The 57,671-nt window shown below is 38.0% G+C and carries 56 protein-coding genes (2 of these 56 cut by a window edge); 23 read left to right on the forward strand and 33 right to left on the reverse strand.

The features are described from left to right. Together REI64_RS03430 and REI64_RS03435 are read left to right on the forward strand one after the other, a co-directional pair. Positions 1–1,247 carry the 3' portion of a PDZ domain-containing protein gene (locus tag REI64_RS03430; RefSeq protein ID WP_308848694.1) on the forward strand. The gene continues 583 nt to the left of window position 1, outside the view, so 1,247 of the gene's 1,830 nt are visible here — the last part of the coding sequence; its start codon lies off the left edge, out of view; it ends in the stop codon at positions 1,245–1,247. A gap of 89 nt (positions 1,248–1,336) precedes the next feature. After that, on the forward strand, positions 1,337–2,644 hold the full coding sequence (locus REI64_RS03435; RefSeq protein WP_308848695.1) for a M20/M25/M40 family metallo-hydrolase: 1,308 nt from the start codon (positions 1,337–1,339) through the stop codon (positions 2,642–2,644). A gap of 44 nt (positions 2,645–2,688) precedes the next feature. Here REI64_RS03435 and REI64_RS03440 read toward each other — a convergent pair whose 3' ends face one another. Together REI64_RS03440 and REI64_RS03445 are read right to left on the reverse strand one after the other, a co-directional pair. Then, positions 2,689–3,186, reverse strand: a complete 498-nt coding sequence (locus REI64_RS03440) for a GNAT family N-acetyltransferase (RefSeq protein ID WP_308848696.1) — start codon at positions 3,184–3,186, stop codon at positions 2,689–2,691. Between the two features lie 101 nt (positions 3,187–3,287). Further along, positions 3,288–3,857: a thiamine pyrophosphokinase gene (locus REI64_RS03445; RefSeq protein ID WP_308848697.1), complete on the reverse strand. Its 570-nt coding sequence runs from the start codon at positions 3,855–3,857 to the stop codon at positions 3,288–3,290. A 97-nt stretch (positions 3,858–3,954) separates the two neighbouring features. On the opposite strand from REI64_RS03445, the gene REI64_RS03450 reads away from it, so the two are divergent. Next, positions 3,955–4,455, forward strand: a complete 501-nt coding sequence (locus tag REI64_RS03450) for a DUF1579 family protein (protein ID WP_308848698.1) — start codon at positions 3,955–3,957, stop codon at positions 4,453–4,455. A 64-nt stretch (positions 4,456–4,519) separates the two neighbouring features. Here the strand turns inward: REI64_RS03450 and REI64_RS03455 are convergent, their stop codons facing one another. Next, entirely contained in the window at positions 4,520–5,455 is a 936-nt protein-coding gene (locus REI64_RS03455) for an SPFH domain-containing protein (protein WP_308848699.1), read from the reverse strand. 152 nt (positions 5,456–5,607) lie between these two features. Between REI64_RS03455 and REI64_RS03460 the strand changes: the two genes are divergently transcribed. From REI64_RS03460 to REI64_RS03470, 3 genes are all read left to right on the forward strand, one after another. Beyond that, a complete protein-coding gene (locus tag REI64_RS03460) occupies positions 5,608–6,387 on the forward strand; it encodes a hypothetical protein (RefSeq protein WP_308848700.1) in 780 nt (259 codons plus the stop codon). Positions 6,388–6,450: 63 nt separating this feature from the next. After that, a complete protein-coding gene (locus REI64_RS03465; RefSeq protein WP_308848701.1) occupies positions 6,451–7,089 on the forward strand; it encodes a hypothetical protein in 639 nt (212 codons plus the stop codon). Positions 7,090–7,156: 67 nt separating this feature from the next. Further along, the gene (locus REI64_RS03470; RefSeq protein WP_308848702.1) at positions 7,157–7,342 is read left to right on the forward strand and encodes a hypothetical protein; all 186 of its coding nucleotides are present in this window, start codon (positions 7,157–7,159) and stop codon (positions 7,340–7,342) included. Between the two features lie 5 nt (positions 7,343–7,347). On the opposite strand, the gene REI64_RS03475 is transcribed toward REI64_RS03470, so the two are convergent. From REI64_RS03475 to REI64_RS03485, 3 genes are all read right to left on the reverse strand, one after another. Beyond that, on the reverse strand, positions 7,348–7,539 hold the full coding sequence (locus REI64_RS03475) for a hypothetical protein (protein WP_308848703.1): 192 nt from the start codon (positions 7,537–7,539) through the stop codon (positions 7,348–7,350). Continuing rightward, the gene (locus REI64_RS03480; protein ID WP_308848704.1) at positions 7,529–8,632 is read right to left on the reverse strand and encodes a CapA family protein; all 1,104 of its coding nucleotides are present in this window, start codon (positions 8,630–8,632) and stop codon (positions 7,529–7,531) included. The genes REI64_RS03475 and REI64_RS03480 overlap by 11 nt, the downstream gene beginning before the upstream one ends. Positions 8,633–8,707: 75 nt before the next feature. Continuing rightward, positions 8,708–9,259, reverse strand: coding sequence for an NlpC/P60 family protein (locus REI64_RS03485; protein ID WP_308848705.1), 552 nt, complete (start codon positions 9,257–9,259; stop codon positions 8,708–8,710). Between the two features lie 453 nt (positions 9,260–9,712). Here REI64_RS03485 and pdhA point away from each other — a divergent pair, with 453 nt between their 5' ends. The 4 genes from pdhA to REI64_RS03505 all read left to right on the forward strand — a co-directional run bounded on the left by pdhA (position 9,713) and on the right by REI64_RS03505 (position 14,439). Then, complete coding sequence (gene pdhA, locus REI64_RS03490; protein WP_267764312.1) at positions 9,713–10,708, forward strand: pyruvate dehydrogenase (acetyl-transferring) E1 component subunit alpha; 996 nt, start codon at positions 9,713–9,715, stop codon at positions 10,706–10,708. A gap of 34 nt (positions 10,709–10,742) precedes the next feature. Beyond that, complete coding sequence (locus REI64_RS03495; protein WP_308848706.1) at positions 10,743–12,407, forward strand: 2-oxo acid dehydrogenase subunit E2; 1,665 nt, start codon at positions 10,743–10,745, stop codon at positions 12,405–12,407. A gap of 69 nt (positions 12,408–12,476) precedes the next feature. Further along, positions 12,477–12,689, forward strand: coding sequence for a hypothetical protein (locus tag REI64_RS03500; protein WP_308848707.1), 213 nt, complete (start codon positions 12,477–12,479; stop codon positions 12,687–12,689). Between the two features lie 619 nt (positions 12,690–13,308). After that, on the forward strand, positions 13,309–14,439 hold the full coding sequence (locus REI64_RS03505) for a Fic family protein (protein WP_308848708.1): 1,131 nt from the start codon (positions 13,309–13,311) through the stop codon (positions 14,437–14,439). Positions 14,440–14,799: 360 nt separating this feature from the next. On the opposite strand, the gene REI64_RS03510 is transcribed toward REI64_RS03505, so the two are convergent. Together REI64_RS03510 and REI64_RS03515 are read right to left on the reverse strand one after the other, a co-directional pair. Then, entirely contained in the window at positions 14,800–15,222 is a 423-nt protein-coding gene (locus tag REI64_RS03510; RefSeq protein ID WP_308848709.1) for an SH3 domain-containing protein, read from the reverse strand. A 22-nt stretch (positions 15,223–15,244) separates the two neighbouring features. Beyond that, entirely contained in the window at positions 15,245–15,727 is a 483-nt protein-coding gene (locus tag REI64_RS03515; protein ID WP_308848710.1) for a BON domain-containing protein, read from the reverse strand. 275 nt (positions 15,728–16,002) lie between these two features. Between REI64_RS03515 and hisS the strand changes: the two genes are divergently transcribed. The 5 genes from hisS (at position 16,003) to tsf (ending at position 20,666) form a co-directional block, all read left to right on the forward strand. Beyond that, positions 16,003–17,397, forward strand: a complete 1,395-nt coding sequence (hisS, locus tag REI64_RS03520; RefSeq protein ID WP_308848711.1) for a histidine--tRNA ligase — start codon at positions 16,003–16,005, stop codon at positions 17,395–17,397. A gap of 636 nt (positions 17,398–18,033) precedes the next feature. Continuing rightward, the gene (gene rplM / locus REI64_RS03525) at positions 18,034–18,477 is read left to right on the forward strand and encodes a 50S ribosomal protein L13 (protein ID WP_308848712.1); all 444 of its coding nucleotides are present in this window, start codon (positions 18,034–18,036) and stop codon (positions 18,475–18,477) included. A gap of 16 nt (positions 18,478–18,493) precedes the next feature. Then, positions 18,494–18,880: a 30S ribosomal protein S9 gene (gene rpsI, locus REI64_RS03530; RefSeq protein ID WP_308848713.1), complete on the forward strand. Its 387-nt coding sequence runs from the start codon at positions 18,494–18,496 to the stop codon at positions 18,878–18,880. Positions 18,881–18,898: 18 nt separating this feature from the next. Further along, positions 18,899–19,723, forward strand: coding sequence for a 30S ribosomal protein S2 (gene rpsB / locus REI64_RS03535; RefSeq protein WP_308848714.1), 825 nt, complete (start codon positions 18,899–18,901; stop codon positions 19,721–19,723). Positions 19,724–19,820: 97 nt separating this feature from the next. After that, positions 19,821–20,666 carry a translation elongation factor Ts gene (gene tsf / locus REI64_RS03540; protein WP_308848715.1) on the forward strand — a complete coding sequence of 282 codons (846 nt, stop codon included), beginning with the start codon at positions 19,821–19,823 and terminating at the stop codon, positions 20,664–20,666. Positions 20,667–20,725: 59 nt separating this feature from the next. On the opposite strand, the gene REI64_RS03545 is transcribed toward tsf, so the two are convergent. Further along, positions 20,726–20,911 carry a hypothetical protein gene (locus REI64_RS03545; protein WP_308848716.1) on the reverse strand — a complete coding sequence of 62 codons (186 nt, stop codon included), beginning with the start codon at positions 20,909–20,911 and terminating at the stop codon, positions 20,726–20,728. A gap of 88 nt (positions 20,912–20,999) precedes the next feature. Further along, complete coding sequence (locus tag REI64_RS03550) at positions 21,000–22,214, reverse strand: FN3 domain-containing metallophosphoesterase family protein (RefSeq protein ID WP_308848717.1); 1,215 nt, start codon at positions 22,212–22,214, stop codon at positions 21,000–21,002. Positions 22,215–22,282: 68 nt separating this feature from the next. Here REI64_RS03550 and nagA point away from each other — a divergent pair, with 68 nt between their 5' ends. The 4 genes from nagA to REI64_RS03570 all read left to right on the forward strand — a co-directional run bounded on the left by nagA (position 22,283) and on the right by REI64_RS03570 (position 26,582). Continuing rightward, positions 22,283–23,383: an N-acetylglucosamine-6-phosphate deacetylase gene (nagA, locus tag REI64_RS03555; RefSeq protein ID WP_308848718.1), complete on the forward strand. Its 1,101-nt coding sequence runs from the start codon at positions 22,283–22,285 to the stop codon at positions 23,381–23,383. Positions 23,384–23,422: 39 nt separating this feature from the next. Next, positions 23,423–24,130 (forward strand): UMP kinase, encoded by a 708-nt coding sequence (gene pyrH / locus REI64_RS03560; protein ID WP_308848719.1) that lies wholly within the window; start codon positions 23,423–23,425, stop codon positions 24,128–24,130. A gap of 43 nt (positions 24,131–24,173) precedes the next feature. Continuing rightward, positions 24,174–24,737 carry a ribosome recycling factor gene (gene frr / locus REI64_RS03565; protein ID WP_308848720.1) on the forward strand — a complete coding sequence of 188 codons (564 nt, stop codon included), beginning with the start codon at positions 24,174–24,176 and terminating at the stop codon, positions 24,735–24,737. 105 nt (positions 24,738–24,842) lie between these two features. Next, positions 24,843–26,582 (forward strand): ABC transporter ATP-binding protein, encoded by a 1,740-nt coding sequence (locus REI64_RS03570; protein ID WP_308848721.1) that lies wholly within the window; start codon positions 24,843–24,845, stop codon positions 26,580–26,582. Between the two features lie 53 nt (positions 26,583–26,635). Here the strand turns inward: REI64_RS03570 and rfbA are convergent, their stop codons facing one another. The 10 genes from rfbA to REI64_RS03620 form a co-directional block, all read right to left on the reverse strand. Beyond that, positions 26,636–27,496 carry a glucose-1-phosphate thymidylyltransferase RfbA gene (rfbA, locus tag REI64_RS03575; RefSeq protein ID WP_308848722.1) on the reverse strand — a complete coding sequence of 287 codons (861 nt, stop codon included), beginning with the start codon at positions 27,494–27,496 and terminating at the stop codon, positions 26,636–26,638. 18 nt (positions 27,497–27,514) lie between these two features. Further along, a complete protein-coding gene (gene rfbD / locus REI64_RS03580) occupies positions 27,515–28,378 on the reverse strand; it encodes a dTDP-4-dehydrorhamnose reductase (protein ID WP_308848723.1) in 864 nt (287 codons plus the stop codon). Further along, positions 28,379–29,431, reverse strand: coding sequence for a dTDP-glucose 4,6-dehydratase (gene rfbB / locus REI64_RS03585; protein WP_308848724.1), 1,053 nt, complete (start codon positions 29,429–29,431; stop codon positions 28,379–28,381). An 84-nt stretch (positions 29,432–29,515) separates the two neighbouring features. Continuing rightward, the gene (locus REI64_RS03590) at positions 29,516–30,082 is read right to left on the reverse strand and encodes a DUF3109 family protein (RefSeq protein ID WP_308848725.1); all 567 of its coding nucleotides are present in this window, start codon (positions 30,080–30,082) and stop codon (positions 29,516–29,518) included. A gap of 127 nt (positions 30,083–30,209) precedes the next feature. Then, on the reverse strand, positions 30,210–30,983 hold the full coding sequence (locus REI64_RS03595; protein ID WP_308848726.1) for a DUF3108 domain-containing protein: 774 nt from the start codon (positions 30,981–30,983) through the stop codon (positions 30,210–30,212). Positions 30,984–31,089: 106 nt separating this feature from the next. Continuing rightward, the gene (locus REI64_RS03600; RefSeq protein WP_308848727.1) at positions 31,090–31,605 is read right to left on the reverse strand and encodes a DUF2480 family protein; all 516 of its coding nucleotides are present in this window, start codon (positions 31,603–31,605) and stop codon (positions 31,090–31,092) included. A gap of 170 nt (positions 31,606–31,775) precedes the next feature. Then, entirely contained in the window at positions 31,776–33,872 is a 2,097-nt protein-coding gene (locus REI64_RS03605) for a SurA N-terminal domain-containing protein (RefSeq protein WP_308848728.1), read from the reverse strand. Positions 33,873–33,998: 126 nt separating this feature from the next. Beyond that, the gene (locus REI64_RS03610; RefSeq protein WP_308848729.1) at positions 33,999–34,631 is read right to left on the reverse strand and encodes a hypothetical protein; all 633 of its coding nucleotides are present in this window, start codon (positions 34,629–34,631) and stop codon (positions 33,999–34,001) included. Positions 34,632–34,671: 40 nt separating this feature from the next. Further along, a complete protein-coding gene (locus tag REI64_RS03615; RefSeq protein WP_308848730.1) occupies positions 34,672–36,006 on the reverse strand; it encodes a hypothetical protein in 1,335 nt (444 codons plus the stop codon). Next, the gene (locus REI64_RS03620) at positions 35,987–36,724 is read right to left on the reverse strand and encodes a type III pantothenate kinase (protein ID WP_308848731.1); all 738 of its coding nucleotides are present in this window, start codon (positions 36,722–36,724) and stop codon (positions 35,987–35,989) included. The genes REI64_RS03615 and REI64_RS03620 overlap by 20 nt, the downstream gene beginning before the upstream one ends. 261 nt (positions 36,725–36,985) lie before the next feature. Between REI64_RS03620 and REI64_RS03625 the strand changes: the two genes are divergently transcribed. Next, positions 36,986–37,915, forward strand: coding sequence for a tetratricopeptide repeat protein (locus REI64_RS03625; RefSeq protein WP_308848732.1), 930 nt, complete (start codon positions 36,986–36,988; stop codon positions 37,913–37,915). 16 nt (positions 37,916–37,931) lie between these two features. Here the strand turns inward: REI64_RS03625 and REI64_RS03630 are convergent, their stop codons facing one another. From REI64_RS03630 to REI64_RS03640, 3 genes are all read right to left on the reverse strand, one after another. After that, complete coding sequence (locus REI64_RS03630) at positions 37,932–38,909, reverse strand: DUF6427 family protein (protein WP_308848733.1); 978 nt, start codon at positions 38,907–38,909, stop codon at positions 37,932–37,934. A gap of 56 nt (positions 38,910–38,965) precedes the next feature. After that, a complete protein-coding gene (locus REI64_RS03635) occupies positions 38,966–39,952 on the reverse strand; it encodes a glycosyltransferase family protein (RefSeq protein ID WP_308848734.1) in 987 nt (328 codons plus the stop codon). Between the two features lie 252 nt (positions 39,953–40,204). After that, positions 40,205–41,056 (reverse strand): UDP-2,3-diacylglucosamine diphosphatase, encoded by an 852-nt coding sequence (locus tag REI64_RS03640; RefSeq protein WP_308848735.1) that lies wholly within the window; start codon positions 41,054–41,056, stop codon positions 40,205–40,207. Positions 41,057–41,417: 361 nt separating this feature from the next. On the opposite strand from REI64_RS03640, the gene REI64_RS03645 reads away from it, so the two are divergent. Beyond that, positions 41,418–42,500, forward strand: coding sequence for an acyltransferase (locus tag REI64_RS03645; RefSeq protein WP_308848736.1), 1,083 nt, complete (start codon positions 41,418–41,420; stop codon positions 42,498–42,500). Position 42,501: 1 nt separating this feature from the next. On the opposite strand, the gene REI64_RS03650 is transcribed toward REI64_RS03645, so the two are convergent. Beyond that, positions 42,502–42,762, reverse strand: coding sequence for a DUF4834 family protein (locus REI64_RS03650; protein ID WP_308848737.1), 261 nt, complete (start codon positions 42,760–42,762; stop codon positions 42,502–42,504). Between the two features lie 263 nt (positions 42,763–43,025). Next, positions 43,026–43,226, reverse strand: coding sequence for a YwbE family protein (locus REI64_RS03655; protein ID WP_308848788.1), 201 nt, complete (start codon positions 43,224–43,226; stop codon positions 43,026–43,028). A 418-nt stretch (positions 43,227–43,644) separates the two neighbouring features. Here REI64_RS03655 and REI64_RS03660 point away from each other — a divergent pair, with 418 nt between their 5' ends. Further along, a complete protein-coding gene (locus tag REI64_RS03660) occupies positions 43,645–44,196 on the forward strand; it encodes an RDD family protein (protein WP_308848738.1) in 552 nt (183 codons plus the stop codon). A gap of 55 nt (positions 44,197–44,251) precedes the next feature. Here the strand turns inward: REI64_RS03660 and uvrB are convergent, their stop codons facing one another. The 3 genes from uvrB to REI64_RS03675 form a co-directional block, all read right to left on the reverse strand. After that, on the reverse strand, positions 44,252–46,291 hold the full coding sequence (gene uvrB / locus REI64_RS03665; RefSeq protein ID WP_308848739.1) for an excinuclease ABC subunit UvrB: 2,040 nt from the start codon (positions 46,289–46,291) through the stop codon (positions 44,252–44,254). Positions 46,292–46,498: 207 nt separating this feature from the next. Then, positions 46,499–48,868, reverse strand: a complete 2,370-nt coding sequence (locus tag REI64_RS03670; protein WP_308848740.1) for a M1 family metallopeptidase — start codon at positions 48,866–48,868, stop codon at positions 46,499–46,501. A 10-nt stretch (positions 48,869–48,878) separates the two neighbouring features. Continuing rightward, positions 48,879–49,463: a HupE/UreJ family protein gene (locus tag REI64_RS03675; RefSeq protein WP_308848741.1), complete on the reverse strand. Its 585-nt coding sequence runs from the start codon at positions 49,461–49,463 to the stop codon at positions 48,879–48,881. Positions 49,464–49,572: 109 nt separating this feature from the next. Between REI64_RS03675 and REI64_RS03680 the strand changes: the two genes are divergently transcribed. Further along, positions 49,573–50,055 carry a DUF6702 family protein gene (locus tag REI64_RS03680; RefSeq protein WP_308848742.1) on the forward strand — a complete coding sequence of 161 codons (483 nt, stop codon included), beginning with the start codon at positions 49,573–49,575 and terminating at the stop codon, positions 50,053–50,055. Between the two features lie 241 nt (positions 50,056–50,296). On the opposite strand, the gene REI64_RS03685 is transcribed toward REI64_RS03680, so the two are convergent. The 5 genes from REI64_RS03685 to REI64_RS03705 form a co-directional block, all read right to left on the reverse strand. Continuing rightward, the gene (locus REI64_RS03685) at positions 50,297–51,397 is read right to left on the reverse strand and encodes a glycoside hydrolase family 16 protein (protein WP_308848743.1); all 1,101 of its coding nucleotides are present in this window, start codon (positions 51,395–51,397) and stop codon (positions 50,297–50,299) included. A 40-nt stretch (positions 51,398–51,437) separates the two neighbouring features. After that, positions 51,438–52,730: a glycoside hydrolase family 2 TIM barrel-domain containing protein gene (locus REI64_RS03690; protein WP_308848744.1), complete on the reverse strand. Its 1,293-nt coding sequence runs from the start codon at positions 52,728–52,730 to the stop codon at positions 51,438–51,440. A gap of 87 nt (positions 52,731–52,817) precedes the next feature. Next, positions 52,818–54,506, reverse strand: coding sequence for a RagB/SusD family nutrient uptake outer membrane protein (locus REI64_RS03695; protein ID WP_308848745.1), 1,689 nt, complete (start codon positions 54,504–54,506; stop codon positions 52,818–52,820). Positions 54,507–54,542: 36 nt separating this feature from the next. Then, a complete protein-coding gene (locus REI64_RS03700; RefSeq protein ID WP_308848746.1) occupies positions 54,543–57,587 on the reverse strand; it encodes a TonB-dependent receptor in 3,045 nt (1,014 codons plus the stop codon). Positions 57,588–57,620: 33 nt separating this feature from the next. After that, positions 57,621–57,671 carry the end of a PKD domain-containing protein gene (locus REI64_RS03705; protein ID WP_308848747.1) on the reverse strand. Its footprint extends 783 nt past the window's final position, so the window shows 51 of its 834 coding nt (coding positions 784–834); its start codon lies beyond the right edge, outside the window; its stop codon occupies positions 57,621–57,623.

Consider the following 57,671-nt stretch of genomic DNA (forward strand, 5'->3'; position numbering starts at 1 on the left):
GCTTCGAGGTTAAAAATAGCGATGGAAAAATACAAACCATCCACTTAATGGCACATTCTGACGATGACGAAATGAGTGTTTTTAACTACGCCAACATGCTTAAAAAAGTAGTGGATGAGCAAAAAGCCATATTTGGAGAACTTCCTAACTTCGATTTCGGTCATTATTACTTTTTGCATTGTGTGCATCCAAGTTACGCTGGCGATGGCATGGAACACCGAAACTCGACCGTAATTGTACAGCGCACCCCAAAAATTGGCGGAAACGAAAGCAATTTGCTGGGCACTTTTTCACATGAGTTTTTTCACGCTTGGAACGTTGAGCGTTTACGCCCCAAAACGCTAGAACCTTTTAATTTCACACATTCTAATGTAAGCGACGAACTTTGGTTTGCAGAAGGTTTTACCCAATACTACGGCAATTTGACCTTAAAGCGAGCCGGCTTCAGAACCTTAGAAAGTATTACCAGAACATTAAATGGATTGGTAAATGCAGTTAGTAATTCTCCTGGTGCCAAAAACTTTTCGCCTGTGCAAGCAAGTAGGTACGCTGTTTTTGCTGATGCAGGCGTTGCTGTAGATCAAACTAATCAGCAAAACATTTTTACGTCTTATTACACTTACGGAGCAGCGGTTGCTTTAGCGTTAGATTTACGTTTAAGAAGTGATTTTAACCTAAGCTTGGATGATTACATGAAGGCGCTTTGGAAAACTTACGGAAAACCAGAAATCGCATATACCATTCCAGATTTAGAGAAAACTTTGGCAACTTTAACTAAAAACCCAACTTTTGCCACTAAATTTTTCAAAGAATTTATCTACTCAACCAATAAGGAAGATTATGCATCGTTACTGCTAAAAGCTGGACTAGTTTTACGTAAAGAAAAAGCAGGAAAGGCTTTCAGCGGAATTAATCGTTGGTACGAGAACGAAGGCAAGCTTACTTTACCAGCCACTTTAGTTGGCACGCCTGCTTACGCCGCTGGTTTAGATATCAATGACGTAATTTTAAAAGTTGATGGTGTGGACATCAAAAATGCAAAAGATTTCGACGCTGCTCTAGAAAAACACCAACCAGGTGAAACAATTGACGTCACTTTTAGTCGAAAAGGAGTAGAAAGAACAACGAAATTAACCTTAATTGAAAACCCTACTCTAGAATTGCTGCCAATCGAAAACACTGGCGCAACTTTAACACCAGCAATGAAAACTTTTAGAGATAAATGGCTAGAAAGCGCCGTTAAATAATAAGCAAACAATTAAACACAATAAGTATTGAACTCGTGTTTTGGCATCATATCTCAATACGAAAATCTCAATACGCAATACTATATAACATGAAAAAAACCATATTCGCTATCGGATTAGCAGTTGCCTCGCTAACGGCAAACGCCCAAAACATCGATAAAATTATCACCAAAGACTACGTAGATCACTTGATTAAAACATTAGCAAGTGATGATATGCAAGGCCGTCGCACTTTTACTCCAGGCATCGAGAAAGCGGCAACTTTTATAGAAAAAGAATTTACTGCAATCGGCTTAAAACCACTAGACGGACAAACAGGCTATCGACAAACTTTCTATAAATATCAACTAAAGCCTGTTTCTACTAAAGTAACAATTGATGGACAAGTAATTGCTGATGAAAATGTTTTAGTGTACGGCAACAAATCAGAAAATCTTTCTTTTGACCAAAGCAATAGCGATGGCTGGATCAAGTTAGATGAAAGCAAAGACTTTATCAGTCAGTTTAGAACTTTAGCCCGCAGCGGAAAAAGGCAATTGGTATTGGTAGATATGAAGTTTGTAGATGCTTTTAAACGTGTAAAGGGAATGATTGGCAGGGAAGCGATTTTGGACGAAGCCGATTTGAAAAACGATAAAAATCCAGCGGTAGTTTTTGTATTAGATAAAGAAAACGCCAGTACTTTTACCATAGAATTAAAAAATTCGGTTACCAAAATGCCTTTATTTAATGTTGCTGGAGTAATCCCTGGCAAATCTAAAGCTAAGGAGTTGGTTATTTTCTCTGGTCACTACGATCACATGGGTATTGTTGCACCTAAAAATGGCGACAGCATCATGAACGGAGCAGATGATGACGCTTCGGGAACTTCGGCAGTAATAGCTTTGGCCAAATACTACAAAAAACTGAACAAGAACGAACGTACTTTAATCTTTGTTGCTTTTACAGGTGAAGAAATGGGAATGCTAGGCTCAAAATACTTTTCTGAGCAATTAAATCCGGATGAAGTGGTGGCCATGTTTAATATCGAAATGATTGGAAAAGACAGTAAGTTTGGTAAAAACACAGCTTTTATTACAGGTTACGATAAATCTGATTTAGGAACCATCTTACAGAAAAACCTACAAGGAACTGAGTTCATGTTCCATCCAGATCCGTACAAAGAGCAACAGTTATTCTACAGAAGCGACAATGCAACATTAGCTGCTTTGGGCGTTCCTGCGCATACCATCAGTACAGATCAAATAGATTCTGACCCACATTATCACCAAGTTACAGACGAGTACAAAACATTGGATGTAGAAAATATTTTATCAACCATTAAAGCCATTGCAAAAAGTGCGGTAAGCATCATTAGCGGAGCTGATACACCAAGCAGAATACCGAAGTTGAAGTAGTTTAATTTCGTCATTTCGACGAAGAATGAGGAGAAATCTGTTAGTTAGTTTAGCTCCCTCTCCATCACATAATCATTCATATAGAAACCGTTGCCAATATCAAGGTCAACGGTTTCTTTAATTTTGAAGCCGGCCTTTTCATAGAAATTAGCAGCTTTATTAGCCCTATTTACATTTAGCTGTAAAAACTCACCACCTTGTGCTTTTACAAGGCTTACAACTTCATTCATCAAGATTTTACCTACACCCTTGCCGTGCATTTTTGGTAGTACGTAAAGTTTATGAAGTTTGAAAGTCTTGGTTTCTAAGTTAACGGCAGAAAAACCCGCAAACCCAACATCTTCTTTCAACTCGGATGCCATAATAAAATGGTGGCCCTCTAACATTTGCCCCAACAGTTCTCCCTTGTTGTACATTTTCTCTAGCATGAAATCAATCTGCGCTTGCGAAATAATATTGCCATAGGCAGTTGGCCAAGTCTGTTCAGCTATGGTTTTAATAATCGGTAAATCTTCTTCTTTTGCTTTTCTTAGGTAAATCATAAGCCTCCCCTAACCCCTCCAAAGGAGGTGAAATCTAAAATACAAATCTAAGCAATAAACAGTTGCCAGTTTTCAGTTAACCGATTAAACAGTTCAAACAATTAACCCAAAACTTCTCCAATAAACAAATACGGTGATTGAAAACGGAAGGCTACCAATCCATCCTCTACCACTACAAACTCCCTTTCGTCCCGTTGCATCAAATTATCTGCCTCAAAATAAGCGATGATATCAATCAAGAATATAGTTCCTGCGGGCTTCCATACACTAAAACCATCTTTTATGGCGTAATATTTAGCTTCATCTGTAAAAAGCACCAAGTTAATATCGGGCAAATAACAGGTCAAATCATCAAAGCTGTTGATTTTACTGATCACATTTACCGCTGGATATTTCTCTTTCACCAGAAATTCCATCGCATCAGCTATGCCATCTTTCTGCATCGGTATCATTCGGATGTTCTCTTGAAGTTCTACGCCTGCTTCGAGATTGCCAATAACGACATCAACCTTAACATCTAAAGAAACTACCTTTTCGTATTGACTGGCTAGCACAATTAAAGTGGGGCTCCATTCTAAAAGCTGGCCTAAATATTCTTCGTTAAAATCTCCAAACTCGTGGATATACAAAGCTGGCTCCTGCTTCTCTTTTACAATATGATGTGACGACATTCCGTAAAGTTAAAAGTTTTCAGTAGGCAATTTACAGTTTTCAGTTAACCGATTAAACAGTTCAAACAATTAAACATAAAATTTATATCTTAGATTAATGAGCAAGAGTAAATTCGATTTATCAAAGGAAAGCGGCCCACATTTGCGCCTGCTTAGTTTAATTGGCAATTGGGATGGCCGTACACGTACTTGGTTTGAGAAAGATGTATTAGCAGATGAATCACCAACCAGCAGTAAAATTATTGCTCTGCTTAACAAACGTTTTATCCGCTACGAATACAGAGGCGTAATTAACGGAAAAACTCACGAAGGTTTAATGGTTTGGGGCTTCGATTTAGGCAATGGCAAATGCGTTTGTAGTTGGATAGACAGTTTTCACATGGGAACCGGCATTATGTTCTCAGAAGGGCATGAAACCAGCAATGGTTTTTCGGTAACCGGACAATATAGCAATAGCGAAATGCCCGAACCTTGGGGTTGGCGCACAGAATTGGAAATCCTTAACTCCGATCAGTTTATTCTACGTGCTTATAATATATCGCCAACTGGCGAAGAAGCTAAAGCAATTGAAACGATTAACTTGAGAATAGACCTATAGTCAGCTGGCAGTTCTCAGTTAACCGATTAACCAGTTTAAACAATTAACCAGTTAACCAAATAATTTATTTTTTATCCGGACTAGCCTTCTGTGCCATTTGCATCGCCATCATCTGTTTCATCGTATTGTTCATTCCTTCGGTACTACCATCTAAGAAAATTACATTGCCTTCGCTATATTCTGCAAATTGTTTAATGGCTTCTGTCCACATGGTGAAAAGAATTACCGAAGTATCTAAGTTGGCTTGCTGCATTTCGTGAGCGGCATTGGTCATACCTTTAGCAACCTCTTCCCTAAATAAAGCAATACCTTGTCCACGCAATTGCGCTGCTTCACGCTCTGCCGTTGCTGCAATCTTAATAGCATTACCATCAGCTTCTGCACCTTTAGTTTTAGTAATTAACAGCGCCTGACCTTCGTTTTCCGCAGCAGCTTTTAAGTTGTTAGAAGCTACTACTCTACTCATCGAGCGCATAATTTCCTCATCGAAAGTGATATCGTTTAACTGCAAATCTTGCAAATGATAACCCCAACTTTCTAAAACCTGATCTATTTGATGCTTTACGTGTTCTACAATTTCATTACGCTGTGCTAATACATTTGCTTGCTTTTGCGTAGCTACATAAGCACGTATTGAACCTTCTATGGTACGAATTAAAGCCTGCATCAAGTTGTTCGAATCTACGAATTTGAAGGCTACGTTTTTGATGGTTTCTTCATCGTGGTTGAGTACCGAATAAAGCAACATCGCTTTAAAATACACATTTGCCTGATCTTGGGTTACCGCTTGGAAAGAAAGCTCAACCGAACGATTTTGAATAGAAATTCGAGAGTGAATTACCTCAATTAATGGAATTTTTAAGCTTAAACCCGGACGCAACAATCTTTGATATTTACCAAAAATAGTAATCACCGCAATTGTTCCTTGTTTAACAGTTACGAAAGAACTGAAAAGAATAATTAGCGCAAATGCCAATACGCCGTAGCCAATGTAATCCATATCATTTAAGTTTGATATCCAATGATACTAAAAAATAATCAGCATTAGCAGAATTAGAGCTTTTGTTTCTAAAATACCCATATATACGGAGTGTAATTAACAATGCTTATATTAATTTCATAAAACTTTTTTCTTGATTTTAAACATATCCTATGAAATCTCTTTTAACCTCAGTTTTAATTTTTTCGTGTTTAAATCTTAATGCGCAATTTTATCATTATCCTTTTCCACCTACTAAAGCAGATTATGCTAAAAATGCCGCTGCTCAAGTAAAAATATGTCAAGAATATATGATTGCCTTTGATGAAAAAACACTAAACAGAACACTCGAATATGGAACTCAAGGGCTACCTATTGCATTATCCGAAAAAGGCACAAATGCTAATGGCGACAGTACCACAATTGCAGAAATCGGTTACAAATATGCTAATGGAAGATTAACTCTTGAAAACGTAAACAATCACGTAAGTGAAGAAAATTACAAAGTGAGTTACACTTACAACAACCAGGGCAAATTACTTAAAAAATCGATTATAGAAATAGACCCAAGCACCTACACCTACGTTTACAACAAGCTTGGGAAAGTGATAAAAGCCAACATTAAAGTAAGAATGCCAGATAAAAACGGTAAACCTGTTGATGTGCCTCGTGGCTGGTACGATTATACCTACAACGCTAAGGGACAACTAGTGCAAGAAACACATTACTCGCAAGAAAAGGAAAAGCAATTTGTTACTAACTGGCAGTATAACATTAAAGGGCAAATTGTAAAAATTACAGGCTATGCCCATGGTGAACTAGTTTATGAAGAACTATTGGAGTATGCAAGCAATGGACTGCTTAGTAAACGAACTGAAATTAAGCCGCAAGAAGCAGCAACCATTTATCTATATGAATATTGTACAAACTGTAAACAAAGTTGGATGAAGTAGCAGAAAGGCCCCCAGCCCAACACAATCTCTATACTGCACATCGACCACTAAAACCTACCAAATATGAAAGAAAATCCTCAGAAAAAGCGGAGTAAAGAAGAATACCGGCAATATTTACAGCAAAAAAAACAAGAGGAAGAAACAGCACAGAAAGAACGACAAGACCAAATTTGGGCTTTACATAGAAAAGCGCTTAGTGTTAAGTCAGGCGATGTTATTTTTAATGCAAAGCAGGATCTACTTAAAATTTGGGGAGTTAGTGTCCTCTGCTTTTCGATTATAGTATTCACCGTTTACATGCTTAGTTTAATGAACGAGCAAGAATTGGTTCGCGAATTTGGCTCAATTTTAAAAGGCAGATTATTTCAAATTGGGATGACATTATTTTCGAGCGTATTGTTTTTAGCTGTTTGCTATTTTCTGCATAACAAATATGTAATTACCATCACTTTGCTGGCAGATAGCGCACTACAAATAAAAACCTGGGGATTATTTGGCTACAAAGAAAATAGCTACCCTAAAGAAGCGTGGATAGTAGCACCTATTTACCACGAAGGCAAAACCCAGCTGCCTAACACCCCATCGGTATATGCGCCTTACCAAATTGTGAAACCTTACGGGGAAAAGAAGCTTGTTATTAGTGATTTTGGAAATTTTCCCTTCGGAACTAGGGTTTTAGATGATATTTTAAACCCCTCTTGAAATTGTGCAAGTGACGTTCGAAACAAAATTTCACCAAACGTGTTATTAGATGGATTAATTAATAACCATGAACGTAAAACGGACTTTTGGAACCATATTAACCATACTCGGCATTATCGGTTTAATCTATGCTGGTTGGGGTTTTGTAAATCACAATGTAGGCAACCGAGAACTCATTGTAGTGGGTATCATTGGGTTAATCTTCTTTATGTCGGGAATTGGATTAGTGAAGAACACCAAAGATGTAGCTTAAGAGCCTTACTCGTTTGCGGATTTCTTCTTCTGTCGGATAATGAAAATCTGCCCAACGCCAACTATTGAACATGCGACAATAGTAAGGAGTAAAGACCGATATTGACTTTGATCTTGATACAGCTTATAAGCCGCTCCAATAACTATCGCAAAAGCTGCAACTACAATTACATAATGTATGGTTAGTTTATTCTTCATTTAAGGATATTCTATTGTTCTCGAACTTTAATCCATGACCTTTAAAATCGATATCAGTAAGTGCTTTAATTTTCTTAAATGCAGCCTGAGTTTCATCAACAGTTAAGCGATTGATTTTATCTTGTTTTACAGAAACAACATCAGCGTAAAGGAAATCACCTTTAGCATTCAACTTGATTTCAAGCAATGGCGCAATGCCATTTGGTCCTTTTAAACTGAACATACCATAAGTACAGAAATTACCTAAACTGTAGGCAATAAACTTGTTTTTGTACACTTCCACTGCTCTGGTCACATGAGGTCCGTGACCTAAAACCACATCTGCTCCGGCATCTATCACTCCATGAGAAAAGGCATAAACATTACCACGATTTTCTTTGTAGAAGATTTCCGTTTTACGTGTTACATGCTCAAACCTTGCACCCTCACCGCCGCCATGAAAAGATACAATAACAATATCCGCTTGTTCTTTTAACTTCTTCACCAATAATTTAGCGCTATCAATTTTTCTGATGTCAACGGTATTCTCATTAGGGGCAAAAGCTACAAAAGCATACTTCACACTGTCAATGGTAAATAAATCGAAGGGTTTATCTAATTGCCCAGCATAGCTGATTTGAAGCGAATCTAAAATCTTCGCAGTATTTTTTCTTCCGCGGCTGTTGAAATCGCCAACATGGTTATTGGCTACGCTTAGCACATTAAAGCCAGCTTTTTTGAATATACCGGCGTAACGATCTGGCATTCGGAAAGCATAGCAATTGTTTGGGTTAATACCTTTGCACTTCGACGAATTTCCCGAGTTTAGGAAACATCCTTCTAGGTTTCCAAAAACCACATCGCCTTTAAGAAAAGTATCTACTTCCTTGAAACTGTTTATCGCATCATCTGGCGGCAAATTTAACTTACTTGGAAAAGCAGAACCCAACATGATATCGCCAACGGCAACAATGCTGATGGTGTCTTTCAGTTTCGCAACCGCGGGTGTATCAGTTTTAGTTACTGCTTGTTCAGTTTCGGCAGGCTTGTTCTGACAACTCAACATCAGGTAGACAAGAGCAACACCGACAAGCAATCCAAAAATTTTCTTCATCATATTACAAAAAAAATCCTTCCCGATTACGGAAAGGATAAATCTAATATCGTAAATCTAAAATTGTAAATCAGATTATTCTACAATTCCGCCTTCACCTGGCTCAATAATTCTGCCACCTTTATAAAAATAGCGACTGTAGTAAGGCTCGTTTAAGTTACTAATTACTACACCTCTAGAACTAGATGCGTGTGCGAAACGATTTTCTCCCAAGTAAACACCAACGTGAGAAATACTGCGGCTTTTAATCTTGAAGAAAACTAAATCACCTTCTTTTAACTCATCTTTAGACAATGGATTTACCATACTAAAAATATCACGTGAGTTACGTAGAATATCTGTTTTAAAAACTTTATCGTAAATGGCTTTTGTAAAAGCAGAACAATCTATACCTTTTTTAGTGTTACCACCAAAACGGTAAGGAGTACCAATCCATTCGTAAATAAACTTATATAATTTTAGGTTTGAAGTTGCATCTACAGCAACACCCATCACTTGCGAAAAATATTGCGAAGCTAAATTGTCTGGATCTTCTACCTTGGCAGCTTCTTTGCTTTTGCTTTGGGCAAATGCTACCGAAAAAGCTGAGAGAACGATTAACGTAGAAAACAAAAACTTTTTAATCATGTTATACAATTAAGTTTGGGTAAACAACACTTACACTTAACGGTCAACCACGGGGGCTTATTGTTAGCGCCACAAAACTAAAGCTTCACATTGTTTTATCCAAAATTAAAATGTTAAAAATTTCAAGTTATTAACATTTTGAGTATTCAGCTACCTCTGCATTCCTTTTTTTTAATCTTTTTACAATAAAAAAGCTTGCCCCTAGCATCGAAGTTAAAAATTAGGCTAAACCAATTTAACACAAAATTAAATTTCTGTTTTGAAAGGCTTTAAGTTTTAGTAAATCAACACAAAATGATTAGCGTAAAATTTACCATTTCTAAAAATGGTATAAAAAGCAGTACAACAGTGGGTTTAATTAGTGCTTCATGATGTTTTTACATTGGTAGATATACAAAAATCCAAGAAAATAAATTAGATTTGCTCTCGTAAATAAAAATTTATCATCAAAACATGAGTGCAGTAGAAATTAATAAAGATACCTATTTGAAGTGGTTTGAATCGATGTTGCTGATGCGCAAGTTCGAAGAAAAAACTGGACAACTTTATGGTCAGCAAAAAATCAGAGGTTTTTGCCATTTATACATTGGTCAAGAGGCCGTAGTTGCGGGAGCAATCTCTGCAATGCAAAAAGGCGATTCGATGCTTACTTCATATAGAGATCACGCTCATGGTTTAGCTTTAGGTATGAGTGCTAACAGCATCATGGCCGAAATGTATGGCAAAGTAACTGGCTGCTCTAAAGGAAAAGGCGGTTCTATGCACATTTTCAGTAAAGAGCATAACTTCTACGGAGGTCATGGTATCGTAGGGGGGCAAATGCCACTAGGTGCTGGTATCGCTTTCGCAGAAAAATATAAAGGTACTAACAACGTAAACATCTGCTACATGGGCGATGGCGCTGTTCGTCAGGGAGCTTTAAACGAGTCATTCAACATGGCAATGTTGTGGAAACTTCCAGTAGTTTTTGTTTGCGAGAACAACGGTTACGCAATGGGTACTTCGGTAGAACGTACTACTAACATGATGGACATCTACAAAATTGGTTTAGGTTTTGATATGCCATGCGCACCAGTTGACGGTATGGATCCAGTTGCAGTACACAACGCAATGGATGAAGCTATTCAACGTGCTCGTGCTGGCGAAGGGCCAACTTTCTTAGAAATGAGAACTTACCGTTACAGAGGTCACTCTATGTCAGACCCTGCTAAATATCGTACCAAAGAAGAATTAGAAGAGTACAAAGCAAAAGATCCAATTGAGCAAGTAAGAGAGGTTATCCTTAAAGAAAAATATGCTGATGAAGCTTGGATTACCGAAATTGAAGAAAAAGTAAAAGGTATTGTTGACGAATCGGTAAAATTTGCTGAAGAATCTCCTTGGCCACAACCAGAAGAGTTGTTCGAGGATATTTACGTAGACAAGAACTATCCTTTCCAAGAAGTTTAATTTTTAAGACAAGCATTCAAATAAAGATATATAGATGGCTGAAGTAATTAAGATGCCCAAAATGAGCGACACCATGACCGAAGGGGTTTTGGCGAAGTGGCACAAAAAGGTAGGCGATAAAATTAAAAGTGGCGATGTTTTAGCAGAAGTTGAAACAGACAAAGCAACTATGGACATGGATTCATATTGGGATGGCACTTTATTATATATTGGCGTAGAAGAAGGTCAAGCGGTTCCAATTGATGCTGTAATGGCCGTTGTTGGTAAAGAAGGCGAAGACTATAAAGCTGCGTTGGAAGCTGAAACTGGTGGCGCTGCAAAAGCAGAAGCTAAAGAGGAAGCTCCAAAAGCAGAAGAGAAAAAAGAAGCAGCTCCTGCTCAAGGTGGTGGTTTAAGCGAAGCAGAACTTTCTGCTAAAGGAATTACGGTAATTCGTATGCCTTTGTTAAGCGATACCATGACTGAAGGTGTAATTGCTGAATGGCATAAAAAAGTAGGTGATAAAGTTAAAGACGATGACATTTTAGCTGACGTAGAAACTGATAAAGCGACTATGGAAGTAATGGGTTACGCAACCGGAACTTTATTGCACGTTGGTGTTAACAAAGGTGAAGCTGCTAAAGTTAACGGCATTATTGCTATCGTTGGTCCAGAAGGAACTGACGTTAGTGCTATTTTAGCTGGTGGCGATGCTCCTGCTCCTGCAAAATCAGAAAGCAAAGAAGAGCCTAAAACAGAAAGCAAAGCTGCTGATGCACCAAAAGAAGAAGAGAGAGCGCAAGTTGTTTCTAACTCAAATGGTGGTCGTATCATTGCATCGCCTTTGGCTAAGAAAATTGCAAAAGATAAAGGAATTGATTTAGCACAAGTTGCTGGTAGTGCAGAAGGTGGTCGTATCATTAAAAAAGATATCGAGAACTTTACGCCATCGGCTGCTCCTGCTGCTAAAGCTGATGCCGCACCTGCTTCATCTGAAAAAGCTGCTGCTGCTCCAGTAATCCCAACTTATGTTGGCGAAGAAAAATATACAGAGAAACCAGTTTCGCAAATGCGTAAAGTAATTGCTAAACGTTTGGGCGAAAGTTTATTTACAGCTCCACATTTCTACTTAAGTATTAGTATTGATATGGACAACGCAATGGCTGCTCGTACGCAAATCAACACTGTTGCTCCTGTAAAGGTTTCTTTCAACGATATCGTAATTAAAGCGGTTGCCGTAGCATTGAAAAAACACCCAGCCGTGAATTCATCATGGGGTGGCGATAAAATACGTTTCAACGAGCATACTAACATTGGTGTAGCTATGGCTGTTGAAGATGGTTTATTGGTTCCTGTAGTTCGCTTTGCTGATGGCAAATCTTTATCTCACATTTCTGCTGAGGTTAAAGAATATGGTGCTAAAGCAAAAGCTAAGAAATTGCAACCATCAGATTGGGAAGGCTCAACTTTCACCGTATCTAACTTAGGTATGTTCGGTATCGATGAGTTTACTTCAATCATCAACTCTCCAGACGGAGCTATTTTATCTGTGGGCGCTATCCAAGCGGTTCCTGTGGTTAAAAATGGTGCCGTAGTACCTGGAAACGTAATGAAATTAACTTTAGGTTGCGACCACCGTGTAGTAGATGGCGCAACTGGTGCAGCTTTCTTACAAACGTTAAAGCAATTGTTAGAAGCTCCGGTTACGTTATTAGCATAACAAATTCCCTTTCGAGGACAAAATACAAAGGCTTCCAATTTTTGGGAGCCTTTTTTATATCACATCACAATGAGTTCTGAGTTAATCTTCAGTTTACTTTCATCCATTGCCTTAATCGCACTAGGCTTTTATTTTAAATACACCCACGAAAAAGAAGTAGAAACCAAACAAATGGTTAACGGCTATTTTAAAAAGCACTGGTACATCTTTGTAGCAATTGGCGTAATCTGTTTAGCTTTCGATTTCTACAAAATTTTCCTAAATAACGTGAGTTCGGGTTAAGCTTGATATAAAGATAATATCACCCTTCCAGGGTTCTGTTATCATTTATTAATTTATTTTCTAGTATAATTTTACCACTTCGTGGTTGCTTTTAAGTCCGATGGACTGATATTATGATAGAGAATTTATAAAATCAGCTATTTTAACCGCGAAGCGGTGACATTTTTCTTATCCCGAACTCACGTTAAATAATTAGAAAAGCAGTACAATTGCTCCTATTTACGTCAGCCCCGCTTTCGCTCATAGTCCTCGCCTTCGTTGCACTTCGGCTGTGGGCTAATCCGCTTAATCGGGTTTGGATGGCAAAACCCTTGCTCTTTCCAACATCATTTCGGCTGGAACGCAGCGTAATGGAGAATCAATGACTACGCAATAAACTTTGGATATTAAATAAAAAAGCTCTCCAAACACATTCTAAAGATTTCTCGACTGCGCTTGAAATGACGACAAGTGCCAACTACATTTCCACTATTGGTCAGTAAGGCACCGACCGATAGATGGAAAATCTGTAATTATATTTTCCAAACAACGTGGGCCAAAAACCAAATAATTGACCCACGTTATTTTGATATGGACAAAAAAAGCCTAAATTAGCCCACGTTATTTAATAAAAACATAAATGGCCAAAATACATCAAATTCCATTATTGCCTTTAAAGCAAGATGTAGAAACAAAGGCAGTATTAAAAAGGCTTAATACAGTTCGTGCAGCATTAGCAGGATTAAATGGAGTAGCGGAAAGTATTCCAAACGAACGAATAATATTGAACACGCTATCATTACAAGAAGCAAAAGATAGTTCAGCCATTGAAAATATCGTTACCACTCATGACGAGCTTTACACTAGTGATAGCATCACCCGTCAATTCACAAGTCATGCAGCCAAAGAAGTTTATAATTACGCCCAAGCTCTTTTGGAAGGATTTAATCAAGTAAGAGAAAGTGGATTAATTACAACAAATCATATTCTTAAGTTACAAGCTTTACTTGAAGAAAATGATGCTGGATTTAGAAAAGTACCTGGAACAGCGCTAAAGAATGATCAAACAGGTGAAACCGTATATACTCCGCCGCAAGAATTGGACAAAATTATTGATTTAATGAGCAATCTTGAGGCATTCATTAATAATGAAGCACTTACAGATTTAGACCCAGTTGTGAAGATGGCAATTATTCACCATCAGTTTGAAAGTATCCATCCCTTTTATGATGGAAATGGAAGGACTGGTCGTATCATCAATATTCTTTATCTTGTAAAAGAAAATTTGCTTAAACTACCTATACTTTATTTAAGTAGATATATCAACCAAAACAAATCAACTTATTATCGGTTGCTACAACAAACTAGAGAAACCAATAATTGGGAGCCGTGGATATTATATATGTTAGATGCTGTAGAAGAGACCGCTTTGCAAACCTCATATATCATTAAAGAAATTAGAAAATTGATGGTAGTTCATAAACAAAAAATCCGCTCTGAACTTCCCAAAATTTATTCACAAGATTTAATCAATAGTCTTTTTAAGCATCCTTATACAAAAATTGAATTTATTAAAAATGACCTTCGAATAGCTAGAAAGACTGCGGGGAGGCACCTTGATCAACTCTGCGAAACCGGTTTAATTACAAAAAACAAGATTGGGAAAGAAAATTACTACTTCAATAATGATTTAATTGAGCTGCTTATTAATGTTGGCAGCTTAAAGAAAGAAGATGCTGAGCAAATTAATATCACAACTAAACATAATTAAAGTTCAAAAAAATAACGCGGGCCAAAAATCAAATAATTGACCCATGTTATTTTGATGTGGACAAAATATGGAAAAATTAGCCCACGTTAGGCCTCTATGCCTCACCGACCGGAATAAAGATATATGAAGCTTCGACATGTGAAACACTAGTTGCTAGATTAAATACATACATCTCCAAAGATTTCTCGACTGCGCTCGAAATGACAGCAAGATGTAGAAGCCTATGCTTTGCCCTAACGCTCTCACGCTCTTCGTGATTTATAATCGCGAAGCGGTATCAACGGGATTTGTAATCCGTAATTAAATTTAAAAAAAAGCTCCCGAAAATCGGAAGCTTTTTCAAATATTAAGGTGTAATAATTATCCTTCTGGTGTTAGATATTGCGTAAACGCATAACCCTCTTCACCATCATCGGTACGCACTAGCCACCACTGTGCACTACTCTGACTTACCAAAGTAATCACCTCGCCATGTGCAGCTTTACCCACAATTGGCTGGTCTGTGCCCGGTCCTTTACGAATGTTTAAGTTAGAGCTTTCTGTAGTTACCCTTACCTTCGTTACCGCCGCACTTGTCGACACGTTAACGTTTAAAATTAAATCGCCCGTAGCAAAATTTGGGTCTATCTGCCCAAAAATATCCCAGAGTTGGTCCTTTACTGTGCCACTTGGTGCAGTACCATCAATATGTAAAACACCGCCTTGCTCAACAACGTTTAAGTCTGTAATACCAGCCGCTAATGCTGCGTCGGTTAACTGTTTGTATTTATCTTGTAATGCCATTATTGTTCTTTCAAAAAATTAACTACTTAACAATTAAACCTGTTCTTTCTACTTTTGCTGGTTTCAAAGCCATGTATGCTTGCGTAAAAGCTACGTTTTTTGCCTTCGAAATTTCTCCCGTCAAAGTAATTACACCATCCTTAACAGCATACTTCACTGTAGAAAGGTCTTTGGTTAAATCACGTAAGCCTGCAGAAATTGCCACATCTGTTGCGCTAATAACCGGATTGCTTGTAATTACTGGAGCAATGGTGATATTGTTAGTTACTGATTTCACACCTTTAATCGCTTTTGCAGCAGTTTCAGCGGCTACCTTATCTGCCTCATTTTTTAATTCTCCGCTGATGGTAGCTACACCATCTTTAACATCTACCACTACACCTGCAAGTGCAGCATTAGCACTGATAGTTTTTTCTACCGCAGCTTTTACATCTGCATCTTTAGGTTTGCAACTCACCACTGCTATCGAAGCCGAAAGCATCATCGCAAACAAAAACTTGTTCATTTTCATAATTAGATAAATTGATATTATTTTAAAAACTTAATTAACATTAAATCTACCTAAATATTGTATACGCAAATCCGCTTTTAGCCGATTAAACATACAGGCTCTAATTATTTTAAGCACCTTCTACTAGGAGACTTACGAAGTTTAACTTTAGTTTCAATTTTTCTTAAGGTGAAGTTGAGGGCTTCGCCGTTTAAAAACTTCGTAAGTCTTAAATTATCCTTAAACCCTACACCTTTTAGCTTTCGTCTTAATTAATTACTTTTGCGGCTATGTCAGTAACTAAGCCAAGCTTACCAAAAGGAACAAGAGATTTTTCGCCAGTAGAAATGGTGAAACGTAACTATATATACGATACCATTAAAACGGTTTTCAAGAAATATGGCTATGCAGAAATACAAACACCAAGCATGGAAAATCTGCAAACCTTAACTGGCAAATACGGCGATGAAGGCGATAAACTCATTTTTAAAATTCTTAATTCTGGAGATTATTTGGCCAAAGTTGATGAGCAGTTATTAGCATCGAAGAACTCGAACGCAACCATTTCAAAAATCTCAGAAAAAGCCCTTCGTTATGATTTAACAGTACCTTTTGCTCGTTACGTAGTGATGCACCAAAGCGAAATCGCATTTCCTTTTAAGCGTTTCCAAGTGCAGCCAGTTTGGCGTGCAGACAGGCCGCAAAAAGGTCGTTACCGTGAGTTTTATCAATGTGATGCCGATGTAGTTGGTTCTCCTTCTTTATTAAACGAAGCAGAATTTGTACTGATTTATCACGAGGCATTAAGCAATTTAGGTTTAACAGACTTCGATATTAAAATTAACAACCGTAAAATTTTATCAGGCATTGCCGAAATTATTGGCAAACCAGAACTAATTGTAGACATGACGGTTGCCATAGATAAGCTAGATAAAATTGGTTTTGATGGTGTAACCAAAGAACTTTTAGAGCGTGGTTTTACCGAAGCAGATATCGAAAAACTTAAACCAGTAATTTTGTTGGAAGGTTCTAATGTTGAAAAGCTGGAAAGTTTAAAGAACGTTCTTGCTACTTCTGAAATTGGCCTAAAAGGTATTGAAGAAATTGAGAAGGTTTTTGATTACGTAGCTAAGTTGAGTAGTAAAGAAAACGTAATGCGCCAAACGCCAAACGCCAACCTAAAATTAGACATCACCCTTGCTCGCGGCTTAAACTATTACACTGGTTGTATTTTTGAAGTTAAAACCAACGAAGTTGCTATGGGCAGCATTGGCGGTGGCGGTCGTTATGATGATTTAACAGGAATGTTTGGTTTGAAAGACCTTACTGGCGTTGGTATTTCTTTCGGAGCAGATAGAATTTACGATGTTTTGGAAGAATTGAACCTTTTTCCTGCTTCTGCAGCACAAGGCACAAAAGTGCTCATCAGTAATTTCGATGAAGCGGCTGAACTGTATGCCTTGCCGTTTTTGCAACAGTTAAGGGAAGCAAATATTGCTAGCGAACTATATCCAGCATCAGCGAAGCTTAAAAAACAAATGAGCTATGCAGATGCTAAAAACATTCCTTATGTAGTTTTAATTGGCGGCGATGAAATGGAAAGTGGGTTGCTAACTTTAAAAGATATGGCAAGTGGCGAGCAGCAAAAATTAACTGTGGCAGAGATTGTCGCCAAGCTGAAGTAAACACTTTATACCGTCATTTCGACCGTAGTGTAGCGAAATGGAGAACCGAAGCTCTGCAAAACAAAATCTTTAAATTCCTGCTCTCCGCTCTTCGAGATTTGCAATCTCGAAGTCCTATCATAGGATTTTTAATCCGATTTTTTTAGTTAAAGGATTGCAAATCCTTGGATACGAATTCCAGATTACATACCGAGCACAGCGAGCTCACGAAGTAATCTGGAATAGCAAAGATATGCTAGTCGGGATTTGCAATCCCGGCTTTTTGAGCTGCGGATTTTAAATCTGTAAAACACCAACTGCAAATCCGGAGTTTTAAACTTTGGCAATCTTGATAGGCAGGTGTAAGGTAAGATTGACAAAGTTGATGCAGGTTTTGCATTCCAAACCCGATTGAAGTGGATCCCGATTTTTCATCGGGAGAAACGGAAAGCGGGGCTTGCGTAACCAAAGAACCACCGCAATTGCTTTTCAAAAACCTTAAGCCCTAAACCTTTTACCTTACAACTTTAAAAACCCTGCCTTTACATCAAAACTTTTTTCACTCCAACTATTTGGTATTTAAAGTTTTCTCCCTATCTTTGCAGTCCCTAAAAAACTGGGGAATAATATATTTTTTAACAAATTAAATAAAAGCAAGTGAATACGTTAAGTTACAAAACTGTCTCTGCGAATGCTAAAACCGTTAACAAACAATGGGTTGTAGTTGATGCTGAAGGAGAGATTTTGGGGCGCTTGTCTTCTAAAATCGCTATGATTATTAGAGGTAAAAACAAGCCTGAGTACACCCCACACGTAGACTGTGGAGATAATGTAATTGTTATCAACGCAGACAAAGTTAAACTAACTGGAAACAAGTTGGCAGACAAAACCTACGTTCGTTACACTGGATATCCAGGTGGTCAACGTTTTATTTCTCCAAAAGAGTTATTGGCTAAGCACCCTCAACGCGTTGTTGAGAAAGCAGTACGTGGTATGTTACCTAAAACCAAATTAGGCAAAAAATTATACACTAATTTATTTGTTTATGCTGGTTCAGAGCATCCTCACGCGGCACAATCGCCTAAAACCATTAAACTTTAATTAAACGAGAAAAGAAATGTCAACAACAAATACTTCTGGTAGAAGAAAAACAGCGGTTGCTCGTATCTATTTACAAGACGGCAACGGTGCTATTACCGTAAACGGTAAAGATTATAAAGTATATTTCCCAACCCTACCTTTACAATATATCGTTAACCAATCTTTCGAAGTTGCGGAAGTTGCTGGTAAATATGATGTAAAAGTAAACGTAGCTGGTGGTGGTGTTAAAGGACAAGCTGAGGCTGTTCGTTTAGCAATTGCTAAAGCTATTGTTGAATTAGATGCTGATAAAAAATCTGCTTTACGTGCTAAGGGCTTAGTAACCCGTGATATGCGTATGGTTGAGCGTAAGAAACCAGGACGTGCGAAAGCTCGTAAGAGATTCCAATTCAGTAAACGTTAATCTTAAGGAGACAATACAATGGCAAGAACAACATATCAAGACTTATTGGATGCAGGTGTACACTTTGGTCACCTTACCCGTAAATGGAATCCAAAAATGGCTCCTTACATTTTCATGGAGCGTAATGGTATTCACATTATAGATTTAAATAAAACTTTAGCTAAAACTGAAGAAGCTGCTTCGGCGATTAAACAAATCGTAAAATCTGGTCGTAAGATCTTATTTGTAGCTACTAAAAAACAAGCTAAAGAGATTGTAGCAGAGCAAGCTAAAAAAGTAAACATGCCTTTCGTAACCGAGCGTTGGTTAGGTGGTATGTTAACTAACTTCGCTACTGTACGCAAGTCAATCAAGAAGATGGCTAACATCGACAAGATGACTAAAGATGGTACTTATGCTATTCTTTCTAAGAAAGAGCGTTTGATGATCCAACGTGAGCGTATCAAATTAGAAAACCTTTTAGGTGGTATCGCTGATTTGAACCGTTTACCTGCGGCTATCTTCTTAATCGACGTGAAGAAAGAGCACATCGCTGTTGCTGAGGCTTTGAAATTAAACATTCCAACTTTTGCAATGGTTGATACTAACTCTGATCCTTCTAACATCGATTTCCCTATTCCAGCGAATGATGATGCTACAAAATCAATCTCTTTGATTACTGACATTATTGTTAAAGCTATTGAAGAAGGTTTAGATGAGCGCAAGCGTGAGAAAGATGATGAAGCTGAAAAAGAAGCTGTAGCTGCTAAAGCTGCTGCTGACGCTCCTGAGGCGCCTGCTAAAAAAGCTAAGAAAGAAGCTGTTGAAGCAGAAACTTCATCAGAAGATAACACAGAAGCATAAATAGATAGTATTTAAGTTAAGCGTTTGGAGTTTTGCGTTTTAAGACGCTTATCGCCAAACGCTTATCATTTTCAAAAAATTCATAAATTTTCAAAAAATGTCTACAGTACAAATTTCTGCGGCAGATGTAAACAAATTACGTCAACAAACAGGTGCCGGCATGATGGATTGCAAAAAAGCGTTAATCGAAGCAAACGGCGATTTCGAAGCTGCAGTTGATTTATTGCGTAAAAAAGGTCAAAAAGTATCGGCTGCTCGTTCTGGTAATGCAACTTCTGAAGGTCTTGTATCGATCGCTGTTTCAGCAGATGGCACCAATGGTAAATTAGTTGCTTTGGCTTGCGAAACTGAGCCAGTTTCTAAAGTTGAAGATTTCCGCAACCTAGCTCAAGCTATTTTAGCTGCTGCTGTTGCTAACAATCCTGCTTCTGCAGAAGAATTATCGGCTATTGCTTTAGAAGATGGACGTACAGTTGCTGAAACTATCACTGAATTAACTGGTAAAATCGGTGAGAAAATTGTTATCCAAGAGTACGCAAATATTACAGGTGAAAAAATTGTTTCTTACATTCACTCTAATGGTAAAATGGGTGTTTTGGTAGTTTTTGAAGGCGCTAATGGTGCTGATATTACTGAAGCTGGTAAAGATGTTGCAATGCAAATTGCTGCTATGAGTCCAATTGCTGTTGATAAAGACGGTGTTGATCCTGCTACTATTGAGCGTGAAATCGAAATTGCTAAAGACGTTATCCGTCAAGAAGGCAAACCAGAAGAAATGGTAGAAAAAATTGCCGCTGGTAAATTGAACAAATTCTACAAAGACAGTACTTTATTAAACCAAGAGTTTGTTAAAGACGGTTCTATCGACGTTCGTAAATTCTTAGACAACACTGCTAAAGGATTAACAGTTACTGCTTTTAAACGCGTACAATTAGGCGCTTAATTTTTAAGCTAATCTATATAGAAAAGTCCCGGCAATTTGTCGGGACTTTTTTGTTTCTATTAATCTTTTGCCGTTACTGCTACATGCAAGACTATTCCCCCGCCCAACATCAATAACAAGAAGCCTCCGAAAAAATAATGGCTAGCATTCTCAGTAGCAAATCCGTAACCTAGACCATACCAACCCAGACCTATAAGTACAAGTCCTATAATTACTTTAATGGCATTTAATATTCCTGTTTTCATTAAAAAAAATCTAAGATAGATTAAGTATTTATTAGGAGAATTAGTTTTTTATATATTAATATTACAGTTCTTTTAAATTACTTTCTAATTATTTCTTAATCGAATAATTGATCACTTCAGTTCCATCATCCTTTATCATTTTCACCAGCAGTTCATTTTGATTGGCAGTAACTTTCGTTAGAGTCCTTGTACCTTCCTTCGGTCCTCCCCCGATTACTAAGGGGTAACTATTTAAACCTTTTACGGGCTCATGTATTTGATATCGATGTGTGTGACCACTCAAAACTAAATCTACCTTACCCTTATTTAAGAGGGGCTCAAACACTTCTGTACAATGTTTTGGCCCGTGCCAATCGCCAGAATAGCGAGGTGGAATATGCATTAAAACAACTCTAAAACGTGCCTTTTTAAATTCCTTACTTGCTATTTCCTTTGCTAATAATTCTGCCTGCTCACGCCTGTATCCATCAAAATCTACAATATTGGCGTAAACCGGATGCGTATCTTCTTTATCCTCTCCCGTATCTAATACCACAAACCTAATTGGCCCTAAAGAGAAGGCATTGTAGCTTATGCTCTCAAAATACTGAGGTAATTCACGGCAATACTTACCACGAGTTTCATGATTTCCACGAACATAAACAAATGGCGTATACTTAGCGAAAGCTTCGGTACAAGGTTGTAAAAAGTTTTTTATAATCTGCGGTTCGTCTGTTTGATAATCAAAAATATCTCCATTAAAAAAAACAAAATCAGGCTTGGTTTCCTTATCTAAACCCAACAAAAACGGAATGGATTTAGGTCTGTCATGAATATCATTTAACATGAAAAAATTTACCTCTGCTTTATTTATATCTGGATTAACAAAAGACTGGATATCTGAATTTAACACCTCGCCATAAGTAAGCTTGTAAGGCTGAAAATCCTTAATTTCTTTTGAAACAATACGATAGTAATATTTTGTGCCGGGCTGTAGATTGATTAACTGTATTACGTTAATAGTTCCAATAGGCTTTAAACCAAGTTCAGTTTTTCCATAAGCTTTTTCGGTTAGACTATCAGGCGATAAACCATACTCTACCCAACTTGCTGCATTTTTATTTACTACCCATATAATAGAAACAGTGTTATTAAAAGAACTTTGCAAACATGGCCCCACAACAATCTTAAACCCTTCTTCTTTTCCATATAAAGGTTCCGAAGCAATCGCTAAAGATGGTTGTAGTAAAGCAGCAGCCCCTAACAGTGCTCCACCTTTTAAAAAATTACGTCTATTCTGATTTATGCTTCCTTGTTCTTCCATTCCAAATTTGTTTAGATTTCTAATATAGATTTACAAGCTCACAAATCGGCAAAATTTTTACATATTTGATGATGCAAACGTTTGATAATTACGACTATTTTGACGGTAGAGAAATAAAACACAACCAATCAATTACCATTGGCAGTAATAAAATTGAATCTATAACCAATGCTGGCAAAATAGAAACTAGGAATGGCTTAATTGTTCCTGGCTTTATTGACCTACAAATTTATGGCGCCGCTGGCAAACTTTTCTCTGCCGATCCAACAATTGAAAATATCCGAATAATCGAAGATCAATTATTAAAAGAAGGTACTACGAGCTTTTTAATTTGTTTAGCTACTAATACGCCAGAAGTTTTCAATCAATGTATTTCTGTAATTAAAGAATATCGAAAAGAGGCTAGAAATTGCATGGGCCTACATTTGGAAGGGCCATTTATCAACCCAGAAAAAAGAGGTGCACACGTAAGGGAATATATCCGTAAAGCCAGTTTGGATGAAATAAAATCGTTATTGGATTTTGGTGATGGCACGATCAAAATGATGACTCTTGCGCCAGAGCTACAAGACGAGGAAGTCATCCAATATTTACTAGATAACGATGTTGTGGTTTCTCTAGGGCACAGCAGTGCAACTTTTGAGCAGGCTACTAAAGCCTACAATCAAGGCATCCAGACTACTACGCACCTGTTCAATGCCATGTCTGCACTGCAACATCGTACTCCTGGCATTCCAACCGCTGTGTTCAATCATCCTACGGCAATGTCAAGTATTATTGTAGATGGCCTGCATGTTGATTTCGAAGTGGTGAATGTTGCCGCCAAAGTAATGAAAGAACGTTTATTTATCATCACAGATGCGGTGACCAAATGTAATTCGGGTCCCTACCAACACGTTGCTATAGATGGAAAATTCGTAATGCCGGATGGTACACTATCAGGTTCGGCAATGACAATGCTACAATCTATCAAAAATTGTGTTGCGCATTGCGATATCTCTTTAGTAAATGCTATTAATATGGCAACTTATTATCCAGCGAAGCTGATCAAAAAAGAAAACGAAATTGGTAAGATAAGTGTTAATGCTGAAGCTAACTTCGTGGTTTTAAACGAGCAATTGAATATTGAACAGGTATTTTACAAAGGCGAGGAAATTAAACGTAATTAAAGCATCATCAATTAAAAAAACTTGATAATTTTGTCTTTTATGAAGTACAAACGTATCCTCCTCAAACTGAGCGGCGAATCGCTAATGGGCGAAAAGCAATATGGCATTGATAACGAACGAGTTAAGCAATATGCCGAAGACATTAAAGCCGTGCATGACCAAGGTCTAGAAATTGCAATTGTAATAGGCGGAGGAAACATTTTTAGAGGTTTAAGCGCCGAAAAATCTGGCATGGACAGGGCACAAGCCGATTATATGGGCATGTTAGCTACTGTAATTAACAGCATGGCCTTGCAAGATGCTTTGGAGAAAGTTGGATTAAAAACTCGTTTGCTTTCTGCTATTAAAATGGAACAGATCTGCGAGCCTTTTGTTAGAAGAAGGGCTGTTCGCCACCTAGAAAAAGGGCGTATTGTAATTTTTGGTGCAGGTACAGGAAATCCATATTTTACTACAGATTCTGCAGCAGCATTGAGAGCTATCGAAATTAATGCTGATGTGGTATTGAAAGGAACACGTGTTGATGGTATTTACACCGCCGATCCTGAGAAAGACCCTGCAGCAACTAAATATCAAACCTTATCGTTTAAAGAAGTTTATGCAAAAGAACTTAATGTGATGGATATGACTGCATTTACACTTTGCGAAGAAAACAACTTGCCAATTATAGTATTCGATATGAATAAAGCCGGAAATTTCATGAAAATTGCTGAAGGCGAAGAAATTGGAACTTTGGTAAAAGGCTAATTTATAAGCATTATTTTATTTTTGTATAAAATCACACAGAACAATGAACGACCTTATAAAGAAACAAATAACTGATGCGCAAGCTACGATGGACAAAGCCATTGCGCACTGCGAATCGGAACTTACAAAAATTAGAGCTGGAAAAGCTGCTGTAGGAATGTTGGACGGCATTACTGTTGAATATTATGGTTCGCCTACCTTGTTGTCTCAGGTTGCTGCATTAGGTACTCCAGACGCACGTACCATAACTGTACAGCCTTGGGAAAAAAATATGTTAATCCCAATTGAAAGAGCAATTATGGAGGCTAACATAGGTATCAACCCTCAGAACGATGGTAGCATTATTCGTTTGGTTGTACCTCCATTAACTGAAGAGCGTAGAAAAGACCTAGTGAAAAAAGTTAAAGAAGAAGCTGAAAAAGGTAAAATCGCGGTGCGTAACATCCGTAAAGATGCCAACGAAAAGATAAAAAAACTGAAAGCAGAAAGTGTTTCTGATGATGAAATTAAAACTGGTGAAGCAGAAGTGCAAAAAGTTACAGATGCTTATATCCTTAAGGTAGATAAGCTTTCTGAATTGAAAGAAAAAGACATTATGACGGTATAACTAGGCTTAAACAGCTGACAATATCGTTGAATTGTAATATAAAAGGGAAGGTAGTTTTGCTAGCTTCCCTTTTTCTATTTTTGCATTCCAAATCACAAAACAAAAATGAATTTATTATTAGAGTATCTAAAAACACATAAGTGGGTGGTGGTGCTTGCCTTATTTTTAGCCGCAATAAATATCGGTTTCTCTTTAATGGACCCGTATTTTACCGGTCAAATCGTAGATCGGTTTATAGAAAGGAAGGACCTACTTGACCGCTCGGCATATATTTGGGGAGTACTTGGCTTGGTGGGTTTAGCAATTGGTGCGGCAATGGTATCAAGAATTGCTAAAAACTTTCAAGACTACTTTACCAACATCATTGTACAGAAAGTTGGCGCTAAAATGTATGCCGATGGCCTTAAACATTCGTTGGAACTACCTTACCAAGTATTTGAAGACCAACGCAGTGGCGAAACCTTAGGCATCTTGCAAAAAGTTAGGGTAGATTGCGAAAAGTTCATTACTTCGTTCATCAGTATCATTTTCATTAGTTTGGTTGGAATGATCTTCGTTATCGTTTATTCACTTTCTGTAAGCTACAAAGTAACGTTGGTTTATGTGGCCTCAATTCCAATTATTGCTTTCATTAGCTGGTTCTTAAGCAAGAAAATTAAAGTAATTCAAAAGTCTATTGTGGCAGAAACTACTGCTTTAGCTGGCTCTACAACCGAGTCTTTGAGAAACATTGAATTAGTGAAAAGTTTAGGTTTGGCTAACCAAGAAATCGAAAGATTGAATAAAACCACTTACAAAATCTTAGGTTTAGAGTTAAGAAAAGTAAAATATGTGCGTAGCATGAGCTTCGTGCAGGGAACTACGGTAAACTTTGTACGTAGCGTAATGATTGTTGTCTTGTTGGTACTGATTTTCGACGACACTATTTCTCCAGGACAATATTTTTCGTTCCTGTTCTATTCCTTCTTCCTATTTGGACCACTTCAGGAGCTCGGAAATGTAATTTTAACATGGAGAGAGGCAGAAGTGTCACTTGGAAGATTTAAAGACATTTTAAGCACTCCTGTTGATAAAAAGCCAGACAACCCGAAACCGCTTCGTAAAATTGAGCAATTAACTTTTGATGATATCAGTTTTAAGCATCTTACGGGAAAAACGAATGCACTAAACCATATCAACTTTAGTGTAAACAAAGGCGAAACCATTGCCTTTGTGGGGCCTTCTGGTTCTGGAAAGACCACCTTAGTTAAGTTGTTGGTAGGTCTTTATCAGCCAGTAGAAGGTAACGTGCTTTACAACAGCATTTCTGGTAAAGAAATTAACCTCGACCAACTGCGAGAAAAAATTGGTTTTGTAACGCAAGACACACAGCTTTTTTCTGGAACAATTAGAGAAAACCTACAATTCGTTAAACCAAATGCTACAGATGAAGAGTGTTTGAAAGTACTTCGTCAGGCGGCATGCCATACTTTGCTAGCCAGAGCCGATAAAGGTTTAGATAGCGTAATTGGTGAAGGTGGCGTGAAGGTTTCTGGTGGCGAAAAACAACGTTTATCTATTGCTAGAGCGTTGTTGCGCAATCCTGATATTTTGGTTTTTGATGAGGCTACTTCTTCACTAGATTCGATTACTGAAGAAGAAATTACCGCAACAATTAAAGATGTTTCTAAGCTAAGTGAGCAAATCACGATATTGATTGCCCATCGCTTGTCGACCATACGCCACGCAGATAGAATTTATGTGCTAGAAAAGGGGCAGATTATTGAGCAGGGCAAGCACGAAGATCTAGTGGAAGAGAAAGGTTTGTACTATGCGATGTGGAGGCAGCAGGTTGGAGAACGGTAACATCTTGGAAAAGACCTATAAGGTTTTGAAAAACTTATAGGTCTAAACAATTATTACTTCACTATCCTTAATAAATATTCACCATAACCACTCTTAACCAATGGCTTTGCAATTTCTCTTAACTGATTTGCTGTAATATATCCCATTCGGTAAGCAATCTCTTCAATACACCCAATTTTCAAGCCCTGTCTTTCTTCAATAATTTGAACAAATTGACCAGCTTGCATTAACGAAGCAAAAGTTCCAGTATCTAACCAAGCCGTACCACGACTTAAGACACCAACCTTTAACTTACCGCGTTCTAAGTAAACTTTATTCACATCTGTAATTTCGTACTCACCACGAGGCGAAGGCTTGATATTTTTTGCAATATCTACCACATCGTTATCATAGAAATACAGTCCTGGAACTGCATAATCAGATTTTGGCTGTGCAGGCTTTTCCTCGATAGAGATTACCTTGTTGGCTGCATCAAACTCAACTACACCATATCTTTCCGGATCTGACACTTGATAGGCAAAAACAACTCCTCCTTCTGGATTGGCACTGTTTTGCAACAATTTTGCCATTCCATCGCCATAGAAAATATTATCACCTAAAACTAAAGCTACCTTATCTTTACCAATAAATTCTTCACCAATTACAAAAGCCTGCGCTAATCCATTTGGTTCTGGTTGTACAGCATAGCTAAATTTACAGCCTAATGTACTTCCATCACCCAATAACTTCTCAAAGTTAGGCAAGTCGTGTGGTGTCGAAATAATCAAGACTTCATTTATCCCGGCTAGCATTAAAGTAGACAGTGGATAGTAAATCATTGGTTTATCGTAAACGGGCATCATTTGTTTACTACAAGCCAAAGTTAAGGGATGCAATCTGGTGCCGCTTCCGCCAGCTAATATTATTCCTTTCATTATATAGCGTATTGGGTTCTATTTAATTAATTTTAAAGCATCAATACAAACTTTCAGGCTATCTAACCAATAAGGAACCTGGATATTGTAATCTGCTTTGATTTTGGTTTTATCCATCACAGAAAAATGAGGACGCTTTGCTTTAGTAGGATAAGCACTTGTAGGTATCGGATTTACTTTTACTTCAGTTCCGCTGTAATCGAAAATCGCTTTGGCAAAATCGTACCATGAGGTTACACCTTCGTTACTGAAATGATAAATTCCGTATTTCTTTTCTGGGTTTTGAATGATATCGAAAATCGCATTGGCTAGATCAATAGCATAAGTTGGCGTACCTACTTGGTCTGCGATGATGTTTAACTCATCACGTTCTGCACCCAGTTTCAGCATGGTTTTTACGTAGTTATTAGCAAACTCTGAATACAACCAACTAGTGCGAAGAATAATATGTTGATCAAGCTTTTCGATAATTGCTTGCTCTCCATCCAATTTTGTAACACCATAAACACTAATTGGCTTAGTTATGTCATCTTCCTTTAACAACTTAATTTCGTTGCCTTCAAAAACGAAATCAGTAGAAATATGAATCAGCGTAGCTTTATTTTCTGCACATAAAACGGCTAAGTTCTTGGCCCCGATTTCATTTACTGCTTTTGCAATATCAGCTTCATCTTCGGCCTTATCTACAGCAGTATAAGCAGCGCAATTAATTACGTAGGCTGGCTTCTCTTGGTTAAAAAGAACCGTTAGATCTGCTACATTTAGAATATTTGCAGCTCCCTCTTCCGGGAAAATCACATCAGCGATATTCCTTTGCGCAACAATCTTTTTAATACACTGACCTAGTTGACCGCCAGCACCTATTACAAGTACTTTTGCCATTTATTTATGATTGTATTGCTTCTCGTAATATGATTGATAGTTTCCTGAAGTAACATTAGTTAACCATTCTTCATTAGCTAAATACCAATCTACTGTTTTTTCTAATCCCTCTTCAAATTGGAGGCTCGGCACCCAATTTAACTTTTGTTGAAGTTTGGTAGAATCGATAGCATAACGCAAATCATGGCCAGCTCTATCGGTAACAAAAGTAATTAGCTTTGCAGATTCTCCTTCTTCTCGACCTAATTTTTGATCCATTATTTTACAAAGCAGATGAATTAAATCGATATTTTTCCACTCATTGTGCCCGCCAATATTGTAAGTTTCACCCGTTTTAGCTTCATGGAAAATCACGTCGATAGCTCTTGCATGGTCTTCTACCCAAAGCCAATCTCTCACATTCTCGCCCTTACCGTAAACTGGTACAGGCTTATTATTTTTAATGTTATTAATAGCTAAGGGAATTAACTTCTCTGGAAAATGATGCGAACCATAATTGTTTGAGCAGTTAGATATCACACAATCTAGTCCGTAAGTGTCATGATAAGCCCTAACAAAGTGATCTGAGCTAGCTTTTGAAGCAGAATAAGGACTGTGAGGATCATACGACGTAGTTTCAGTAAACATTCCTTCCTCGCCTAAAGCACCATAAACTTCGTCAGTACTTACATGATAAAACCTCTTTTTATCATAATCTCCCTTCCAATACTCTCTAACAGCATTCAAAAGATTTACTGTACCAATAACATTTGTCATCACAAAGGCAGTTGGGTCGGTAATTGAACGGTCTACGTGACTTTCTGCTGCTAAATGAATTACTGCATCAAAGTTTTCACTTTTAAATAATTCGTTAATAGCACCAGCATCCGTAATATCTATTTTAACAAAACTATAATTTGGTTTATCCTCAACATCTGTAAGATTGGCTAAATTACCCGCATAGGTTAGCTTATCAAGATTTACAATTTGATAGTTTGGATAGTTATTTACAAACCTGCGTACAACGTGAGAGCCTATAAAGCCTGCTCCTCCTGTGATTAGTATTTTTTTCAAAGCGATATATGATTTTCAACTACAAAAGTATAATAATGCATTAACTAACAAAGACTTTAATTATTAAAAGCAGCAAATGTAAGCTTAAGATTCGATGGCAATATTTTCTTCCAGTTCAGTATACCAATCTGCACCATACTTTCTAATCAGAGGATCTTTAAGAAACTTATAAACCGGAACCTTAAGCTCCCTGCCGAACGTACAAGCGTCTTTGCAGATATGCCATCTGTCATAATTAAGCACTTCGAACTCTGGATACTGAGTTATCCTAATTGGGTATAAATGACAAGAAATTGGTTTCTTCCAGTCAACAATTCCTTCTTCGTAAGCTTTTTCTATGGCGCATTTAGTGATGCCATTTTCAAAGGTTACATAGGCACATTCTTTATTGCCATCTACACACGGAGTGGTCAGATCGCCATCTAGGTCTAGTACAGATGTACCGTATTCCTCAATAGCAGCTATTCCCTTTGGGGCTAAAAGATGCTTAATTTTAGGATAGATCTCTTCTAAAATTGCTTTTTCAGACTGTTCAAGAGGCGCACCAGAATCACCCTCAATACAACAAATCCCTTTACACTTGCTTAAATTACATACAAAATCTTCCTTAATCAGATCTTCATGCACTAAGGCGCTTTGAACTTCTATCATTTTTTGGTTAATTGTTTAAACTGCGTAATTGGTTAACTGTTATTTCGTCCGAAAAAATTAGCTAACAGTTATGCTTAACCATTTTGCCATACAGTTAAGCGATTAAAACAATTAACCAAATAAACAATTAACCTTTACCTATCGGATATTTTAGCCCTTCGGCAGATTTTAGCTCCATAGTTACTGAACCTACTAAAATCTCTACTTGTGCTTTTACGGGCACACGGTTGCCGTCATCGGTGATCCAAAGGTACAACTTACTATCCTTTTTAAAAATACGTCCAGGTTTAATAGAAGGACTAAATTTTAGACAGTTAATATTTCCAAGCTTAGATTTGATAACTTCCTTCCCTACGTATTCGATTTCTAACGCCGAAATTTCATCCCCTAAAAAATAGTTGAGCTTGAAGGTGTCATTTATTTTCAGTTTGCTGATATCTAAACTGCGGGCAAAATAATAGGCAGAAACCAAATCAAAAGTTTGTGTAGTGGGAGCTGTGTAAGTTCCTGTATTGGCTACCACCTTTTTAGTATCCTGATAAAAACGGGCTTTGTCTTGTCGGCGATATTTTGCTTCCCTAACATCTTCCTGATAGAAATAAGGTGTAAGCTCAACTTTATCTATGTACGAATCGTAATGATCGCGAACTTTATAAAACACATCAAATGTACCAGAGGTCCGAGCATCAACTTGCAATCTGTAAGTAGACTTGCCGTCAAACTTCATATCTGAAGGCAAAACTTTTATCGTTGCTTCTGCCGCTGTGATAAAACCGTACTTCAATTTATAGGTAAGCACCTCACCTTCCTTAAAAGCCACTTCTTTTTTCAAGGGCAGCTCTTGGCCAAAGGCAAACTGTTTGATTGCGATTAAAGCAAATACTAACGCTAACTTTCTCATACTTTAATTAAAACAAAAAGCAATCCAAAATTTAGCGCTGGCAGAAGTGCAGATGTTAACATTTGTTAAATTTTAAACTTTCTAGTAAAATCTAAATGTACACATTCTAATCTTTTCTTTTATAGATGGGCACTGTAGAGCAAGGTTCGCCATACATGATACTTTTTACTACTGGAGTAAGTAAAGCAGTGATTTCTACGTAAGCAGAAACTGGAATTTGTGGATTTGCGCAACCTTTTACCACCACTCTTTCACCTGCGTAATCATCTAAATTAATTTTTGAAAGGGCTTTGGAGAAAAGTACGGTATCTAAAACATCGAGATTACCAAACACTACTTCGTTTGCGTAGGGCTTCATTTTATTAGCCAGTAACATATAAGCCCAAGTTGGCACAATGGCATCTGCAGTACACGTAATAGCAACGTTCTTACCTTCGTATTGTGTCCAATCGTGTGTTTTAACGAACTCTCTAAAATCTTTCTCCTTTAGCATTAGCCCATGAAAAAGGTTGTCTTTTATATCATACAAAAAGCGCTCACCTTTCTCTAAATGATCTTCGAGGTTAAAAGTGATTAATCCGCTTGCTGCTACTTTGTTAACGATGTTTTCTTGAATATCCATAACTAACTATTTGTGCTGTCATTGCGAGGAACGAAGCAATCTTACAAAAGTAGCTAAAGTGTTGACACTCTCGCTTTAAGATTGCTTCGTTCCTCGCAATGACGATTTCTATAAAATAAAAAACCGTCCCGATGTAAAATCGGGACGGTTACAAAATTAAGTAAATAAGATTAATAGAATTTCACCCTATTGTCTTTTATATCAGCTTTTTCTTGCAATGCTTGGAAAGCGTTACCTAAAGCACGTTGACTAATGTTCATCAACATACTTTCTTTTTGCTTAAATGTATTTGCTAGTGGAGCTGGATTAGTAAATCCTTCTACTACAAAAGCATAGACACCCCTATCGCCTGCAATAGCTTTTGAAAGTTTACCTGCTTGTGAACCAAATACAGTTCCAATCACTTTATTTTCTTGTGATAAGCCAGGAATAATTGGATTAGCAAATACCATGTTTTGAACTGGTGTTGCTGTTTTTCCTAACTTTTGAGCTACAGCATCGATACTTGAAGTACCAGCTAAAGCTTTGTCGAACTTCTCAGTTAACATCTTAGCTTTTTTAGCATTCAATACCTGAGGCTCGATTTGTTTCTTCACATCTTCTAAAGACAATTGTCCTTTAGGTTTTACAGACGTTACTTGCGCTACTACGTAAGCATTATCCATCGTGTAAACCTGTGCTAACACATCACCTTTATCTGCTTCGTATCCATCTCTAATTAACTGACGAGGATTATCTAAACCTGGAGCATAACCTTGTGTAGCTGTAATTCTATCAGCAATACCAACTGTATAGCCTTGTTTTTGAGCTAAAGCACTGAAATTATCAGATTTTACTTCGTTTAAGAAAGTAGTTGCTTTTTTGTAAGCGGCATCTCTTGTTTTTTGACTAGGCACTAAGCTTTTCTCAATGTAAGCTAATTTAACCACTTTAGATGAGCCAACTTGTTTTTCAACTTTAATTACGTGAATACCGAATTGCGATTTTACCACTTTGATATCGCCAGTTTTAGCATTGAAAGCAGCATTTTCGAACTCAGGAACCATTGCGCCACGAGCAAAAGTACCTAAATCGCCACCTTGATCTTTAGAACCATCTACGCTGTATTTTTTAGCTAGTTCAGCGAAACTACTTCCGCCTTGCGCTAAAGATTTTAAAGAGTCTGCAAGTTTAAATGCTTTATCATCGCCACCAACTTGTGCAGGATTAATTAAGATATGGCTTGCTTTAACTGAATCTGGAGAGAAACGGCTATCTACAACTTTCGCTAATTTGTAAGAATTTCCAGAGAATTTAGGTCCGTAGAAACTTCCAACTGGATAGTTGAAAATTACCGAATCTACTGCTGGATCTAATTTACCTTTAGAAAGATAAGTGTAAGGGATCTTAACATCAGAGTTATTAGCAGAGAATAACGAATCGTTTGGTGTGGTTTTAAAATCAGCAGCTAATTTTTCTACCTGAGTTTTTACAATTGCGCTATCAGCAGCAGTTGGCTGAATACTGAAGGCAACATATTGAAAATCTCTTGTTTCTTGAGCATTATCAAAACGTTTTTTGTTTTCTTCGTAATAAGCTTTGTAATCAGCATCTTCTAACTTCACATTTGCATCAAGAATAGAGCTGTAATCTAAGTTTACATATTTGAAATTAACCAATTTATTACGGTTGATGTACTCATCATTAGCTTCTAAACTAGAAACGTAAACAGAGCTACTCACCAATTTGGTGTATTTTTGTTGCAGCGCTTGTTTTTCGATTTCCTCTTCAAGCATTAACCATTGCTGAGCCAATTGAGGATTTGTATTTCTAGACTTAAGAGAAGTCATTACAGCTGCTCTATCAAACTCACCAGTTTGTGGATTACCGAAATACTGTGTAATTAATGGGCTAGGAGTTTTGCCTTGGATTAGATCGAAAAGCTCGTCTGCAGAAACTGTTAAGCCTACACGATCAAACTCTTTACCTAAAACGATGTTTGCAATTTCCGACTGCCAAGCTTGATCTACTGCCATAGCTTGCATTTGAGCGTTCATAACGCCTCCGTACTGTTGCTTAAACTGAGCAGAAGTTTGCTCTACTTTTGTGTTAAATTGTTCGTACTTTATGTCTTCCCCGTCAATAGACCCTACTGTTGTTCTAGACGCACTTAAAAAAGATTGTCCGGTAGTAAAAACGTCTCCAATTAAAAATGCTACAATTGCGAAACCTATTGCTCCAATTAAGATAAGCCCTGCACGGTTACGCAAGAATGTCATTATACCCATATTATTCTATATTAAAATTTTATTTTAAGAGGGCGCAAGATACAAATTTGAAACAAATTAGAAAATATTAAATTTCAATTGTTTTTTAAGTTGAAAACTAGGAAGATAGAAGCTTAAAATTGGTGGCTATTGAGGCAGTTTTCCATTATCAACATAACCCTGACCTGAAGGCATGGTAATGCTGTAAGTACTGAAATCTTGTGGGGCAGAAAAGCTAGTTCCATTAAGCACATTTCCATCTTTTGTAGTTACTGTACCAGCCGGTGATGTATAAAGACGCTTGTTCTCGTCCCATGTAAGTTCTTCGGTGGTAAAAGTCATGTTATCAGTAACTACAACCACATTTTTCCTAAATATGGTAATTTTTTCCACTTCTTTATTGATAGCGTAGTTTGAAGTTATGGTTCCTTTGTTTTTTAGAAAATCATCTAAAAAATAGATTTTAACGCCATTGGGCATTTCGCTATAAGCAGCACCGGCCGAAGGAGTTACTTTATCTAAAATGGGTGCATAACCTTTTGCTTTTACCTTTGCAGAATCGCTATAAATTATCTCTACGCCGTAAGTTCTGTCTTTAGTTAATGTAACTTTATTGGCAGCAATGGATGAAACTTTTTTTAGGTCATCGCCACCGCAAGAATAAAGAAGAAAGGTAAAAGTAAAAAGACCAAAGACTAAAGACTGAAGACTTAAAGCTGGCGAGCTAAAATTTTCGCCTGCAAAAGTGTTACCGCCAATCTTCAATTTTACCGCTTTCAACGCTATACTTCTTTAATCTTTTAGCTTTTTTCAAGCCTTATTAATCAAACCTAAACCTTTGGAACCATCTATCATTCAACAAGAAACTTAAATGAAAGTTTACGTAGCGCTCTTGAATTAAACTATTTGTAATTTTCCCTCTTCTACCAACTTCTGCAGAAACGTTCATTTTATAGAATGATGATCTTCCGTAACCAGATTGAAGCGGCAGCCCTAATCCGAAAGTAACCGCAGTCTGCTTCACATCTTCGTTAGCCATTCTAATATATGTTTTATCGTAAGTAAAGCCTAAACGGTAATCAACTCTTTTAAAATATCCGTTAATTGCAGTGATATCTGGCGTAAATTGACCACCAACAGATACACCATAAGTATCTTGAAGACCTTGGTTTACATTATCTATTGTTGTTTCAGACCATTTTCCCGTGCGATAATCAGCACCGACCAACCATTTATTTTCTTTTTGCAAGGTGAACCCAAATGAATGCAGCAAAGGCATTTTCAAATCTGTTTTTCCATTCTCTGTAAAGCTTAACGTATCTAAAGCTGAACGCTCGTTTCCTTGCGCATCTTTAGTATATATGGTAGTGTACTGGCTTTTCTCTGAGTTTAATTTTGAACCAGAAGACCCAGAATAACCTAATACCAAAGAAGTTCTACTACCTAAGCGAAAGTCGTATTGTGCACCGTAGCTGTAGTTAAGTCCGTAAATACTGTTTTTCACCTGATCGCGAGAATTAATAGCGCCAGGATCATTTACAAACTCGGTAGATGCACTTTGTATCAAGTTACCAAAAAGATATTCGGCATTGGCACCCACTCTAAAATGATCGCCAAATTGGATACCGTAACCTAGATATGCTTTTGACAAGCCTCCTTCGCCTTTGTATAAATAATCTACAGATTTTGCACTTGTACCAGTTCCTAAAGTTGCAGTATTTCTAAAATCGTAACCTAGCTCTGAGTATGGTAAAATACCGATACTAACTGCAGATTTAGTAGTAAGAGGAAATGCCATAGCTACATGGCTTAGCGACGCATTGAAACTACGCTCGCTTAAATTATTCGTCTTTAGTTCTGTTGAGCTTCCAGCCATACCAATATCTAAAGTGGTAAGACTTATACCAGCATAAGAAGCTGGATTTTGCATATTGATATTATTAATATAGCTAGACCTAAAAACACCCGTTGAGATACTTCCCATACCTCTTTGCTGAGGTAAAACAGAGCCTCTTAGGTTACCCAAGCCAAATTTAGAATATGGAGATTGTACTGTTGTTTGCGCAAAAACCCCTAACGACATTGTTAGCATTGACAGCGTAGCAACATATACACGCTTAATTTTATTGTTCATTTTATAATGTAATAACTTCATTCAAGCCTTTTAAAACCAAATATGGTTCGTGAGTAATCTGGGCGGCAAATATGCTATTTTTTAATTGCTTGGTCAAAAAAAGCGAATCGCCTCCGGTTAAAACTACCTTTAAATCTTTATTTCTCTTATGCTCTATGGCAATAAATCCCTCTATTTCGTTAAGCGCTCCCTGCAATACACCTCGCTTAATAGCATTCTGCGTATTACTTCCCTCTTCAATACGCTCTTGTTCCTTATCCCAATTTACCAAAGGGAGGCGACCAGTGTAATGGTTCAAAGCCTTAAAACGCATATTCAAGCCTAAACTTATGCTTCCGCCAAAGTATTCATTCTTGGCTGTCAACACATCATAAGTTATGCAAGTGCCGGCATCAATCATCAAAGTATTAATACCCTTATATAAGCAATGCGCTGCAATTACCTTTGCCCATCTATCTAGGCCCAAAGTTGCAGGGCTTTCGTAATGGCTTTTTATACTGCCCATTATTTCGGTAGTGAAACGTGTGTAATGGGTATGTTTATTTAGCAATATTTCGAGGTGGTTTATTTCATTGCCCACGCTAGAAACCGTCGAATTCTCTATCTGATATTCGGCAATAAGTTTTAAGAGGTCTTTCTCTTCTAGTTTTTTAAGCTGTAGGAAATGAATGAGTTCTTTTTGCTCAAAGACTGCTATTTTACTATAGGTATTGCCAATATCTACGACCAGATTACGCATCAATATTTTACCTTACCAAACCAAAATTTACGAATAGAAGAAACATCGCTACCAGTTTCATGCCACAAAGCTATTAATCTTTGGCAAGTTTCGAGGTATCAATTTGTTAAAAAAGGTTAAAGCAACATACTAAACCTATGGCACCCGCTCAAAAGATTTGTTTTAAAGACTAAGTTCTTGAAACGATTAAAATTAATCTAAAAACACAATATGGGCACCTTCTTGTTTTGTTATAACGATGATAAGTTAGAACAATGTAGTATGAAACAGTTTTTTTCAGTTTTAATTTTAGTATTTATAGCTCTGCTGGCAAAAGGACAAAATGCACAGAAGGAACGAAAGGTGGTACAAGTAATGACCCCACAAACATTCTACTTGAATGGCAGAACCAGAGGAACTTTAGGAGGTAGATCAAGCACGTCTTTCAACATTACACTTCCAAAAAATACAATAGAATGGTATTATTCTTTCACCACTTCAAAAGGTGAAAAATCAAAAATAAACATTGGACTTTTATCTCAACTTACTAGGCTTTATGATCCCACCGGATTAACAGCGGTTGCTACCAATGCCATTTTAACCCCATCGGGTGCTGGTGTTTGTGATATTTACCTAATGGACAGAGAAAACTGCAGTAAATTTAATAGAACACTGGATCAGCTGAGGGGTAATTTCACTTATGACACCGATTTCTCCAGAGAAAACTATCGTGATGGAACGGTATATATTAACGAAACAATGTCTAATAAATGGTGCTTAGCTTTTAGAAACCCAAGTGCTACCGAAGGAACATCTGTCACTTTTGAAGTGGTAGCCATTGTGGAAGAAAATATGATAGTTAAAAAGACTGAGAATGAAAGCAGAGCGGAAACCTTTGCAACGCTTGGCAGAGCCTCTTTTGAAAAAGAGGAGTATGATAAAAGTTTAGAGTTCAGCAAGCAGGCAATAAGTTTAAATCCAAATTTAGAGCGTGCTTATCCTCAAATTGGAATGGTTTATCTCATAAAAAAAGATTACATTTCTGCCATTAACCACTATTCTACTGGCATAATGCTCTTTAAGAAATCGGCAAATCCTAAATACTGGTTTGATGAAGCAATTAAAGACCTAGAGCAACTAATTGCCAAATATGGAGCGTTAGAAGGAGCAAACGATCTGTTGGGAATACTAAAAAAAGAGGGTACAGATTAGCTGGATTGATTGGATATTAAACAAACAAAAAGTACTGAATGCAAATCACCAGAATGGCAAAAAGGGTTTCGTAAAACCATCGTTTTTTGGCATTAGAAAAGAAATAAGCTAACAACACCGCTCCCGGAGGCACACACAACATAAAATGTGAAACTGTAACGCCACGTTTAGCATAGAAACTGAAAATGCTTACCAAAAACATAAAGAATAACATTTGAAACGCTTTCCGGGTACTGATAAAACTTCTAAAAAAGTTGTCCCTAAGCTGTATAACAGCCAAAATCATAATTAAACCTACCGGAATGAGCACCAAATAATCGTTGTAGTTAATCTGTAGCTTACTTGGGAACTTGTTGGTCAGCGGCTGCCAGATATCAATAAAACGATCTATCTTATCGTTCCAATAATAAAAAACCGCCACAAACATAAAAATGGTTAAAAAGCCGATGATCCCCGAAATCCACTCCCGCCAATTAAAAGGACGGTACATCAGTAAACTTAACCATAACATCAGCAACATTAATATGAAAGGGAAATAGATCAATGTGCCAATGGCGATGAGCATTCCTACATCAAACATGATGCTCATGGCGCTTGCCGTTTTCGAAAGTTTCAGGAATTTATCAATGATGATGATGATTAAAAAATTACAGATTAAAGCCGGACTGAGCACCAAAAACTGCAAAAATAAACTTGTACCGGTAACGTATAGTAATGCCGGTAGATAAGTTGGCTTGGCCAATAAGCCGTGATTATTAACGATACGATTAAAAATAAGCGCCTGCACCAATGCTATTACAGTTGCGAAAAAAACATTTGCTTCGGCAGATAGCACATCATTTGGGATATTGATAAAAAGTTTAGTGTAAGATTCTAAAATCTCGACATTAAGCTCTGGCGGCAGATGAAAAAAAATCGCCATGCGCATAAAAATGGTGTACGCTACCAGCAATGCCAAATTAAGTGGATGTAAACTTCTAAACTGATTAATCATCTTTAACCGAAAATAAGTGTTGCCGGTATTGCAACTTTGCAACAAAGTAAAGAAATTTATCTGGCAAAAGTATTTACCGTATGGGCAATAATTGAAGCCGTTTCGTCTGGGAAATCGAATTTATGCTCTTGTGGCTTAGCTACAAAATCTTTGAGGATAGGCACCCAATTTCTGTTGCTGCCCCAAATTACGGGCAAGCCAAATTGCTTTAAAGCGTAGGCGTTGCATTGCTGCTCGTACTGGAAACGCATTGGCGCAACCAATAACTTCTTGCCTAAGTGTAAAGCCTCTGCTGGCCCTTCAAAACCGCCACCAGTAAAAACGCCTTCACAGCTTGCCATGCTTTGGTTAAACTTTTCGTTGTTTACCGGTTCAACAAATACATTTCCATCCGCATAAGCTATTTTGGTATGCTTAGAAAAAACCTCCCAACGTACCTGTGGAATTTGTTTCAGCACCTTTACCAAATCTTTATCATCTATGGCTGGCAAGTAAACCGTGTAATGTCCCAAATTGCTTGCCTCCAACTGTCTAATTTCACTTCTAATTACAGGCTTGTAAATGAAATCATCGTACCTATCAAAATGGAAACCAATATGATGCGTAGTTGGTGCATATCTACTTAAAATCAGTTTGCCCCAATCTATAGTTTTAGGCCGCGGCACCTTTTTAGATTTGAACGAAGCCTGATGACTTAACGAAACGCTTTCTATACCTTTTAGCTTGCAAGCCCATGCAGAAATAGGTTCAAAATCGTTTAAAATGAGATTGTAATCACTTAGTGGAATGGCATTCATGTCCTTTTTGAACTGAAAAAGGTTCATGTTTTTCCAGGTTTTGTAATGGTCTACGCCACCTTTTTTGCCGAAAATAAAACTAAAGCCATGAAAGTTATACTTGATTTCTTGCGCCAACTTCACATCCACCTGTGTGCCCGAAATCAGTAAATCTACCTCGCCATGCTGTTGTAAAAGCGGAACTATCTCCCTTGCTCTGCTCACATGTCCGTTGCCCGTTCCCTGTATGGCGTAAAGTATTTTCATTCGGGTTCTAATATCTATATTTTTCTGCAGTATTCAGAAACTGTTTAAAAATCAAAGTATATTTTTATTGAGTGCGTATTAAAAATATGCTTGTTGGCGTCCCCGCTAACAAGGAATAATGTTCAGTATGCAGGAAATGACACAGAAGGATAATGCTCCCATTGGCGTCCCCGCCAATGTCGTAATTTGGTCTATAATCGTTAACGGTCTTTTGTAATTTCAACCGATTTGATGCTAACACGCTTTCAAGTTTCAGGCAATTTCTAACTTAATTTTCTGCAATAAAATGTTCACATCCAGCTTTCCTGTCAAGTCATCTCCATCCGAAAGCTCGCCCTGCTCTATCTCATCTTTAACGAAGTTTTGCGCTTCGTATTTAAAAATTTCCCAATTCCCAGCACTGTATTCTAAAGCGGTTAAATTCTCTACCCAATCGCCACTATTCAGGTACAAAACCTCACCTTCATTCGCTAAAATATTTCTCTTTTCTGGCTGATGAATGTGCCCGCAAACTACATACTGATAACCGTTTTCGATAGCCAATTCCGCAGCAGTTTCCTCAAAACTATTGATGAATTTAACGGCATCCTTAAACTTAGCTTTAATCTTTTTAGAGAAACTCATTTTTTCCTTACCAAAAAAAGTAAGCATCGAATTTACCATGCTATTCAGTAAAATTAAGGTGTCGTAACCAATTGCGCCTAACTTTGCCAACCATTTAGAATGCTGCATCGTTACGTCAAAAATATCACCATGAAAAAACCAAGCCTTTTTACCATCCAGTTCCATCACTAGTTTGTTTTGAAGGTAAAAAGAGCCCAAGCTCATATCAGCAAACTTGCGCAAAAGCTCATCGTGGTTTCCCGTAAGGTAGTACACATTTACACCTTCTACTACAAACTTCATCAGTTTTCGCAGAATTTTCATGTGCGTTTCTGGCCAATAGCGCTTACTAAACTGCCAAATATCAATAATATCACCGTTAAGGATCAGCGTTTTTGGCTTAATGCTTTTCAGGTATTTTAATAGCTCCTTTGCATGGCAGCCGTATGTACCCAAATGCACATCAGAAATCACCACAATTTCTACATTTCTCTTCTCCATAAGCTAATTTTGGTAGCGTTATTAATCTTCCTCTTCGCCAACGGTTAACTCGTACGGACTAAAGAAAAACGCTACAAAAAGAACCAGGCATACAATTAAAAACAGTTCAAGCATAGTATGATAATTAACTTTTACAAAAGTCTATACTGCTAATTAACTGATTGTTAAGGCATCGTTATTTTATTTAGATGTTTTTGAAAAGCAGTGTTAGTAGCTCTTTTGAAAGGGTAGTCCCGCTTTCCGTTCATGCCGATGAAAATCGGCATCCACTTCAATCGGGTTTATGTAACAACGTACGTACACAAAAACCTTGCTCAAACCAAGCAAAATGCTTATTCTTGAACTTTAACCCAAAACCAAAATGAGCGAATTATCTGCCAACGCAGCATTTAAGAGTAAAGCACATTTCGAAATTTTAGATGGCTTACGTGGTGTTGCCGCAATGGCTGTGGTGGTATTTCACTTTATAGAAATGTACACGCCACATCCCGACGATTTAATTGCTCATGCTTATTTGGCGGTAGATTTTTTCTTTTGTTTGTCTGGGTTTGTAGTTGCTTATGCTTACGATGACAGGTTAACACAAATGGGCTTGAAAACCTTCTTCAAACAAAGATTAGTGAGGTTGCATCCGCTGGTAGTTTTGGGAACGATATTGGGGTTGCTCGGTTTTATCTTCGACCCATTCGGAAATCAAATAGAAGCGTACAGCACAGGAAAATTGACCTTGTTGTTTTTTGCATCAATCTTGATGATACCTTACCCAATTATTGCCGAACGAGCTTTTAATAATTTTGGTTTAAATGCACCCGCTTGGACACTTTTTTGGGAATACGTAGCAAATATTGTATATGCATTAGTGTTGCATCGCCTTAAAAGAGTTTGGTTATTACTGTTGGCAATCGTAGCAGCAGCTATGCTTTTCTATGTTTCCAAATCAGCGGGAAATATAAGCGGAGGTTGGTCTAAAGATAATTTTTGGGATGGCGGTGTAAGAGTGGCTTTCTCGTTTTTAGCAGGTATGTGCGTATTCCGTTATCAGTTGATCATTAAAAATAAGCTAGGCTTTCCATTAGTAGCCGTGTTACTTGCATTGGCATTTTTTGTTCCATACCGAGATAGTTGGAATTGGATCACCGAACCCTTGTTGATTGTTGTTTACTTTCCGTTTTTGGTTGCCTTGGGAGCGGGAACGGTTTTAAATCCGGCGCACCAGGGAATTTGCCGACTGTCGGGACAACTTTCGTACCCACTTTACATTACGCACTACTTTGTACTTTGGGCATTTGGCAACTACTACGCACAGGCGCAACCCAACCATCAAACATTAGCTTGGGTAATTCCGTCATTAATTATAGGTCAAATTATTATCGCCTATTTAGCCATGAAATTTTACGATTTGCCAATTAGAAAGTGGTTGTCTCCGAAAAAAGAAGAAAACTAGATTACTTTACTTCCTCGTAGTCTACAAATTCACCCAAATTATCGGCGTTGCCTCTTCGTTTTTCTTTTTTAGGCATGTGATCTATAGAAATAGTGCCTTCTGGACGACGCGGTCTTTGTTGTTGCTGCTGCTGTTGTTGAGCTTGCTGTTGCATGTTTCCAAAAGCATTTCTTATTACAGCAGGGAATATAAGCCTAATCAATAACCTGATTATCCAGAGTACAATTATTGTGATGAATATAAATTTTATCAGAAATCCCATATCAATACTGTTATTACAAATATAGACTTTGCCTCCAGTTATTTGTTTCAAGTAACGATTTTCATTGCAATTTCATTACAATTCTATTAGAAACTTATGGATTTGTTACAAATTAGGCTTTCGTTTTCATCTGACAAACACATCCTAGCAAAAATCTTGCAATGGTCGTCCCTACGGGACTTTGTAATTGGTATCCTTTCAATTCCTACCATAAGGGCATCCCTACGGGATTTTGAATTGCAAATAAATTCTTACTGTATGCTTCACCCTTCCTCAACAATTTCGCAAACCCTACCAATTTGCCCATCTTCTAAACGTACTTTTATTCCTCTGGAATGGAAAGCCGAAGAGGTTAGTAATTTTTCTACCACACCGTAAGTTACGTTTCCATTTCGCTGATCTTTCTTTAAAATAATCCCCACTTCTAAACCTGGGTAAATTTCGTTTCTGTTTTGTCCTTGCACAATTGTAATTATATTTTGGTTCAAAACTACCTATAATACAGTTGTTTTCTTAAATTTATATTCGAACAACTATTTTATTCATCTAAATAATCTTTAAAAATTAATGCTCAAGTCAATACCAAAAATAAAAATATTAGCTTTTATACTATCTTCTTTGCTTATTTATTCCATATTTTCATACATTAAGTTTGAACTGAAGTATAATAGCAGTTCTCCATTTTTCCCTCGGCCATTAGAGAATTATATCCAGCCACTTACGCTAATAATTTATCTAATAGGAATCGTGCAATTGTTTGTTAGTAAGTTTAAAAAAAGTACCGTTTTAAAAATCTATCTACAATACTTCGTCATCACATATTTAGTATTGTTGCCTTTTAATATCTATTGGAACTTTTTCTCTCCAAATAAGCCCATTGGGATGATAAACCCATTTTTTATTGTTCTTAATTATGTTTTGTTTGCTTTTAAAGGCTATGTGCTATATATTCTTCAAAAAGATGCTACTCCCCTATTAGATCAGCAAGATAATGGTGATGTTGTTTTTAGACCAGTTAATAGGTGGAATAGATTATTTCATCACTTATTTGATGTAGCCTTTTATTTCTCAGCTATTTATTCGACCTCTAGCACCTATAGGTATTTACTATTTAACACTAATTTTTTAGATATTCCATTTCTCGCATCATTAATAAGAGCTTCTAATACCTTAACCGGCGCATCTATTATAGTTTCATTTTTTACACTTTTCTATTATCTAGTTTTGGAAGTAGTTTTCAATATCACCATTGGCAAAACTATACTCGGCAACATCATTGTTAACGATGAAGGTGCTCGCCCGTCTATCGCTCAAAGATTTGGCAGAACATTTTGCAGGCTTATCCCATTCAATGCTTTATCATTTTTATTTAATCAAAGAGGTTGGCACGACAGCATTACGAATACCTACGTCGTCAAAGCCGAGAAACGCTAAAAAAATATATGCAAAAACCATTTAGACTAAAGTTTCGAAATCCACAGTAGGTATTCTACTTTCCAAACCTTTCTTCAAATACTTTCTCCAAAGCAAACATCTCATCACGTAAACGGGCGGCCAATAAGAAATCCATTTCTTTAGCTGCCTTTTGCATTTCTTTACGAGATTTATCTAATGCTTTTTGTAGCTCTGGTTTGGTCATGTATTGCACTACTGGATCTGCAGCGATGCTCACTTCGTCTACTTCTACGTAAGCTTTTGCTCTGGCTTTCTGTTTTTCAGAAACTTCCAACACAGAGGTCTGCTCCATAATTTCTTCTTTAGATTTACCGACAGTCTTTGGTGTAATGCCATGTTCTAAGTTGTAAGCAATTTGCTTTTCCCGGCGTCGGTTGGTTTCGCTAATGGTACGCTCCATCGATTCGGTGATATCATCGGCGTACATAATTACCCGACCTCTATCATTACGAGCTGCACGACCAATGGTTTGGATCAATGCTCTATCCGAACGCAAGAAACCTTCCTTATCTGCATCTAAAATAGCTACGAAACTTACCTCTGGCAAATCTAGACCTTCACGCAGCAAGTTAATACCAATCAGCACATCAAACTCGCCCAAACGTAAGCCACGTAATATCTCCACACGTTCTAAAGTTTTCACCTCAGAGTGGATGTAACGACATTTTATGTTCAGCCTATCCATGTATTTGGTCAGTTCTTCTGCCATGCGTTTGGTTAGCGTGGTTACCAACACACGGTCGCCTTGTTTAATGGTTTTATCAATTTCGTCCAATAAATCATCTACTTGGTTTATCGCAGGGCGGATTTCGATTAAGGGGTCTAACAAACCCGTTGGTCTAATTACCTGTTCTACTACCACTCCATCAGACTTTTGCAGCTCGTAATCGGCTGGCGTAGCACTTACATAGATAGTTTGCGGTGCTAAACGTTCAAACTCTTCAAAGTTAAGCGGGCGGTTATCCAGCGCCGATGGCAAACGGAAGCCATATTCTACCAACGATAATTTACGTGACCTATCGCCGCCGTACATTGCCCTAATTTGCGGCACCGTTACATGGCTTTCATCAATCACCATCAGGTAATCATCTGGAAAATAATCTAACAAACAGAAGGGGCGCATACCTGGCGAGCGGCCATCGAAGAAACGGGAGTAGTTCTCAATTCCTGAGCAATAACCCAATTCTTTCATCATCTCGATATCGAAATTGACACGTTCTTCCAAACGTTTGGCTTCGAGATTTAAACCATCACCTAAAAGTTGGTTTTTACGCACTTCCAATTCCTCTTGTATGCCCCAAATTGATTGGTTAAACCTTTCTTTTGGTGTAACGAAAAGGTTGGCTGGGTAAATGGCAATATCCTCTAATTTCTCTATGGTTTTTCCCGTAACCGGATCAATAGCTGATAATTCTTCGATATCATCTCCAAAAAATGAAATACGATAAGCATGGTCCATGTAAGCTGGATAAATATCTACTGTATCGCCTTTTACACGGAAAGTTCCACGCTTAAAATCATTAATGGTACGGGCGTATAAAATTTCCACCAGGTGGTGTAAAAAAGCATTTCTACTTACCCTTGTACCTACACCAAAACGGTATACGGATTTAGAAAAATCTTCTGGGTTTCCCATACCGTAAATGCAGGAAATAGAAGAAACAATGATTACATCCCGACGACCTGAAATCAAAGAAGACGTAGAACGCAAACGCAGTTTCTCTATCTCTTCATTGATTTGTAAATCCTTTTCGATATAGGTATTCGTTGTAGGCATGTAAGCCTCTGGCTGATAATAATCGTAGTAAGAAACGAAGTAGTTCACCGCATTTTCTGGAAAAAACTGTTTCATTTCGCCATATAACTGTGCTGCCAAAGTTTTGTTATGACTAAGGATTAGCGTTGGCTTTTGCGTTTGCTCAATTACGTTTGCGATGGTAAATGTTTTACCCGAACCAGTTACACCTAACAAGGTTTGGTAATGCTCGGCAGCATTTACTCCTTCTACCAATTGTTTTATCGCCCCCGGCTGATCGCCAGTTGGTTTATATTCAGAGATGAGTTTGAACTTCATTATTACAAAGATACGGTTTAGGGATTATACGTTGCTATGAATCTGGTCGTCATTGCGAGGCACGAAGCATTCTGTTATGAAATGACAACATACCGCTTTAAGATTGCTTCGTGCCTCGCAATGACGAATACTAAACAGCTACCGCAATAAAAAGTTACAAAAAAGCCCCGATAAAATCGAGGCCTTCGGGTATTTATCCGAGAATTATTATTTGCTTTTTTTCACTTCTAACTGCATTGGGTTGACGCCTTCAGACTGCCCCCTGCCAGCTGCAGATTTTGAAGCCTTAAACATCTGGAATTTAGATGGCGCAGCTTCTACCGCTCCCCAAGTGTTGTTACTTTCGTTGATATCAGCAGTTTCGCGGAAAGGGTCTACTTTAATGGCCGCCACTTCTTTATCTAGCGCATAAAATTTAGAAGTTTTCACTTCGTTCAGTCTCCATATTTGTGCCGGTATTCTATCCACCATTTTAGTACCATCTTTAAAAGTGAACTCTACAATAATTGGCATCACCAAACCGCCTTTGTTACTAAAGTTCAGTTCATAAAAATGTTTGTTGGCATATTTAGATTTTTCTTCGCTGGTAAACTCTTCCAAAGGCAATCTTACCTCTTTTGTTTTTACTTTACTGCTGTCTATTTGCACCAAACCTCTCGCATATTTCCAGTAAAAATCACGAGCTTCCAAATCTTGATCTGTATAGAACTTAATGCGCTTATCTTCCCTATTTCTTTGTTTGCTGATATCGTCATCTGTTAAGATAGGTTTATCTACCGTTTGCTTCTGCTTCATCGTTTTTGCAGGCTTCGGGAAATCGGCTTTGGCATATTTCACTTCATCCAAAGAGATATCGCAAGCATCGGTGCTGTAGAACCAACCTCTCCAAAACCAATCTAAATCTTCTCCACTAGCATCTTCCATTGTTCTAAAGAAATCGGCTGGTGTTGGATGTTTAAACGCCCATCTTTTTGAATATTCCTTGAAAGCATAGTCGAAAAGTTCGCGGCCCATAATAGTTTCCCGAAGAATGTTTAAGCCCGTAGCAGGTTTTGCATAAGCATTAGGACCAAACTGCACAATATTTTCAGAGTTGGACATGATAGGTTCCAACTGATCTTTTGGCAACTGCATATAAGGCACAATGGCATGAGCTGGCCCACGTTTGCTAGGAAATTTATCGTCCCAAGATGATTCGGTTAAGAACTGCGTAAACGTATTCAAACCTTCGTCCATCCAAGACCACTGGCGCTCATCGCTATTGATGATCATTGGGAAGAAATTATGGCCCACTTCGTGAATGACCACACCAATCATCCCGTTTTTCACGGTTTCACTATAGGTTCCGTCTTCGTTAGTTCTGCCGTAGTTGAAACAAATCATTGGATATTCCATTCCGTTTGCAGCCTCAATACTTTGCGCTACTGGATATGGATAAGGAATAGTGAAATCTGAATAGGTTTTGATGCTATGCGCAACTACCCTTGTAGAATACCTGCCGTACAAATTGTAAGCCTCTTTGCCGTAGAAGCTCATACAAAGCACGTCTTTATCTGCCACTTTTTGGTTCATGGCATCCCAAATGTACTTACGTGATGAAGTCCAAGCGAAATCCCTCACATCTTTAGCGTGGAAAACCCAAGTTTTTTTGGCCGTCGATTTTTTGGTTTCGGCAGCTTTAGCTTCTGCTAAGGTTACTATTTCTATCGGAGCTTTAGCCGTTTTAGCAGTATTAAATCGCGATAGTTGCGTTGGGGTTAGTACTTGTGCATAGTTTTGGCACTCGCCTGTAGAACCTACCATGTGGTCTGCTGGCACGGTCATTTGTACTTTAAAATCACCGAAGGTTAGCGCAAACTCGCCCCTGCCTGTAAATTGTTGGTTTTGCCAACCTTGAAAATCACTGTAAACGCAAAGACGTGGATACCATTGCGCCATCGTGAACAAGTAATTTCCATCATTTGGGAAATATTCGTAACCACCTCTACCACCTTTCGCAATCCGATCTACAATTTTGTAATTCCAATCGATATTGAAAACGAATTTATCTCCAGATTTTAAAACAGGTGTTTCTATACGCATCATTGTTTTATTGATGGTATATTTTAGATTTTTACCTTGCGCATCTGTAATTTTCAGAATATTAAAACCAAAACCATTGTCTGCATTAGAAAGTGAAAAGTTTTCTACTTGGACGTCTGTAGCTCTATCTGGCATTTTAGAAGACACTTGATAGTTGGCATTTTTGAGGTTGCTATGCTGATTTTCATCGAGCTGGATCCAAAGGTAAGTCAAAGGATCTGGCGAATTGTTATAATAGGTGATGGTTTCGCTACCTTTTAAGGTTTGCGTGTTTTCATCCAATTCGCATTTGATATCGTAATCTGCACGTTGTTGCCAATACTTTACCCCTGGTGCGCCACTAGCGGTACGCTGTTCGTTTGGTGTAGGTAATATAGTGCCCAATTGCTCGAACTTATTACCATGGTTGCTACCCGGATTGTTTTGGATATTTTGTGCCAATGCCGATGAAGCAAGTAATGTAGCACTTAAACAGAAACCGTAAAATCTTTTCATTTGATACTTATTAAAAAGGTATGCGCTGCAAAGCCATTTGTAAAGCTAATGCAAAAACTGCGGATGATAAAAATATGATCCAATCTCTTTGCCTCACTTTGAAGAAATAAAGCAAAATTCCCGATATCAACATTGTTAAAGCAACAAAAACAATTTGCCCTACTTCTAAGCCCAAATTGAAGCCAAACAAACCCCAGCCTATAGATTGGTCTTTTGCCAGCATCATACGGACCGAATTTGCAAAGCCCATTCCGTGGATTAAGCCAAAAAACAGTGCTAAATAATAATTAATTTGTACTCCTTTTTGCCTCTTCCCATTTTTAAATAAATTGGCTATAGCAGTGATAAAAATAGTGCAGGGAATTAAAAATTCTACCCATTTACTATCGAAACGGATGATATCTAAAGCACTCAATGCCAAAGTAGCGGAGTGACCAATCGTAAAAGCCGTTACCAATATCAAAATTTGTTTGATCTGTTTGGTAGTGTAAACGGCTACTAATGCCAAAATGAAGAGTTGGTGATCTAAGGCATCTAAACTTACAATATGCGACCAACCTAACTCAAAATAGAATAAGAAATCGGAAAAGGACATATCGAAGTTAATTTTAGCGGTGAATTTTACTCTAAGTTAGGTTCTTTCTGTTACTTTTAAGGTTTAGATAATAAAAATGAGCACAATATTTTCAAAATTGTTACTTCTGATGTTACTTCCTTTAAGCTTTTTGCCGCTAGAGGAGAATAAAAAGCATCCGTTTCATGTAAGTACAACTGAAATTAGCCATAACGCTAAGGACAAAACCTTAGAAATTACATGTAGGATTTTTACGGATGATTTTGAAAACGTGTTAAGCCAAAGATTTAAGAGCAAAATTGATTTGCACGCTAAAAACAGAGAAAAAGAGATGAACGGTTTCATCAAAAACTATATAGAGACAAATCTAAAAATTGCTATAGATGGCAAAATGGTAAAGCCTAATTTTCTCGGCTTTGAAAATGATCATGAAGCAACCAATGTATATCTGGAAGTAGAAAAGTTATCCTCTTTTAAAACATTAGTTGCAAATAATGGCATTTTATACGATTTGTTTGATGATCAAATGAATATTCTTCACGTAGAAAAGAATGGAGCTCGAAAAAGTACAAAGGCGAGTTTTCCAGAAAAGAAAATGAGCGTGGCTTTTTAGTTTTTTGGTTAACTGGTTAAATTGTGTAACTGGTTAATCGACTATAACATGTCGATGTCCGATCACTTCCGATCCATCAGGGGTTAGCGCCTTATATTCCCCTCTTTTAGAGGGGTGCCTGAAAGGCGGGGTGTTAAATCGCCATTACTATCTCTTATCGATCCCCATCTAAAAACCAAAGCCCCAAGTTTTACCTCGGGGCTTATTCAAACAATCTATTAACTAACGGATGAAGATAGTTCTATTGAAAAACTCTCACATAATCTATAATATACTTTTGTGGAAATACGGTGCTTGCATTTGGTGCACCTGGCCAATTTCCGCCAACGGCTAGATTAAGCAAGAGGAAGTATGGGCGCCTGAATTCGTCTTTATTTGCGCCAGTAGTATCGAACGTATAAAACTCTTCGTTATCGAGATACCACTTGATTGAGCTGGCTGTCCAAACGATAGAGAACACATGGAATTTATCGTAGAAGTCGCCAGATTTTAACGTGGTAGAACCGCCGATATATTTGTGTCCTGCATCTTCGTAGTGCACTGTTCCATGGAGGGTGTTATCCTTTCCTGGGCCACCGCCAACCATTTCCATGATATCGATTTCTCCAGAAAATGGCCAATTCACCGTTGTAATGTTTGAACCCAAAGCCCAAAACGCAGGCCAAATACCCTGACCTTTCGGCAACTTAGCTCTCATCTCGATACGACCATATAAGAAATCCTTTTTGCCTTGTGTTTTTATTCTTGATGAAGTGTATTCACGTCCACCGAAAGATTCCTTTTTTGCGGTGATGGTTAAGTAGCCATTGTGCACTCGGGTATTTTCTGGGCGGTAATATTGTAACTCCCAATTGCCCCAACCTTCGTGACCGTTACCTTCTTCGAAAGTCCAAAACCTAGTATCTAAAGCAGTGCCGTTAAACTCATCTTGCCAAACCAAGGTCATACCCGGATAAGTTTCTGGTGAGATGTAACCACTGTTATCTATTACTTCGTTCTTTTCTACGGTAACCTGTTTGGTAAGCTCTATAGATTTATTGCTAGCAGAATACGCTGTTACTTTTACGGTGTAAGTTCCACCTTCGGCATAAATCGTATACGCTTTACCGTCATTAGAACGAATGCTCTCGTTAGCGCTTTGCCCAAAAGAAAACAAATAACGATCTGCATTATTTGCTGTAGCTACAAAATCTACTCTTCCAGAACCATCGCTACTAACGTTTGCTGTTAATTGTAAATCTGTTGGCTCGGTGGCTTTTGCCTCCTTTTTGCAGCTCATGCTCATGGTTAGTACAAAAAGCGCCATGATACAACTTCTAAACAATAATGTGCGTGCCTTCATTTTCTCGGGTTTAAGTTCAAAAATCTAATCGCTCGGTATTTTACTTTACAAAAAATGGGATGTTAGCGGTTGCCACTTTGTTTTTTCCATCCTCCACATAAACAAATAAACGATAAGCACCTGATGCAGCTGGAGCAGTAATACTGATTTTACCATTGCCAAGATCCTTATAGTTCATTTTTACGGTTGCTGGTTTATCCTCATGATCACCGCCTTCGCCTACTTTAGTTGCTTCGGGCAGTAGCTCCCATCTATATTTTAACTGGTCTTTATCTGGATCAAAAGCGATAACTTCTGCGTCGTAATTTGTACTTGGCTTTAAGGTAACGCTCTGATTCGACTTCTGCTTATTCAGCACAAAGCCGTAAATGTGTGGTGCTTTATTTTTCGGGAAAGTACCAGTCCAAAGGTATTGCATTACATCTACCACTTCGCTTTCTTCACCTCTTGAAGTGAAAAGCCCATACCAAGTTGGCGTTCTTTCCTGCTTTTGTCCCCACAAGAACACGTACGAACCTAAGCAATTCGCTTTATCTCTATCAATTCCGTAATTATAACGGTTAAAATATACCGCAGCTTTTTCGCTACTTGTTTCTTCCACAGGCGCATTCCATTCGGTTTGTAAGCCTTCCCAATGTCCAGTCGGGCCCCATTCTGTAACTATATAAGGACCTGTCCACCCCACAGCTTTAACTTTAGCTGGCAATTCGGCCAAACCTCCGTAAGTATTAATTGCTAAAATATCTATTGCAGTAGCTGTAGCTTTAATTTGATCAATTTCCTTTTGATTGATGCCCGCCAAAACAGTAGTAGCAGGATGGTTTGGATCAACCTCGTGGATCATCTTCGCGATATCGTTTACAGCTTCCCAAACCTTTGGATTTTTGTAAGATAGGTTAAGTTCGTTACCAATGCCCCAACTCAGCAAAGCTGGATGATCTTTATATTTCATTACTTCTGCTTTAACTTTATCGAACTGCTTTTTAACCGCAGCTGCATCATCGTAATTAAAACCATGACGCTCTGGTGTAACAGGCAAGCCCATCATTACCGTAAGTCCGTTTTTTTGTGCAGAATCGAGAATGTTTTTCGCATTGTTGGTACTCCAGGTACGTACAGAATTTCCTCCGTAAGCAGCTACACGATTGTAGTAAGAAGTACCTCCAGCGCCTTTAATGTAGTAAGGTTTTCCACCTCTTAGCAATTGAAAGCCTTTATCAGATTTTCTAACTTCTACTTTTATGGGTTGATTAACTGTCATTCCCTCTGCTGCGAAAATGTTATTTCCGAACACAACGAGTAGCGTTACGATGCCGTTGATTATTTTTTGCATATCATCAGGGTATAAGCCTGTACGTTAAAAGCACTTGTTCGCAATTTTTAACCTTGCGGAACAAGTGCTATCATTTATCAATTATTTTTATGGATTAGGTGTTAATTTTCTGTTTCTTTCTCTCTCAATTTGAGGAATTGGAAACAAATTGTAACTCTCCTTATAAACCCTGTTTTCTAAAACTGCTTTGGTATAAGTGATGGAACCATCGGCATTTTTAATTACGTTCATTCTGTAAACAGGTCCATTGAAATAAGTCATTCCCTTTTTCCAACGTCTCACATCATAAACACGGTGTTCTTCAAAACAAAGCTCTACTCTACGTTCGTTGCGAATTTTTTCTTGTAATGCAACCTGGGTAAAGTTTCTCGGCAACGGTGGCAAACCTCCTCTTTGACGAACTTTGTCCAAAGCATCGTAAACTGTACCATCCGGGCCACTGAATTCATTTTTAGCTTCAGCATAGTTTAATAAAACCTCTGCGTAACGCATGTAAATCCAGTCATTATCACCACCTTGGTAAACTGCATCGGCTGTCATGTTTTTATCATCAATAAATTTACGAAGACCGTAACCAGTTTTAGTTCTATCGCCGTTGGTGCGTCCGTTGGCATTGCCATCTGGGTGAGCGTTCAAATCAGCACTTTGGAAAGTTTCTACCGTAATGCCCTTAAATTGCGAACCATTCATCAGCATTGCTCTATCTAAACGAGTATCGCGGTTAGCATACGGATTTTGCGGATCATAGCCAGAACCAGTTTCATCTGGACGAAGACCTGTTGTCCTCATTTCAAAAGCATCTACCAAGTTTTGCGTTGCATGGAAAGCACCCCAGCCACCCCAACCTGTTGGCGTAAAGCTCATGTGCAACATCCAAGCACTTTGGTGTGTACGGTGAGGACGAGCAAATTTCTTCGCGAAAATTACTTCTTTATTTCCCGCTTTGGTCATAAACAATTGGTAGTAATCTGGATGGATATCGTAAGTTGCAGGAGCAAGAGCCATTACTTGTTGGGCGGCTTTTGCTGCATCATCCCAACGAGATAATGTATTGTTAGGGTTGTTTAATGGACTTGCGTGATACAATAACACTCTAGCTTTTAGCGCTAATGCAGCTCCTTTTGTAGCTCTACCTAGCTCTGCAGCATCTGGATAAGATGGCAACAATACCGCCGCAGCTTCATCACATTCTTTGATAATGAAGGCCACGCACTCATCATAAGTATTTCTTGGCACCTCTAAATCATCAGTTGCGTTTTGTTCTGTGGTAATTAATGGCACACCACCAAACGACTTCACTAAATCAGCGTAAGCAAAAGCTCTTAAAAACTTAGTTTCTGCCTTTAAGCGATCTTTCAACGCTGTATTTGTAGTTGGTACGCCATCAATACGTGCAATAAGGGTATTCGCTTTTCTGATTAACGAATAGTTAACTGCCCAAAGCTGTGTGCCCATCGAGAAATTCGGGTTTAAATCACCTTCCTGAACTCGGTTCATCGGCAAATCGTTATGACCTTCGATGTCGTCAGTCATCATATCCAAATTAGCGAAACCACGTGCCCAGTCTTGATCGTAACCAAAATCTCTACGCTCGAAACCGCTGAGCATTGAACCGTAAATATCATTAACAAACTGATTGGTAAGTGTGATATCCTGAAAAACGGCTACATCAGACACGAAATCAATTGGTTTTATATCTAACAGGTCTTTTTTACACGAGAAAGTTGTAAACGTAACTACCATTACGCCGACTAACCATTTATATCTTTTGTTCATTTCTTTTCTTTTAATAGTAATCATATCAACCATTGGTTAGAACTGTACATTAACTCCAAAAGTGTAAGTCTTCTGTTGCGGATAATATCTACCAATACCATTTGTATTCTCTGGATCTAGGTTGATCAAATCGGTAATAGTAAACAAGTTTTGTCCTTGTGCATAAAGTCTGATGTTGTTTGCACCAATTTTAGATAGTAACCTGTGTTTTACGGTATAGGCAAACTCCACATTCTTTAACCTGATATAGCTTGAGTTTTGTACCCAGAAACTGCTTACTAAATAGTTATTACCATTAGTGTTTAGCGTTAAACGAGGCAACGGCGCATCTGGACGATTTGGGGTCCATCTATCTAACCATTCTGCATTTACACGACCGCTGTTATGGAATGCCCAAGCCGCATTTTGCGTAAATAACTGTTGAGATTGTGCAGCTCCTTGTAATAAGAAGTTTAACTCGAAACCTTTAAAGTTTACACCACCGTTAATACCATAAAGAATTTGAGGTAGCGTACCGTTGCCTAAATAAGTGATATCGTCATCATTGATAATTCCATCGCCATTAATATCTTGATATTTGATATCGCCAGGACCAGTAGAGTTTAGGTATGCGCTGTGTTTAGGCGAAGCCGCGTAATCTGCCGCATCTCTAAAAATACCGACTGCTTTGTATCCAAAAATTCCTCCGTTTGGTCTTCCTGTAATACGTCTGTAATCTGGAATATTAGAAGCTTCGGCTGCCTCCACAATTTTATTTTTAGCGTAAGTAAAGTTACCGCCAATAAAGTATGAGAAATTGCTAGATAATTGCTTGTTGTGATTTAAAATCAATTCCAAACCTTGATTGTCTACAATACCGAAGTTTTCAGCTGGCAATGCAGCACCAAAGCTTAATGGTACAGAAAGTGCACGAGTAGCTAAAATATCTTTCCTTCTTTCTTTGAACACAGTGAAATCTACACTCAATTGATTTTTGAAGAATTTAGCTTCTAAACCAGCATCCATTTTTACTGAAGTTTCCCAAGTTAGGTTTTCGTTTGCGATAGCACCAGGCGTTAAACCTGTAACGAAATTTCCCCCGAAAGGATAAACATTTGGTACCAAGTTGTAACGGTTGTAGTAACCAAAACGACTAGGAATACGATCGCTACCTAAAGTACCGTAAGATGCTTTTAACTTCAAGAAATCAACAAACTTTACGTTTTGCATGAAACTCTCTCTAGTTAGCAACCAACCAGCAGAGAAAGCTGGGAAATACCCTACTCTTTCACTTGGTGCAAAGTTTTCAGACTCATCTCGTCTTAAACTTGCTTGGAAAAGGTATTTTCCATCGTAATCGTAGTTTACACGGAAGGCCGCACTACGCAAAGCAGTTTTATCTTCACCATCACTCAATACTTCATTTAAGGCAGGGCCGAAGTTTAAGATTTGCAGAGCAGAACTTTCGTAAGAGTTTCTAGCGCCATAAATTCCAGTACCTTGATTTTGTTTTTGCAATACCAAAGCCAAAGCAGAAATTCCGTGTTTGCCAAATCTTCTGTCGTAGTTGATATGACCTTGTAACTCGGTGCTTTGTCCTTCGCCGTATCCTTTAGAAAGTGACGATTTTGATTGCGCATTAATGGTGTAAGTACCATCGGCAGCTCTAGCATAAAGAGGCACCCATTGGTTCCAGGTTTTGTTGTGGTTAAAGTTTCTATCGAATGCTAAAACTCCTTTAATTGATAAGCCTTCTACACCTGGAATTTGTTGTACCACTTGAAAGTTACTCATAAAAAAGTTAGCCGAGTTTCTATTGTAACCGCTCTCTTCGCTAATTAATGCTAAAGGATTTGGGTATACGCCTGGCGCTGCTAACAAACCGTTAGAAAATCTGGCTGGTTGTACCGGCGGATTACGCATGGTGTGTTCAAAAATATTATCTACACTTGCTGGCGGAGATAATTTATTTTCAATTCTTCCCGCTAAGTCTACCGAGATTTTTGTGGTAGAAGTTGCTTGGATATCGATGTTACTTCTAACATTATACCTGTTGTAGTTTAATGAACTGTACAAACCATCTTCGTTAAGGTAACCGAAAGAAGTAAAATACTTGATTTTCTCGCTACCGCCAGATAATGACAGGTTGTGCTGCATTCTTGGAGCAGTGCCACCAAGTACTAAATCCATCCAATCGGTATTTGGATTAGCATCAGGATCTGTTCCATTTCTAAACGCCTCTAAACGCTCTAAAGAAAACTCGGGCGTAGCTACAGGGTTATCATTCAGCTTTGCTTCGTTATATAAAGTTGCATACTCGTAAGAGCCTAGTGCGTTTGGCAATCTAGTTACTTGCGAAAAGCCGTAGTTGAAAGAGTAATTAGCGCTCAACTGACCTGCTTTACCTCGTTTTGTTGTTACTAAAACAACACCATTTGCACCCTTAACACCGAAAATTGCAGCAGAAGAGGCATCTTTCAAGATACTTACACTTTCAATTTCGTTTGGATCCATTTGTCCGAAATCACGTCCAGAACGCACCACACCATCAATTACGAATAATGGCTCCATGCTGCCGCCACCAAAAGTAGAGTTACCTCTGATGAAGATTTGAGTACCGTCTGCTCCAGGTTCTCCAGATGGCTGTTTGGTAATTACACCTGGTGTACGACCAGCAAGTGCATTACTCAAATCACCAACTGGTGTTTGTACCAATTGCTTGTTATTTACCGTAGCTACAGAACCTGTTACATTACTACGTTTTTGCGTACCAAAACCCACTACAACTACGTCGTTTAACGTGTTGGCAGCGTCGTCCATAGTAATATTAATAGTTTCAGATTTTGTAACGATAAACTCTTGGGTTGTCATCCCAATAAACGAGAAAACAATAGTAGTACCTACTTTAGGCACCGTGATGGAATACTTACCATCGGCTGTAGTTGCAACTCCGTTGGTAGTGCCTTTAATTAGCACAGAAACACCCGGAATTTCCTGACCTAGTTTATCTTTAACCACACCAGAAACCGTAATACTCTGAGCATACGCGTTCTGTAAGGCAAAAGAAACTAGTAATACGATCAATAGTCGAATTCTTTTCATATTTATATTTGGCTTTAATTAAAAATAAGCTAATTACTTCTTAACGAAACGCATTTGATGAACGGCTTCAGTTGTTTTTCCAGA

The organism is Pedobacter sp., assembly GCF_031119335.1.
Taxonomy (GTDB): Bacteria; Bacteroidota; Bacteroidia; order Sphingobacteriales; family Sphingobacteriaceae; genus Pedobacter.

Coding starts and splice junctions, on each gene's coding strand:
- REI64_RS03435 (WP_308848695.1), top strand. CDS start 1,337: ATGAAAAAAACCATATTCGCTATCGGATTAGCAGTTGCCTCGCTAACG.
- REI64_RS03440 (WP_308848696.1), bottom strand. CDS start 3,186: ATGATTTACCTAAGAAAAGCAAAAGAAGAAGATTTACCGATTATTAAA.
- REI64_RS03445 (WP_308848697.1), bottom strand. CDS start 3,857: ATGTCGTCACATCATATTGTAAAAGAGAAGCAGGAGCCAGCTTTGTAT.
- REI64_RS03450 (WP_308848698.1), top strand. CDS start 3,955: ATGAGCAAGAGTAAATTCGATTTATCAAAGGAAAGCGGCCCACATTTG.
- REI64_RS03455 (WP_308848699.1), bottom strand. CDS start 5,455: ATGGATTACATTGGCTACGGCGTATTGGCATTTGCGCTAATTATTCTT.
- REI64_RS03460 (WP_308848700.1), top strand. CDS start 5,608: ATGAAATCTCTTTTAACCTCAGTTTTAATTTTTTCGTGTTTAAATCTT.
- REI64_RS03465 (WP_308848701.1), top strand. CDS start 6,451: ATGAAAGAAAATCCTCAGAAAAAGCGGAGTAAAGAAGAATACCGGCAA.
- REI64_RS03470 (WP_308848702.1), top strand. CDS start 7,157: ATGAACGTAAAACGGACTTTTGGAACCATATTAACCATACTCGGCATT.
- REI64_RS03475 (WP_308848703.1), bottom strand. CDS start 7,539: ATGAAGAATAAACTAACCATACATTATGTAATTGTAGTTGCAGCTTTT.
- REI64_RS03480 (WP_308848704.1), bottom strand. CDS start 8,632: ATGAAGAAAATTTTTGGATTGCTTGTCGGTGTTGCTCTTGTCTACCTG.
- REI64_RS03485 (WP_308848705.1), bottom strand. CDS start 9,259: ATGATTAAAAAGTTTTTGTTTTCTACGTTAATCGTTCTCTCAGCTTTT.
- pdhA (WP_267764312.1), top strand. CDS start 9,713: ATGAGTGCAGTAGAAATTAATAAAGATACCTATTTGAAGTGGTTTGAA.
- REI64_RS03495 (WP_308848706.1), top strand. CDS start 10,743: ATGGCTGAAGTAATTAAGATGCCCAAAATGAGCGACACCATGACCGAA.
- REI64_RS03500 (WP_308848707.1), top strand. CDS start 12,477: ATGAGTTCTGAGTTAATCTTCAGTTTACTTTCATCCATTGCCTTAATC.
- REI64_RS03505 (WP_308848708.1), top strand. CDS start 13,309: ATGGCCAAAATACATCAAATTCCATTATTGCCTTTAAAGCAAGATGTA.
- REI64_RS03510 (WP_308848709.1), bottom strand. CDS start 15,222: ATGGCATTACAAGATAAATACAAACAGTTAACCGACGCAGCATTAGCG.
- REI64_RS03515 (WP_308848710.1), bottom strand. CDS start 15,727: ATGAACAAGTTTTTGTTTGCGATGATGCTTTCGGCTTCGATAGCAGTG.
- hisS (WP_308848711.1), top strand. CDS start 16,003: ATGTCAGTAACTAAGCCAAGCTTACCAAAAGGAACAAGAGATTTTTCG.
- rpsI (WP_308848713.1), top strand. CDS start 18,494: ATGTCAACAACAAATACTTCTGGTAGAAGAAAAACAGCGGTTGCTCGT.
- rpsB (WP_308848714.1), top strand. CDS start 18,899: ATGGCAAGAACAACATATCAAGACTTATTGGATGCAGGTGTACACTTT.
- tsf (WP_308848715.1), top strand. CDS start 19,821: ATGTCTACAGTACAAATTTCTGCGGCAGATGTAAACAAATTACGTCAA.
- REI64_RS03545 (WP_308848716.1), bottom strand. CDS start 20,911: ATGAAAACAGGAATATTAAATGCCATTAAAGTAATTATAGGACTTGTA.
- REI64_RS03550 (WP_308848717.1), bottom strand. CDS start 22,214: ATGGAAGAACAAGGAAGCATAAATCAGAATAGACGTAATTTTTTAAAA.
- nagA (WP_308848718.1), top strand. CDS start 22,283: ATGATGCAAACGTTTGATAATTACGACTATTTTGACGGTAGAGAAATA.
- pyrH (WP_308848719.1), top strand. CDS start 23,423: ATGAAGTACAAACGTATCCTCCTCAAACTGAGCGGCGAATCGCTAATG.
- frr (WP_308848720.1), top strand. CDS start 24,174: ATGAACGACCTTATAAAGAAACAAATAACTGATGCGCAAGCTACGATG.
- REI64_RS03570 (WP_308848721.1), top strand. CDS start 24,843: ATGAATTTATTATTAGAGTATCTAAAAACACATAAGTGGGTGGTGGTG.
- rfbA (WP_308848722.1), bottom strand. CDS start 27,496: ATGAAAGGAATAATATTAGCTGGCGGAAGCGGCACCAGATTGCATCCC.
- rfbD (WP_308848723.1), bottom strand. CDS start 28,378: ATGGCAAAAGTACTTGTAATAGGTGCTGGCGGTCAACTAGGTCAGTGT.
- REI64_RS03590 (WP_308848725.1), bottom strand. CDS start 30,082: ATGATAGAAGTTCAAAGCGCCTTAGTGCATGAAGATCTGATTAAGGAA.
- REI64_RS03595 (WP_308848726.1), bottom strand. CDS start 30,983: ATGAGAAAGTTAGCGTTAGTATTTGCTTTAATCGCAATCAAACAGTTT.
- REI64_RS03600 (WP_308848727.1), bottom strand. CDS start 31,605: ATGGATATTCAAGAAAACATCGTTAACAAAGTAGCAGCAAGCGGATTA.
- REI64_RS03605 (WP_308848728.1), bottom strand. CDS start 33,872: ATGGGTATAATGACATTCTTGCGTAACCGTGCAGGGCTTATCTTAATT.
- REI64_RS03615 (WP_308848730.1), bottom strand. CDS start 36,006: ATGAAGTTATTACATTATAAAATGAACAATAAAATTAAGCGTGTATAT.
- REI64_RS03620 (WP_308848731.1), bottom strand. CDS start 36,724: ATGCGTAATCTGGTCGTAGATATTGGCAATACCTATAGTAAAATAGCA.
- REI64_RS03625 (WP_308848732.1), top strand. CDS start 36,986: ATGAAACAGTTTTTTTCAGTTTTAATTTTAGTATTTATAGCTCTGCTG.
- REI64_RS03630 (WP_308848733.1), bottom strand. CDS start 38,909: ATGATTAATCAGTTTAGAAGTTTACATCCACTTAATTTGGCATTGCTG.
- REI64_RS03635 (WP_308848734.1), bottom strand. CDS start 39,952: ATGAAAATACTTTACGCCATACAGGGAACGGGCAACGGACATGTGAGC.
- REI64_RS03640 (WP_308848735.1), bottom strand. CDS start 41,056: ATGGAGAAGAGAAATGTAGAAATTGTGGTGATTTCTGATGTGCATTTG.
- REI64_RS03645 (WP_308848736.1), top strand. CDS start 41,418: ATGAGCGAATTATCTGCCAACGCAGCATTTAAGAGTAAAGCACATTTC.
- REI64_RS03650 (WP_308848737.1), bottom strand. CDS start 42,762: ATGGGATTTCTGATAAAATTTATATTCATCACAATAATTGTACTCTGG.
- REI64_RS03660 (WP_308848738.1), top strand. CDS start 43,645: ATGATAAACCCATTTTTTATTGTTCTTAATTATGTTTTGTTTGCTTTT.
- uvrB (WP_308848739.1), bottom strand. CDS start 46,291: ATGAAGTTCAAACTCATCTCTGAATATAAACCAACTGGCGATCAGCCG.
- REI64_RS03670 (WP_308848740.1), bottom strand. CDS start 48,868: ATGAAAAGATTTTACGGTTTCTGTTTAAGTGCTACATTACTTGCTTCA.
- REI64_RS03675 (WP_308848741.1), bottom strand. CDS start 49,463: ATGTCCTTTTCCGATTTCTTATTCTATTTTGAGTTAGGTTGGTCGCAT.
- REI64_RS03680 (WP_308848742.1), top strand. CDS start 49,573: ATGTTACTTCCTTTAAGCTTTTTGCCGCTAGAGGAGAATAAAAAGCAT.
- REI64_RS03685 (WP_308848743.1), bottom strand. CDS start 51,397: ATGAAGGCACGCACATTATTGTTTAGAAGTTGTATCATGGCGCTTTTT.
- REI64_RS03690 (WP_308848744.1), bottom strand. CDS start 52,730: ATGCAAAAAATAATCAACGGCATCGTAACGCTACTCGTTGTGTTCGGA.
- REI64_RS03695 (WP_308848745.1), bottom strand. CDS start 54,506: ATGAACAAAAGATATAAATGGTTAGTCGGCGTAATGGTAGTTACGTTT.
- REI64_RS03700 (WP_308848746.1), bottom strand. CDS start 57,587: ATGAAAAGAATTCGACTATTGATCGTATTACTAGTTTCTTTTGCCTTA.